At 69.9% G+C, this 57,671-nt stretch carries 48 protein-coding genes and 1 tRNA gene (2 of these 49 running past the window's edge); 33 read left to right on the plus strand and 16 right to left on the minus strand.

What is annotated here, in order from left to right; all coding sequences use genetic code 11:
* From GIY23_RS01350 to GIY23_RS01370, 5 genes are all read left to right on the plus strand, one after another.
* On the plus strand, positions 1 to 214 hold the final stretch of the coding sequence (locus GIY23_RS01350; RefSeq protein ID WP_154074993.1) for a RidA family protein. 245 nt of this gene lie to the left of the window's left edge; the window shows 214 of its 459 coding nt (coding positions 246-459); its start codon lies beyond the left edge, outside the window; the stop codon is at positions 212 to 214.
* A gap of 343 nt (positions 215 to 557) precedes the next feature.
* Complete coding sequence (locus GIY23_RS01355; protein ID WP_154074994.1) at positions 558 to 1,175, plus strand: hypothetical protein; 618 nt, start codon at positions 558 to 560, stop codon at positions 1,173 to 1,175.
* A gap of 52 nt (positions 1,176 to 1,227) precedes the next feature.
* On the plus strand, positions 1,228 to 2,370 hold the full coding sequence (locus GIY23_RS01360) for a hypothetical protein (protein WP_228717484.1): 1,143 nt from the start codon (positions 1,228 to 1,230) through the stop codon (positions 2,368 to 2,370).
* A 141-nt stretch (positions 2,371 to 2,511) separates the two neighbouring features.
* Entirely contained in the window at positions 2,512 to 3,339 is an 828-nt protein-coding gene (locus GIY23_RS01365; protein ID WP_154074995.1) for an NUDIX hydrolase, read from the plus strand.
* Positions 3,336 to 4,115: an MBL fold metallo-hydrolase gene (locus GIY23_RS01370; RefSeq protein WP_154074996.1), complete on the plus strand. Its 780-nt coding sequence runs from the start codon at positions 3,336 to 3,338 to the stop codon at positions 4,113 to 4,115. The genes GIY23_RS01365 and GIY23_RS01370 overlap by 4 nt, the downstream gene beginning before the upstream one ends.
* A gap of 32 nt (positions 4,116 to 4,147) precedes the next feature.
* Here the strand turns inward: GIY23_RS01370 and GIY23_RS01375 are convergent, their stop codons facing one another.
* The 4 genes from GIY23_RS01375 to GIY23_RS01390 all read right to left on the minus strand — a co-directional run bounded on the left by GIY23_RS01375 (position 4,148) and on the right by GIY23_RS01390 (position 7,245).
* Positions 4,148 to 4,393 carry a hypothetical protein gene (locus GIY23_RS01375; protein WP_154074997.1) on the minus strand — a complete coding sequence of 82 codons (246 nt, stop codon included), beginning with the start codon at positions 4,391 to 4,393 and terminating at the stop codon, positions 4,148 to 4,150.
* Between the two features lie 46 nt (positions 4,394 to 4,439).
* Positions 4,440 to 5,672, minus strand: coding sequence for an MFS transporter (locus tag GIY23_RS01380; protein WP_228717485.1), 1,233 nt, complete (start codon positions 5,670 to 5,672; stop codon positions 4,440 to 4,442).
* A gap of 548 nt (positions 5,673 to 6,220) precedes the next feature.
* Complete coding sequence (locus GIY23_RS01385; protein ID WP_154074998.1) at positions 6,221 to 6,895, minus strand: Crp/Fnr family transcriptional regulator; 675 nt, start codon at positions 6,893 to 6,895, stop codon at positions 6,221 to 6,223.
* A gap of 95 nt (positions 6,896 to 6,990) precedes the next feature.
* Positions 6,991 to 7,245 carry a hypothetical protein gene (locus tag GIY23_RS01390; RefSeq protein WP_154074999.1) on the minus strand — a complete coding sequence of 85 codons (255 nt, stop codon included), beginning with the start codon at positions 7,243 to 7,245 and terminating at the stop codon, positions 6,991 to 6,993.
* A gap of 291 nt (positions 7,246 to 7,536) precedes the next feature.
* Between GIY23_RS01390 and nth the strand changes: the two genes are divergently transcribed.
* The 4 genes from nth to GIY23_RS01410 are packed head-to-tail and all read left to right on the plus strand — an operon-like array spanning position 7,537 to position 10,868.
* Positions 7,537 to 8,274, plus strand: a complete 738-nt coding sequence (gene nth, locus GIY23_RS01395) for an endonuclease III (protein ID WP_154078528.1) — start codon at positions 7,537 to 7,539, stop codon at positions 8,272 to 8,274.
* Positions 8,271 to 8,921 (plus strand): TlpA family protein disulfide reductase, encoded by a 651-nt coding sequence (locus GIY23_RS01400; RefSeq protein ID WP_228717486.1) that lies wholly within the window; start codon positions 8,271 to 8,273, stop codon positions 8,919 to 8,921. Before nth ends, GIY23_RS01400 begins: the two co-directional genes overlap by 4 nt.
* Positions 8,918 to 9,628 carry an NUDIX hydrolase gene (locus GIY23_RS01405; protein ID WP_407646818.1) on the plus strand — a complete coding sequence of 237 codons (711 nt, stop codon included), beginning with the start codon at positions 8,918 to 8,920 and terminating at the stop codon, positions 9,626 to 9,628. The genes GIY23_RS01400 and GIY23_RS01405 overlap by 4 nt, the downstream gene beginning before the upstream one ends.
* 55 nt (positions 9,629 to 9,683) lie before the next feature.
* The gene (locus GIY23_RS01410; RefSeq protein WP_154075000.1) at positions 9,684 to 10,868 is read left to right on the plus strand and encodes a MarP family serine protease; all 1,185 of its coding nucleotides are present in this window, start codon (positions 9,684 to 9,686) and stop codon (positions 10,866 to 10,868) included.
* A 321-nt stretch (positions 10,869 to 11,189) separates the two neighbouring features.
* Here GIY23_RS01410 and GIY23_RS01415 read toward each other — a convergent pair whose 3' ends face one another.
* The 3 genes from GIY23_RS01415 to acs all read right to left on the minus strand — a co-directional run bounded on the left by GIY23_RS01415 (position 11,190) and on the right by acs (position 15,433).
* The gene (locus GIY23_RS01415; RefSeq protein WP_154075001.1) at positions 11,190 to 11,687 is read right to left on the minus strand and encodes a phage holin family protein; all 498 of its coding nucleotides are present in this window, start codon (positions 11,685 to 11,687) and stop codon (positions 11,190 to 11,192) included.
* A 79-nt stretch (positions 11,688 to 11,766) separates the two neighbouring features.
* The gene (gene nhaA / locus GIY23_RS01420) at positions 11,767 to 12,990 is read right to left on the minus strand and encodes a Na+/H+ antiporter NhaA (protein ID WP_154075002.1); all 1,224 of its coding nucleotides are present in this window, start codon (positions 12,988 to 12,990) and stop codon (positions 11,767 to 11,769) included.
* Positions 12,991 to 13,450: 460 nt separating this feature from the next.
* Positions 13,451 to 15,433, minus strand: coding sequence for an acetate--CoA ligase (acs, locus tag GIY23_RS01425; RefSeq protein WP_154075003.1), 1,983 nt, complete (start codon positions 15,431 to 15,433; stop codon positions 13,451 to 13,453).
* Between the two features lie 226 nt (positions 15,434 to 15,659).
* Between acs and GIY23_RS01430 the strand changes: the two genes are divergently transcribed.
* Positions 15,660 to 16,445 carry a Fic family protein gene (locus GIY23_RS01430; RefSeq protein WP_187351984.1) on the plus strand — a complete coding sequence of 262 codons (786 nt, stop codon included), beginning with the start codon at positions 15,660 to 15,662 and terminating at the stop codon, positions 16,443 to 16,445.
* Position 16,446: 1 nt separating this feature from the next.
* Positions 16,447 to 17,412, plus strand: a complete 966-nt coding sequence (locus tag GIY23_RS01435) for a nucleoside hydrolase (protein ID WP_154075005.1) — start codon at positions 16,447 to 16,449, stop codon at positions 17,410 to 17,412.
* A 146-nt stretch (positions 17,413 to 17,558) separates the two neighbouring features.
* Here the strand turns inward: GIY23_RS01435 and murQ are convergent, their stop codons facing one another.
* The 6 genes from murQ to GIY23_RS01465 form a co-directional block, all read right to left on the minus strand.
* Positions 17,559 to 18,479 (minus strand): N-acetylmuramic acid 6-phosphate etherase, encoded by a 921-nt coding sequence (gene murQ / locus GIY23_RS01440; RefSeq protein ID WP_154075006.1) that lies wholly within the window; start codon positions 18,477 to 18,479, stop codon positions 17,559 to 17,561.
* A complete protein-coding gene (locus GIY23_RS01445; RefSeq protein WP_154075007.1) occupies positions 18,476 to 19,417 on the minus strand; it encodes a MurR/RpiR family transcriptional regulator in 942 nt (313 codons plus the stop codon). The genes murQ and GIY23_RS01445 overlap by 4 nt, the downstream gene beginning before the upstream one ends.
* Positions 19,418 to 19,705: 288 nt before the next feature.
* Positions 19,706 to 21,457 carry a serine hydrolase domain-containing protein gene (locus GIY23_RS01450; RefSeq protein ID WP_154075008.1) on the minus strand — a complete coding sequence of 584 codons (1,752 nt, stop codon included), beginning with the start codon at positions 21,455 to 21,457 and terminating at the stop codon, positions 19,706 to 19,708.
* A 148-nt stretch (positions 21,458 to 21,605) separates the two neighbouring features.
* Positions 21,606 to 22,880: an exo-beta-N-acetylmuramidase NamZ family protein gene (locus GIY23_RS01455; RefSeq protein ID WP_154075009.1), complete on the minus strand. Its 1,275-nt coding sequence runs from the start codon at positions 22,878 to 22,880 to the stop codon at positions 21,606 to 21,608.
* A gap of 7 nt (positions 22,881 to 22,887) precedes the next feature.
* Positions 22,888 to 24,717 (minus strand): glycoside hydrolase family 3 protein, encoded by a 1,830-nt coding sequence (locus GIY23_RS01460; RefSeq protein WP_187351985.1) that lies wholly within the window; start codon positions 24,715 to 24,717, stop codon positions 22,888 to 22,890.
* 544 nt (positions 24,718 to 25,261) lie between these two features.
* A complete protein-coding gene (locus tag GIY23_RS01465) occupies positions 25,262 to 26,104 on the minus strand; it encodes an HAD family hydrolase (RefSeq protein ID WP_154075010.1) in 843 nt (280 codons plus the stop codon).
* 650 nt (positions 26,105 to 26,754) lie between these two features.
* Here GIY23_RS01465 and ssd point away from each other — a divergent pair.
* The 8 genes from ssd to GIY23_RS01505 all read left to right on the plus strand — a co-directional run bounded on the left by ssd (position 26,755) and on the right by GIY23_RS01505 (position 32,535).
* Positions 26,755 to 27,873: a septum site-determining protein Ssd gene (ssd, locus tag GIY23_RS01470; RefSeq protein WP_154075011.1), complete on the plus strand. Its 1,119-nt coding sequence runs from the start codon at positions 26,755 to 26,757 to the stop codon at positions 27,871 to 27,873.
* On the plus strand, positions 27,870 to 29,027 hold the full coding sequence (locus GIY23_RS01475; protein WP_154075012.1) for a TadA family conjugal transfer-associated ATPase: 1,158 nt from the start codon (positions 27,870 to 27,872) through the stop codon (positions 29,025 to 29,027). The genes ssd and GIY23_RS01475 overlap by 4 nt, the downstream gene beginning before the upstream one ends.
* Entirely contained in the window at positions 29,027 to 29,830 is an 804-nt protein-coding gene (locus GIY23_RS01480) for a type II secretion system F family protein (RefSeq protein WP_228717487.1), read from the plus strand. Before GIY23_RS01475 ends, GIY23_RS01480 begins: the two co-directional genes overlap by 1 nt.
* Before the next feature lie 164 nt (positions 29,831 to 29,994).
* Positions 29,995 to 30,462 (plus strand): type II secretion system F family protein, encoded by a 468-nt coding sequence (locus GIY23_RS01485; protein ID WP_228717488.1) that lies wholly within the window; start codon positions 29,995 to 29,997, stop codon positions 30,460 to 30,462.
* Between the two features lie 52 nt (positions 30,463 to 30,514).
* Positions 30,515 to 30,754 carry a DUF4244 domain-containing protein gene (locus GIY23_RS01490; RefSeq protein WP_154075013.1) on the plus strand — a complete coding sequence of 80 codons (240 nt, stop codon included), beginning with the start codon at positions 30,515 to 30,517 and terminating at the stop codon, positions 30,752 to 30,754.
* Complete coding sequence (locus tag GIY23_RS01495; protein WP_154075014.1) at positions 30,754 to 31,134, plus strand: TadE family type IV pilus minor pilin; 381 nt, start codon at positions 30,754 to 30,756, stop codon at positions 31,132 to 31,134. Before GIY23_RS01490 ends, GIY23_RS01495 begins: the two co-directional genes overlap by 1 nt.
* Complete coding sequence (locus GIY23_RS01500; RefSeq protein ID WP_187351987.1) at positions 31,131 to 31,472, plus strand: Rv3654c family TadE-like protein; 342 nt, start codon at positions 31,131 to 31,133, stop codon at positions 31,470 to 31,472. The genes GIY23_RS01495 and GIY23_RS01500 overlap by 4 nt, the downstream gene beginning before the upstream one ends.
* A 421-nt stretch (positions 31,473 to 31,893) precedes the next feature.
* Entirely contained in the window at positions 31,894 to 32,535 is a 642-nt protein-coding gene (locus GIY23_RS01505; protein WP_154075016.1) for a bifunctional DNA primase/polymerase, read from the plus strand.
* Positions 32,536 to 32,692: 157 nt separating this feature from the next.
* Here GIY23_RS01505 and GIY23_RS01510 read toward each other — a convergent pair whose 3' ends face one another.
* On the minus strand, positions 32,693 to 35,107 hold the full coding sequence (locus tag GIY23_RS01510; protein WP_154075017.1) for a DEAD/DEAH box helicase: 2,415 nt from the start codon (positions 35,105 to 35,107) through the stop codon (positions 32,693 to 32,695).
* Between the two features lie 308 nt (positions 35,108 to 35,415).
* On the opposite strand from GIY23_RS01510, the gene GIY23_RS01515 reads away from it, so the two are divergent.
* The 9 genes from GIY23_RS01515 (at position 35,416) to GIY23_RS01555 (ending at position 49,190) form a co-directional block, all read left to right on the plus strand.
* Positions 35,416 to 37,035, plus strand: a complete 1,620-nt coding sequence (locus GIY23_RS01515) for a tannase/feruloyl esterase family alpha/beta hydrolase (RefSeq protein WP_154075018.1) — start codon at positions 35,416 to 35,418, stop codon at positions 37,033 to 37,035.
* A gap of 355 nt (positions 37,036 to 37,390) precedes the next feature.
* A complete protein-coding gene (locus tag GIY23_RS01520) occupies positions 37,391 to 39,754 on the plus strand; it encodes a sodium-translocating pyrophosphatase (protein ID WP_154075019.1) in 2,364 nt (787 codons plus the stop codon).
* Positions 39,755 to 39,888: 134 nt separating this feature from the next.
* Entirely contained in the window at positions 39,889 to 40,566 is a 678-nt protein-coding gene (locus GIY23_RS01525; RefSeq protein ID WP_154075020.1) for a hypothetical protein, read from the plus strand.
* A gap of 143 nt (positions 40,567 to 40,709) precedes the next feature.
* Positions 40,710 to 41,294, plus strand: coding sequence for a hypothetical protein (locus GIY23_RS01530; RefSeq protein ID WP_154075021.1), 585 nt, complete (start codon positions 40,710 to 40,712; stop codon positions 41,292 to 41,294).
* A 188-nt stretch (positions 41,295 to 41,482) separates the two neighbouring features.
* Positions 41,483 to 44,392 carry a type I DNA topoisomerase gene (topA, locus tag GIY23_RS01535; RefSeq protein WP_154075022.1) on the plus strand — a complete coding sequence of 970 codons (2,910 nt, stop codon included), beginning with the start codon at positions 41,483 to 41,485 and terminating at the stop codon, positions 44,390 to 44,392.
* Between the two features lie 173 nt (positions 44,393 to 44,565).
* The gene (locus tag GIY23_RS01540; protein ID WP_154075023.1) at positions 44,566 to 44,916 is read left to right on the plus strand and encodes a hypothetical protein; all 351 of its coding nucleotides are present in this window, start codon (positions 44,566 to 44,568) and stop codon (positions 44,914 to 44,916) included.
* A gap of 138 nt (positions 44,917 to 45,054) precedes the next feature.
* The gene (locus GIY23_RS01545) at positions 45,055 to 46,281 is read left to right on the plus strand and encodes a DNA polymerase III subunit delta' (RefSeq protein WP_154078534.1); all 1,227 of its coding nucleotides are present in this window, start codon (positions 45,055 to 45,057) and stop codon (positions 46,279 to 46,281) included.
* Positions 46,282 to 46,376: 95 nt separating this feature from the next.
* Positions 46,377 to 46,453, plus strand: a tRNA-Thr gene (locus tag GIY23_RS01550).
* A gap of 196 nt (positions 46,454 to 46,649) precedes the next feature.
* Positions 46,650 to 49,190, plus strand: a complete 2,541-nt coding sequence (locus GIY23_RS01555; protein ID WP_154075024.1) for an EAL domain-containing protein — start codon at positions 46,650 to 46,652, stop codon at positions 49,188 to 49,190.
* Positions 49,191 to 49,291: 101 nt separating this feature from the next.
* On the opposite strand, the gene GIY23_RS01560 is transcribed toward GIY23_RS01555, so the two are convergent.
* Entirely contained in the window at positions 49,292 to 49,711 is a 420-nt protein-coding gene (locus GIY23_RS01560; protein ID WP_323847469.1) for a VOC family protein, read from the minus strand.
* A gap of 273 nt (positions 49,712 to 49,984) precedes the next feature.
* Between GIY23_RS01560 and GIY23_RS01565 the strand changes: the two genes are divergently transcribed.
* Together GIY23_RS01565 and GIY23_RS22560 are read left to right on the plus strand one after the other, a co-directional pair.
* Positions 49,985 to 50,827: a DUF4231 domain-containing protein gene (locus GIY23_RS01565; protein ID WP_154075025.1), complete on the plus strand. Its 843-nt coding sequence runs from the start codon at positions 49,985 to 49,987 to the stop codon at positions 50,825 to 50,827.
* A gap of 165 nt (positions 50,828 to 50,992) precedes the next feature.
* Positions 50,993 to 51,658: a hypothetical protein gene (locus GIY23_RS22560; RefSeq protein ID WP_187351988.1), complete on the plus strand. Its 666-nt coding sequence runs from the start codon at positions 50,993 to 50,995 to the stop codon at positions 51,656 to 51,658.
* A gap of 246 nt (positions 51,659 to 51,904) precedes the next feature.
* On the opposite strand, the gene GIY23_RS01575 is transcribed toward GIY23_RS22560, so the two are convergent.
* A complete protein-coding gene (locus GIY23_RS01575) occupies positions 51,905 to 52,393 on the minus strand; it encodes an inorganic diphosphatase (RefSeq protein WP_154075026.1) in 489 nt (162 codons plus the stop codon).
* A gap of 145 nt (positions 52,394 to 52,538) precedes the next feature.
* Here GIY23_RS01575 and dacB point away from each other — a divergent pair, with 145 nt between their 5' ends.
* The 3 genes from dacB to tilS form a co-directional block, all read left to right on the plus strand.
* Positions 52,539 to 56,057, plus strand: a complete 3,519-nt coding sequence (gene dacB, locus GIY23_RS22875; RefSeq protein ID WP_228717489.1) for a D-alanyl-D-alanine carboxypeptidase/D-alanyl-D-alanine endopeptidase — start codon at positions 52,539 to 52,541, stop codon at positions 56,055 to 56,057.
* Positions 56,058 to 56,255: 198 nt separating this feature from the next.
* Entirely contained in the window at positions 56,256 to 57,365 is a 1,110-nt protein-coding gene (locus GIY23_RS01585) for a zinc-dependent metalloprotease (protein WP_154078536.1), read from the plus strand.
* A 160-nt stretch (positions 57,366 to 57,525) separates the two neighbouring features.
* A protein-coding gene (gene tilS / locus GIY23_RS01590) for a tRNA lysidine(34) synthetase TilS (protein WP_228717490.1) crosses the window boundary here: on the plus strand, positions 57,526 to 57,671 show its 5' end (the start). Its footprint extends 850 nt past the window's final position; the window shows 146 of its 996 coding nt (coding positions 1-146); the start codon lies at positions 57,526 to 57,528; its stop codon lies off the right edge, out of view.

A 57,671-nucleotide genomic window follows, 5' to 3' on the forward strand; every position in this document is an offset into this window, starting at 1 on the left:
GGGGATCGATTCGGTCGTGCGCGTGGTCAAGGTCGTCGGTTTCGTCGCCTCGGCCGAGGGGTTCCACGGCCAGCCGGGTGTGATCAACGGCGCGTCCGACTTCATCGGCGAGGTGTTCGGCGAGGCCGGGAAGCACGCTCGTTCGGCGGTCGGTGTCGCCGAGCTGCCGAAGGGGACTCCGGTCGAGGTCGAGATGATCGTCGAGGTCGCCTGACCCGCTCCCGCACCGGCGTCGCTCCGGGCCGCGGACTCGTGGGAGTTCGCGGCCCGGTTGTTCGGGGTGCGAAGAGTCCTGCGGAACAGGTGCGAGCCGGGCTCGTTGATCGACGTCCCCCGAATTCTGATATTCCCCGTTGATCGCCGAAGCCCAACCAGTACGCTTCGTGTATCGCTTCACAGACTTGCGCTGTTGAGTGACACTCGAACGGGTGCCCAAGGAGGGACTCTGACTGCGGTCAGTAGTTGAATGGGCGTCCGAGGGGATGGGGACGGCTGCGGGCACCGACCCGCACCGGCGGTGCGGCTCGCCGCACCCGAGAACACCTGGAAGGGGCGAAGTGGCGGTGCGAGACTCCGACCTGCTGTGCCATGAACTGCTGCTCCGGCTGGCAGGCAGAGTGCCCGACGAGCACCTGTGGCGCTTCCGGGACTGGCTCGCCGGAGGAGCGGCCGACGTGATGGCCAGAGCCTTACCGAGCCTGCTCGTCCGGGAGCGCATCGGCCTCGGGGAGACCGACCACCGTCGCCTCGCCGACACCCTGCTTCCGCTCGGCGCCGACCCGGGGGTGGTGCACGCGATCCTGCCGTCGGAGTACGTCGCCGACCACCACACCTTCACCGCCGAGTCGCCCATCGACGGCAAGGGCGACTCCGAGGTACTCGTCCTCGGGGCCACGCTGCGCGGTCGCGCCGGGATCGGCGAGGTCCGCAGCACGTGGCGCAAGACCGGCGGGACCCGGCTCAAGCGGGTCGTGCTCGTCACCGCATCCGCCGACCACATCGCGCTGACCGGAGAGATCCAGCGCATCCTGCGCGCCCTCGGTGAGCACGAACCGTGCGTCGAGGTCCTGCCCCACGACCTCGACCTGACCCCGTATCACCACGCCGCCCTCGCGGACTCGGTGCTCGTGTGCAGCGGGTCCGACGAACTCGTGGCACATCGTGCGCAGCGCTGACGCGACTGCGGCACCCGATCGACAACCGCACCCGAAGGTGGAGGAGGCAACCGTGGTGGACGTGGCCGAAGGAGCCGGACCCCTCGTCCGGTTGCAGAACCTTCTGCTCACCACGACCGGCAGGGTCGACGACGACGCGGTGAACTCGGCGCGCGAGATGCTCGGCGCCGACGGCCTCGCGCCCGCCGCCGAACTGCTCGCCGGCTGCCTGATCGCCGGCCGGGTCCCCGTTACCGCGCGGGAGCAGTCCGATCTGCGCCGCGTGCTCGCCGAGGCGCGCTCTCAGAGCTCGTGGGCGGACCGGCTGTACGTCGTCGAGTCCGTTCCCGCCGATGCCCATCGCTTCAGCGACCAGAACCGCCCCGAGGCCGACGTCTCCGACGCGCTGCAACCGATCGTGAACCGGCTTCCCGGCCTGCGCGGGGTGTGGTGCGTGTGGCGGGTCACCCCCGCCGGGGTGACCTACGGTGCCGTGCCGCGCCGCGTCGTGCTCGCCGAGATCGGAGCCGAGGGTTCTGTCGAGGCAGCCGGGTTCCAGATGCTCGAAGCCCTCCGGCGCGCGGGGCTCGGGTGTTCCGTCGACGTGTTCGCCTCCGGCAGCGACCTGCCCGACTACCACCGCAACGCGCTCGCCGCCGCGCGACGCGTGTACCTCGACGTGCCCGTCTCCACCGGCCACGGCACCGGCAATCACGGTCGTGCGGCCCGGATGCGGTCCGGCGGTGAGCCCGCGCCCGCCGGGATCTCTGGTTTAGCCGACCCTCTCGGACCGCCGGGCGGGCAGAGACCCCACGACGGTGAGCCCGAGCCTGAGACGTTCGACGCACCGTCGACCGACGCGGAACCGCCGTCGTCCGGCGCGCTGCCCGTCGCCGACGCCGCCGACACCGGCATCGTGCTCACCGAGCCGGTGCCCGCCGAGCCGCAGCCGGACGAGCTCTCGGCTCCTGCTCCGGAGTCGCGGCCAAGCGCCCCGGCCCAGAGTGGGCGCAGCGGTGTCCCCGCGGCCGTCGACGCGAAGCTGACCGACCGCGAACGAAACCTGCTGCGCAAGCTGCACGAGGAACTGGCGCAACGGGAGAAGGATCGTGCGCCCGCCCACGGAGACCGGCACGAGGCATGGACCTCGACGAGCACCACCGCGACCGGCGGCTTCCCGTCGATCGGCGCACCCGCCGGACATCAGCAGCGTTGAGGACAGCGTCGACGTGGTGTAGGTGGTTACTTGATGTCGACGCTCCCGGAGCCGGCCGCGAGGTGAGGTTCCGCTACACACCGATCCGGCTCAACCCGCGCACCCTCTAATCCGGACGAAGCACGCTCTAGGCTGGTCGGCATGGTGCAACTCCCGGACCGCTTCACACTGCCCGAGGGACTGATCCCGTCGACCACACCCGACCCGCCCGCGATCCCGCGGGACGCGGCGACGGTGATGCTGGTGCGCGGCCCCGGGGAGCCGGAGGTGTTCCTGCAGCGCCGGGTCGACGCGATGCCGTTCGCCGGTGGCATGACCGTCTTCCCCGGTGGTGGGGTGGACCCGCGCGACGCGGACACCTCCGTGGCCTGGACCGGCCACGAGCCCGCGTGGTGGGCGGAGCGCCTCGGCTGCGGCGAGGACCTCGCCCGAGCGTTGGTGTGCGCGGCGGTTCGCGAGACCTTCGAGGAATCCGGGGTGCTGCTCGCGGGACCGGACTCCGAGACTCTGGTCGCCGACACCGCTCCGTACGCGCAAGCACGTCACGCCTTGGTGTCCCGGGAGTTCTCCCTGGCGGGCTTCCTCGCGGAAAACGGGCTCGTGCTGCGCGCCGATCTGCTGCGCCCGTGGGCGAACTGGGTGACCCCGATCGAGGAGCCACGCCGCTACGACACCCGGTTCTTCGTGGCCGCTCTCCCGGACGGTCAGCGCGCCGACGACGTCACCAGCGAAGCCGTCGAGGCGTACTGGAGCACTCCGCGGACCGCGCTGCGGGACTGGGACGAGGGCCGGTGCGGGCTGCTTCCGCCGACCTGGGTGACCTTGACGGAACTGTCCCGATGCTCGACGGTGGCCGAGATCCTGGCCACCGAGCGCACCATGGGCAAAGTGGTCCCCAAGATCGTGCGCAACGAGGACGCGGCACGCTTGCTGCTGCCGACCGACCCCGGCTACGAGGAGGCGCAGTGAACCATCCCGCCTACGGCCGACTCCGGGAGGTCACGCCGTTCGCGGCGGTGGTGCTCGCCGACAACCCGTCGCCGATGACACTGGACGGCACGAACACCTGGCTCGTCGGCGACGGCGACTCGCGCACCGTCATCGATCCCGGACCGGACGATGCCGAGCACCTGCGCACCGTCGCGTCCCGGGGTCCCGTCGCACTCGTGTTGCTCACGCACCACCACCCGGACCACGTCGAGGGAGCCGAGACGTTCGCCGAGCTCACCGGCGCGCCGGTGCGAGCACTCGACCCGGCACTGTGCCGAGGTGGTCCGCCACTGCGCGACGGGGAGGTCGTGGACGCGTCCGGTGTGGACCTGACCGTGTTGGCCACGCCGGGGCACACGTCGGACTCCGTCAGTTTCGCCGCGTCGCACGGTGGTGTCTCCGCGGTGTTCACCGGCGACAGCATCCTCGGCCGCGGCACGTCGATCATCGCCCACCCGGACGGACACCTCGGCAGCTACTTCGACTCGCTGCGGCGGCTCGGCGAGCTCCCGGAAGGCTCGATGGTGCTGCCAGGGCACGGCCCGGAGTTGCCGGACGTGCGCGAGATCGTCACCGCCTACCGCGAGCACCGGACGCAGCGGCTCGAGCAGGTGCGGACCGCGAGGGCCCAGCTCGGGCCCGACGCGACGGCCATGCAGGTCGTCAAGGTCGTCTACGCCGACGTCGACCGGGCCGTGTGGCCCGCCGCCGAGGCGACCGTCCAGGCCCAGCTCACCTATATAGAAGAGGCGTGAGTCTTTTTGGTGGTTATAGCCACCAAAAAGACTCACGCCTGCTTCGGCATGACGACAGAGTGGACACCCACGTCCTCCGGTGTCGCAGCGGTCACCACGGAGGACTTCCGCCCGCCCGAGCGCAGCGCCAGGAGTGCGCGGCGGCCGGCGAGCTCGACACCGTCGCGAGTCGCGGTGACGACGGCGTTGAGCACCGGGTCGGTGATTCGGCCGGGCAGGAGCCGAACGAGGTCCGTGGCCGACTGGGCGAGCGAGGTGCTCGTCGCGGTGAGATCCATTCCCACACGCTAAGCACCACCCCCGACACCCCCGTCGCGGCTGTGCTCAGGCGGGGACGAGGGAGACGTCGGTGTGGGCCGGGACGAGAGTGGCGCGGCGGAACCACAGGACGGCTGCGAGCACCGTCCCGCCGATCGCGGCCACGACGAACGATGCAGGAGGGTTCGCCCACTCCACGACCTGCCCGGCCACGGACTGCCCGAGTGCGGCGCCGAGCGTCACCGACGTGATCACCCACCCGAACGCCTCCGTCGCGGTTCCGGCCGGCGCGGCGATCTCCAGCGACACCGAGTGCGCTGTGGACTGCGGGGTGATGAGGCTGCCCGCCACGAGCAGGGCCAGGCTCAGTCCCCAGAGCGTCGAAGGAACCGCCAACATCGCCACGAGCAGCGCGAACCCGAGCAGCAGGGCGGGCAGCCGCAGATGCATCGGCTTCGGCCACGGGTTCATGCCGTAGAGCACGCCGACGATCACCGAGCTCACCGACAGGACGCTGATGAGGATGCCCCCCATGATCGGGTGTCCCGCTCGCTCGGCCGCGGCGGGAACGGCCACCTCGATCGTGCCGAGCAACGCCCCGAATCCGAGCGCCGCGAGCGCGACGGTGCGCATTCCGCGCGAGGCGAGAGGCCCGAGGAGGCTGCCGGACGTGCGGTCGGCGGCCATCGGCCGCTGCCTGCGCGCCGCCGGGGTGAGGGCGAACCACACGGCTCCGACGATCATGCTCAGAGTTCCGACGACCGTTCCGGTGCCCGCCCAGGGCATCGCTACCAGCAGGCCCGCGAGCCCCGGACCGAGCAGGAAGAAGGACTCCATGCTGATCGCCTCGTACGAGTAAGCCGCGTTGCGCACTGGGCCTTCGGGCACGAGCTCGGTCCACAGCGACCGCGCCGCGGGGCCGATCATCGGTTCTGAGGCGCCGACCAGGACGGCGAGCGGGACGAGGACCAGCACGGGTGCGTGCGCCTCGATGGCGAGGATCTCCGCCGCCACGAGCACCGCGAACGCTGAGGTGACCGCGAGCAGCGGCCGGGTCGGGCCGATTCGGTCCATCACGCGCCCCTGGGCGACGGAGCCGAAGGCGACCCCGACGAGTGTCCCGGCGGAGACGATGCCTGCGGCGGCGAACGACCCGGTCTCGCGTTGGACGTAGAGCAGCAGTGCGAGCCCGATCATCGCGATCGGGAGCCTGCCGAGGACGGAGGCGAGTACGGGGCCTCGCGCGCCGGGAGCGGTCAGGGCGGCGCGGTAGTCGGCGAGCGACACGGAGTGGGACACGCGTGCCAGTATGGCCACACTGGTACGCGAGTACCAGTCCTTTTGATGCGCGTCACTCGAGGCGCCACCGCCGCCGGGTTCGAAGTCCTCACCAGGGCATCCGAAAAAAATCTGAAAAGAGTGGGGAACCGACGCAACCCGAACGAGGTTCGGTACGTCCTGTGTAGTGAAGGGGATGACAAGCTGCGGTGAGTGACATGGCATGCTCACTGCGGCGGGAAAACCCGCAGGACCCTCGGTGTGATGGTTCGGGGCCACGATCTCGAGGGTTCGGGGCGTGATTGGTCGGGGGACGGATCACGCAACAGGGCAAGGGGCTGGAGCGCCGCGTCGGGGGTGGCGCCCAGCCCCTTCGCTTGTCCAGAGCAACGTTCGCCGCCCCAGCGCAGTGCCGCAGAGATGCGTGAGCCTTTTTAGTGCCTATGACCACCAAAAAGACTCACGCCTCGGCGCCGCCGTCCCGTCCCGCGCTGCCTGGCGTCCCTCCTGGACGCATGAAGGCCCGGCCGATCCGAAGATCGACCGGGCCTTTCGTGATGTTCGTCCGTTCAGCGAGCCCGGCGCGCGAGCCGCTCCGCCTCCAGGATCAACACGCTCTTGCCTTCGAGCCGCAGCCACCCGCGATGCGCGAAGTCCGCCAGCGCCTTGTTCACGGTCTCCCGGGACGCCCCGACGTACTGGGCGATCTCCTCCTGGGTGAGATCGTGGGTGACGCGCAGCATCCCGGCCTCCTGGCTGCCGAAGCGCTGTGCGAGCTGCAGCAGCGCCTTGGCGACCCGGCCGGGCACGTCGGTGAAGATCAGGTCCGCGAGCATGCCGTTGGTGCGGCGGAGCCTGCGTGCGATGACCCGCAGCAGCTGCTCGGCGATCTCCGGCCGGGTGCCGATCCACTGCCGCAGTGCACTGCGGTCCATGGTCAACGCGCGTACCTCGGTGACGGTCGTCGCCGTCGAGGTACGCGGCCCCGGGTCGAAGATGGACAACTCGCCGAACATGTCCGACGGGCCCATGATGGCGAGCAGGTTCTCGCGGCCGTCCGGAGACTTGCGGCCCAGCTTCACCTTGCCGTTCTGAATGATGTAGAGCCGGTCTCCCGGCTCGCCCTCGGCGAAGATCACATGTCCGCGCGGGAACTCCACCGGCTCCAGCGACTGGGTCAGCGCTTCCGCCGCGGCAGGTTCCACTCCCTGGAAGATCCCGGCCCGGGCTAGGGTCTCGTCCACCTCGTCCCTCCATGTTGAGACGCGGCGGCTCGGTATCTCCCGGTTCCCGCGACGGATCGCGGTGACCGGGCGGCGCCGCCGATCACTGGGCCAGTCTACGACTGGTCGCGGGACCGGCGCGTCCGCAGTCGACCGGCGCGTCCCACCCTACGCAACTGGAACAGTTCCAGCGCACGTCCAATTCCCTGCCGGAACAGCGCCCTGACCTCGTCGGGCCGGGCGTTCTCCAGCAGCTCCTCCACTTCGTTCTCCTGCACCGCAACGTGCCGGAGACGTGCCTCCACCCGTTCCATGAACAGCGTGAAGAACATGATCACTAGCGGTACCACGAGCACGAACCAGGCAGTCATGATGCCGTCAATCTTCGCTCATCCCGTCGCGCGGAGAACAACCGGGGTCGGTTCACGGCTCCCACCCCTGCGATCGGCGCTCCGGCCGACCCTCCGACCGGCGCTGCGTGTCGGGGCGGACCGTACTCTGGTGGAGTGTCCGACCACCCCCGCAACCGCAGCGCGAACAGCACCGATCCGGAGACGGATCTCGTCGGCCCGGAGTCGGGTAACCCCACGAGGAAGATCCCCCGCAAGGCCAGGAGCACGGCGTCGGAAACCCGGGCCGGGCTCGTCCGCCGCGCCCGCAGGATGCTGCGTGCGCTGGCCGAAGCCTATCCGGACGCCCACTGCGAACTGGACTTCGACACACCACTCGAATTGGTGGTGGCCACGATCCTGTCCGCGCAGTGCACCGACAAGCGGGTCAACGAGGTCACTCCCGCCCTGTTCGCCCGGTATCGCTCCGCGGCCGACTACGCGGGCGCGGACCGTACGGAGCTCGAGGAGATGATCCGCACCACCGGGTTCTACCGAAACAAGACGAACTCGCTGATGGGCATGGGGGCCGCGCTCGTCGAGCGGCACGGCGGAGAGGTTCCGGCCGAACTGGACGAACTGGTCACACTGCCGGGTATCGGCCGGAAGACGGCGAACGTGGTGCTGGGAAACGCGTTCGACGTTCCGGGGATCACCGTGGACACGCATTTCGGCAGGCTGGTGCGTCGCTGGGGCTGGACGGATCTCGAGGATCCCGTCAAGGTTGAGCACGCTGTCGGCGAGCTGATTCCCCGAAAGGAGTGGACCATGCTCTCCCATCGGGTGATCTTCCACGGTCGACGCGTGTGTCACGCCAAGAAGCCGGCGTGCGGAGCGTGCTTGCTGGCCAAGGACTGCCCCGCGTTCGGTACCGGCCCCGTCGACCCGGCCGAGGCCGCCGCCCTCGTGCGAGGCCCGGAGGCTCCGCGTCTGCTGGAGCTCGCCGGAATCCGGGACGAGGTGCCCGACCGCAGCGTGGAGAAAGCGGCAGCGCGGGAGCCGAGCGCGTGACGGGTCCACGTCTGCGCGTTGCCGACTTCCGCCGAGAGATCGCATGGACGCTGGTCGTGCTCCTGCTGGCCGGGCTCACCGTCGTCGCGCTGTGGCCGCGTGAGAGCGGATCGCAGGCCACGGACGGTGGCGCCGGTCCGGCACCGGCGCCGGAAGCACCGGTCGAACCCGGTGCCCGTCAGGACGCCGCGCTGGCGGACTGCACCCCGCAGCCCGGCGCACCGCCGCAGCGATTGCGCGGCGTCTCGACGACCTGCATGGCCGACGGCGAGACCGTCGACTTCGGCTCCGTGGTGCCCCGACCTGCCGTGATCAACGTGTGGGCGACCTGGTGCGAGCCGTGCCGCGAGGAACTGCCCGCGCTGCAGGAGTACTCGGCAAGGCCGGACTCGCCGTCCGTCCTCGGTGTCCAGGTGATGAGCGACGAGGCCGACGGGCTTGCCATGCTCTCCCGCCTCGGCGTCCGGTTCCCGTCCGTGCACGACGCGGACCGCTCCGTCGCGGCCGCCCTGCGTCTGCCGCCCGCGCTGCCCGCGACCTATGTCGTCACCGGCTCGGGCGAGCTGCGCAGGACCGACCCGCATGTCTTCCGGTCCGCCGACGAGGTCGACGAGGCGGTCCGCACGACCTTGGAGGGCGCGGGTTGACGCACACCGTGAACGGAGCGCTCGTCGATCCCGCCGACGTCCCCGAGTGGCTGCGCGCCCTCGTCGAGCGTGCGTCCGAGCTGACACCCGACAGCCTCGGCTGGCCGCGGAACAACCCGCCCGCGACCGCGCGCCCGGCCGCAGTGCTGATCCTGCTCGGTGACAGTGCCAGCGACGACGGTCCGGACGTCCTGCTGCTGCGGCGAGCCGAAGGTCTCGACGCTCACCCCGGCCAGGTCGCCTTCCCCGGCGGCGGAGTGGAACCGATCGACGACGGACCGGTGGACGCGGCGATCCGCGAAGCCGTCGAGGAGACCGGCGTCGTCCCCTCCGGCATCCGCCCGGTCGCCACGCTGCCGGAGTTGCACGTGCCCAACAGCGGCTTCCGTGTGACCCCGGTGATCGCGCACTGGCGCGAACCCAGCCCCGTGCTGGCGGTCGACCCGGGGGAGACGGCGGCGGTGGCACGAGTGCCGGTGCGCTGGCTGACCGACCCGCAGAACCGGATCACCGTGTCCATCGGCAGGCACACGACTCCGGCGTTCCTGGTACCTGGGATGCTGGTCTGGGGCTTCACCGGCGGACTGCTCTCCGGTGTGCTCGACCTCGGCGGTTGGTCGCGTGGGTGGAACCACCACGACGTGCGGGAGCTCGACGCGGCGTTCCGGGCCGCCGAGGAGGCCGACGACGTCGGGTTCGCCGGATGATCGGGCGGTCCGGTCCGGGGCGGGCCGGGCGAGACGATGCGGACGTGGTGGTGCCGTGAACTGGGTCGATCTGCTCGTGGTGCTGTTGGCACTGCTCGGTGCCGTCTCCGGTGCCCGGAACGGGATGGTGACCGCGCTGTTCGCGTTCCTCGGCGTGTTCGCGGGTGCCGTCGTCGGTCTCAAGCTCGCTCCGTTGCTGCTGGAACGGCTCGACGGCAACGCCGCGAAGATCGGCTTCGGTGTGGGCATCGTGGTGCTGCTCGTCGGCCTGGGCGAGACCCTCGGCATGTGGGCCGGCCGGGAGCTGCGCGATCGCATCAGCTCGCCGCAGCTGGCCGGGGTCGACAACGGCCTCGGGGCGCTCGTGCAGGGGCTCGCGGTGCTGATCGTGGCCTGGCTGGTGGCGTTGCCGTTCACCTCGGCGACGGCGATCCCGGGCCTGGCCTCGTCGATCACCCGGTCGTCGGTGCTGGGGGCCGTGGACTCGGTGATGCCCACGGCGGCCAAGCAACTCCCGGACGAGCTGCGCAGACTGCTCGGGGTGAGCGGATTCCCGCTGGCGCTGGAGCCGTTCTCGCAGACCCCGGTAGCCGAGATCAACCCGCCGGACACGGCGTTGGCGAACAGCCAGGTCGTGCAGGACGTCCGGTCGAGCGTCGTCAAGGTTCGCGGGCGTGCGCCGTCCTGCGGGCGGGCGTTGGAAGGCACGGGATTCGTCGTCGCTCCGAACCGGGTGATGACGAATGCGCATGTCGTCGCGGGCACCGACGAGGTCGCGATCGAGATCGGGCGTGGCCAGTTGGACGCCGAGGTGGTGATGTTCGACCCGGCCACCGATCTCGCGGTGCTGTCGGTGCCGGACCTGACGGCGGAGTCGATGGACTTCGCCCCGGAACCCGCGACTCCGGCCGACGACGTGATCGCGCTCGGCTACCCGCTGGACGGGCCGTACACGGCGTCTCCCGGGCGGGTCCGCGAACGCATCGATCTTCGCGGACCGGACATCTACGACGCGAACACCGTCGTGCGTGACGTCTACACGGTGCGCGGGAAGGTGCAGAGCGGGAACTCCGGCGGACCGCTCATCGAACCGGACGGCGATGTCGTGGGTGTCGTGTTCGGCGCGGCGGTCGACGATCCGGACACCGGGTTCGTCCTGACCGCCGAGGAGGTCGCGGACGAGGTCGCGGAGGCACCGACGCTGACCGAGCCCGTCTCCACCGGCACCTGCACCGGCTAGCCCCCTTCCGACGGGTGGCAATTTCGCGCGAATTTGCCACCCCGTTGTCCACAGGCCGCGGACTTGTCCACAGATGTGGATCGGGGGGTAGACGTTCGGAGTCTCGTGTGCAGGGGGCGGAGACGCTAGCCGGTCGTGGCGGTGGGTCGAGGTCGTCGCCGACCGTCGTGCCGCCACCGACGCAGAGCGGCTACCGGCGCGTTCTCACCTCGCGACTGGCGAGGACAGCGTCTCCGTGGTATCAGGCCTCCACGGTGTCGACGATCCCGCAGTGACGTTCCGCTACGGAACCACCCACGCCGACCAACCCCGCGCGACGACCTATTCGGTCAGTTCCGGCTGCTGCTGCTGGCGTTTGGTGAGTTGCGCCGTGTCCTTGAGGGAGTCGATCGTGCGCTGCGGCGCGTGCAGCTTGCGGACCCGCAGATAGCCGAGCAGGCCGAACACACCGGCGACGAGCAGCATGAACAGGAAGACGATCCCGAACGAGGCCCATCGCCACAGCCCGAGTGCGTTGAGGCCCTCGGCGGCGGTGAAGAAGAGGAAGAACAGGCTGAAGCCCAGGACCGTCAACGCGAGGATGAAGTAGACGCTGCCTTTGACGCCCTTCTTCACCTCGCCGGCGATCTCCGACTTGGCGAGTTCCACCTCCGAGCGCACGAGCGTCGACAGGTGCGTCGTGGCGTCCCGCACGAGCGCGCCGATGGACTGTTCACCACCCGAGGCGGTGCCCTCTTCGGACAGCGGGATGGACGTGACGGCGGAGAAGTTCTCGTCACGGCTGCCGTTGGTGTTCTTCTGGGCGCTCACGCGTGCCATCGTGCCACGCCGGTGAATCTTCGACCCAGTGACGCGCCTGGTGTTACCCGCGAGTGATCTCCGGTTCCGCTGGGCGGCATCACGCGGGCTGTCGGTGCCTGCGGCGCCACGTGCGGAGCAGCAGCATCATCGCCGCTGCGAGCAGTGACGCGATCGCGGAGGCGATGAGCACCGCAGCCTTGGCGCGCTCGGCCTGAGCGCCTTCGAGGGCCAGCTCGGTGATGAGCAGGCTGACGGTGAATCCGATCCCGCCGAGCAGCGCGAGTGCCGTGATCTCGCCCCAGCCGACGCCTTCGGGCCGGGAGCCGAGGCCCAGTTTCACCGCGAGGAACGACGCACCCGTGATGCCGACGAGCTTGCCGACGACCAGGCCGACCACGATGCCGATCGCGATCCGGTCGCCGCTGATCTGGCCGAGTGCTTCGGCGTCGACGGGAACCCCGGCGGCGAAGAAGGCGAACACCGGCACGACCAGTCCCGCCGACCACGGTTGCAGCCGGTGTTCGAGGCGTGCCGAGGGCGAGGAGGACTCGCCCTGATCGGTCTTGACCCGGGTGAGCAGGCCGAGCGCGACCCCGGTGAGGGTGGCGTGAATGCCGCTGTCGTGGACGGCCAGCCACGTGGCGATGGCCAGCGGGACGTAGAGCAGTGGGGTGGTGACGCGCCGGTGCTGGGCGAACCAATACCCGGCGCAGAGCACCACGGCCGCGAGCAGTCCCAGCAGGCTGAGGCCGCTGGTGAACACGACGGCGATGATGAGGATGCCGCCGAGGTCGTCGACGATCGCGAGGCTGAGCAGGAACACCCGCGCCGCGGTGGGCAGGAACCGTCCGGTCACGGCCAGCACCCCGAGCGCGAACGCGATGTCGGTCGCCACCGGGATCGCCCACGCCTTCTCGGCGCCGGGGGTGCCTGCGCTGAGGGAGAAGGCGAGGACGGCGGGCGTGATCATTCCGCCGAGAGCGGCCACCACCGGCAGCATCGCCTTCCGGGGCTCGGAGAGCTCGCCGACGACCATTTCCCGCTTGAGTTCGAGTCCGACGACGAAGAAGAAGATCGCGAGCAGGCCGTCCTTGGCCCATTCCCCGACGGTGAGGTTCAGATGCAGCGAGGCCGGCCCGAGCTCGAAGTCGCGCACGCCGGTGTAGAGCTCGCTGAGCGGGCTGTTCGCCGCGATCAGAGCGAGCGCGGCGGCCAGCAGCAGGACGACGCCGCCGACGGTCTCGGCCCGGAGATACTCGGCGATGGTGAACGCGGTGTCACGGGACTTGGCGCGGCCATGTTTCCGGCCGAATGTGGGCACGCTGACCGAACTCCTGTTTCGAGACGACTGACCGGGGATGCCGATCGGACGTCCCGGTTACACCGGCGGTGACCCTAGTCCTCACACGGTGGGCGGTCGAACGAGACCTTGAAGGGCGTGCGGGTTGGTCTGCGTTGATGGTTCCGTGGCGGAACCTCGGCCCCCTCCTCGCTGCGGGGTCGATTTCTTGAGTAGCGACATCGACCTCCTCGCGAGGAGGGCGATGAGAACCCGCGGGCGGTCGGGCCGCGTAGGCGACGGAAAAGACCTGTAGGGCGCAGTGTGACTTCGACACGCGTCAGTGGGCGCCGGCCGAAGCAAACGCCCACTGACGTGGGATTGTGAACTTGAGAGGTTGCGCGGGTTGAAGTCGTCAGGCGAACGGCGTCAGCCATCTCCCGCGAGGTGAGGTTCCGCTACGGGACCCCTCCCGAGATCACTCCGCGCATGACCTCCGCTCCTACTCGTCGGTGCCCTTGTTGAGCCCGGCGGAGATCATGTCCATGACCGACGAGTCGGCGAGAGTGGAGACGTCGCCGATCTCGCGGTTCTCCGCCACGTCGCGCAGCAGCCGGCGCATGATCTTTCCGGACCGCGTCTTGGGGAGTTCGGCCACGACCATGATCTGCCGTGGTTTGGCGATGGGGCCGATCTCCTTGCTGACGTGCTCGCGGAGGGTGGCCATCGCCTCGTCGCCCCCGGCGTCGGCGGAGCTACCGCCGCGGAGGATGACGAAAGCGACGATGCCTTGGCCGGTGGTGGGATCGTCGGCCCCGACCACGGCCGCTTCGGCGACCGTGGGGTGCGAGACGAGGGCGGACTCGACCTCGGTGGTCGAGATCCGGTGACCGGAGACGTTCATGACGTCGTCGACCCGCCCGAGCAGCCACAGGTCGCCGTCGGTGTCGTACTTGGCGCCGTCACCGGCGAAGTAGTAACCGAGGTCGGCGAAGCGCGACCAGTAGGTGTCCCGGTAGCGCTCGTCGTCGCCCCAGATCCCGCGCAGCATCGCGGGCCACGGCTTGTCGAGGACGAGGAGTCCCCCACCGCCGGGTCCGACGTCGTTGCCGTTGTCATCGACGACCTTGGCGGAGATGCCGGGCAGCGGAACCTGTGCGGAGCCGGGTTTGGCGTGGGTGACCCCGGGCAGCGGCGAGATCATGATCGCGCCCGTCTCGGTCTGCCACCACGTGTCCACGATCGGGGTGGTGCCGCCGCCGATGTGCTCCCGGTACCACATCCAGGCCTCGGGGTTGATCGGTTCGCCGACCGACCCCAGCACGCGCAGTGTCGACAGGTCGTACTGGGCCGGGATCTCGGCGCCCCACTTCATGAAGGTGCGGATGGTTGTGGGGGCGGTGTAGTAGAGGCTGACGCCGTACTTCTGCACGATCTCCCAGTGCCTGCCCTCGTGGGGAGCGTTGGGGGTGCCTTCGTAGACGACCTGGGTCGCGCCGTTGGCCAGCGGGCCGTAGACGATGTAGGTGTGTCCGGTGACCCAGCCGATGTCGGCGGTGCACCAGTACACGTCCGACTCGGGCTTGAGGTCGAAGACGTGGTGGTGGGTGTAGGCGGCCTGGGTCAGAAAGCCGCCGGAGGTGTGCAGGATTCCCTTCGGTTTCCCTGTCGTGCCCGAGGTGTAGAGGATGAACAGCGGGTGTTCGGAGTCGAACGCTTCGGGAGTGTGCTGGTCGGACTGCTTGTCGACGGTCTCGTGCCACCACAGGTCGCGGCCGTCGTGCCAGTCGACGTCGATGCCGGTGCGGTTGACCACCAGCACGTGTTCGATGCTGGGAGTGCCCGCGACCGCTTCGTCCACATTGGCCTTCAACGGATGCGCCTTGCCGCGCCGGTACTGGCCGTCGCAGGTGATGGCGACCTTCGCCTCGGCGTCGTTGATCCGCGAGCGCAGCGCCTCGGAGGAGAAGCCGCCGAAGACCACGCTGTGCAGCGCGCCCAGGCGGGCGCAGGCCAGCATGGAGAACACGGCCTCGGGCAGCATCGGCAGGTAGATCGCGACCCGGTCCCCGGCGCCGACACCGAGTTCGGCCAACGCGTTGGCGGTCTTGGAGACCTCCCGCTGCAGCTCGGCGTAGGTGATCGCGCGGGAATCCCCGGGTTCACCCTCCCAGTGAATCGCGACCCGGTCCCCGTTGCCCGCCTCGACATGGCGGTCCACACAGTTGTAGGCGACGTTGAGCTCGCCCCCGACGAACCACTTCGCGAACGGCGCCTGTGACCAGTCCAGCGTCTGGTTCCACTTCGTCGCCCACGTCAACCGTTCGGCCTGCTTGTCCCAGAACGCCTCACGATCGGCCTCGGCCTCGGCATACAACTCCGCCGACGCGTTGGCCCGAGCCGCGAACTCGGCACTCGGCGGAAACGTCCTGCTCTCCGAAAGCAGGTTGTCCAAGGTGTTGCTCTGCCCGTCGGGCTGAGTCATCGCTGCGGACCTCCTGACTGGTCATCACGGGGTGTCGTCGGCCGGTTCCCGGCCGTTGGCTCAGACGGTAGTGCGATTCGGCTCGCTCCGACAGGTGTGGCGCGCCGCGGTTCAGACCATTCGTGGGCGTCGGCGGGTGGTCGAATTCCGGATCGGTAGGAATGTCCGGGCCGCGACCCGCTTCGTGTGATCGGGCTCGCACGGAACTGGGCGGCGGCACCCGACCATGCGACAGGTAGCGTCACGCCTCGTGAATGCGCAGGAGTCGCTGCTCCCGTTGTTGGAGCTGTCCGGAGTGCGGGACGCCGTGGCGTCCGCGCGAGCCGCCATCGACGAGGTCCACAGCCATCCGGCGAACCGTCGCGGCTGGCCCGCGACGGCCGCTGAAGCCTCGGTGCGCGCGGCGCGTGCCTCGGCCGCGGTCGCCGGGGGAGCGACCGAGATTCCGGACAGCGGCGAGGTTTCCGACCCGCTGTTGGCGGGTTCGCTCCGGGTCGCCGAGGCGATCGGCCCGCTGCTACCGACCTGGCAGCGAGCACCGTTGCAGGCGTTGGCGCGCCTGCACGTGCTCGCGGCGGCGGATCTCGTCGGCGAGGACAGCGACCAGCTGGGGCGGCCGAGGACGTCCGAGGTCGTGTCGGGACGGTTGGACCTGCTCGCGGGGATCGTCGCCGACGCGCACGGACCCGGCCAGGGCACGGTTCCCGGCCCGGTGCTGGCGGCGGTCGTGCACGGTGAACTGCTCACGCTGGCGCCGTTCGAGGAGGCCAACGGGGTCATCGCGCGCGCGGCGGCCCGGTTGAGCGTCATCGGTACCGGTCTCGACCCGAAGGGGCTCGTGGTGCCGGAGGTCGCCTACTTCCGGCGGCAGGCCGACTACCACGCGGCCGTCGAGGGTTTCGGCACCGGCGAGCCGGACGCGGTCGCCGCGTGGATCGTGCACTGCTGCACCGCGCTGGAGGCCGGTGCGCGGGAGGCCGCGTCCATCGCCGACGCCGTCCAGGAGTCGTGACATGCCGAAGAAACTGCTCATCGACTGCGATCCCGGTATCGACGACGCGCTCGCGCTCGCGTTCGCGCACGGCCGCTCGGAACTGGACGTCGTCGCGGTGACGACCGTCGGCGGCAACGTCCCGCTCGAGCACACCACGGCGAACGCGCTCGACCTGGCCGAGTACTACGGCATGGACGTGCCGGTCTCCCGGGGAGCCGGACGGCCACTCGCCCGGTCGCCCCACACCGCGCCCGAGATCCACGGTGCGCGCGGGCTCGGCGATATCGCACTGCCGGGCGCGGGTACCTGTCTCACCGGGCGACACGCGGTGGACACCATCATCGACACGGTCGCCGCCGCGCCCGGCGAGATCAGCCTCGTCGCGATCGGGCCGCTGACCAACGTCGCCCTCGCCTTGCACAAGGAACCGCGCCTGACCGAGTGGGTGCGGGAGTTCGTGCTCATGGGCGGTGCGTACGGCGGCGCCGGCCCGTCGGCGGGCAGTACGTCGTCGGGCAACACGACGACGATGGCCGAATTCAACGTCTACGCGGACCCGGAGGCCGCCGCGGTGGTCTTCGGTGCCGGGTGGACACCGGTGATGGTCGGACTCGACCTCACCCGGCAGGCGCGCGCGACCGGTTCGGTGCGCGAGCGGTTCACCGACCTCGGCCGGTTGGAGCGAGAGGTCCTCACCCCGGGATTGGACTTCTACGGGCGGTCGGTCCAATACCGCACGCAGGAGGGGCCGCCGATCCACGACGCGTGCGCGGTGGCCTACGTGCTCGATCCGTCGCTGATCGACACCGTGCCCGCGCGGGTCGACGTCGAGACCCGCGGCGAGTTCACGACGGGCATGACCGTCACGAACTTCGGCGCCCAGCCCGAGACCCACAACGCTCTGGTCGCGATCGACCTCCACGCCGAACCGTTCTGGGACCGCGTGACCGAGGCCTACCGCACCCTCGCCACCACCCTCCGCTGACGAGGCGAACGGCACTTTCGCCTCAGCACACGAGGCGAAAGTGCCGTTCGCACCAGGTGCGGGGTTCGGAAGTGGTGGTGCGAACGGCACTCTCGCCCCACGAGACGAGGCGAAAGTGCCGTTCGCACCAACATCTCGCTGCTGCCTCAGCGGTCGAGGCTGCGGAGGGCGTCGCGGACGTGGCCGTCGGTGACCGCGAGTGCCGCCGCCGCGCGCTCCACGTCCACGCCGGTGAGCAGATGCACCAGCGCGGACTTGAGGTCTCCGCCCGCCTCGGAGAGGGCGCGTTCGCAGGTGTCCTCGTCGGCGTCGGTGGCCTGGCGCAGGATGCTGATGGTGCGGCCGCGCAGCTTCGCGTTCGTGGCGACCATGCTCACCATGAGGTTCGAGTACGTCCTGCCGAGCCGGATCATCACCGCCGTCGAGAACGACGTGAGGATCAGCTTCTGCGCGGTGCCCGCCTTCATCCGAGTCGAGCCGGTGACCGGCTCCGGTCCCGTATCGACGGCGATCGTGACGTCGGCGTTCGCGTCCGGCTCGGCCTCCGGGTTCGCCGAGACCAGCGCGGTCGCCGCGCCGAGCCCTCGCGCCGCCGCGAGGGCGCCCATGACGTACGGGGTGCGGCCGGAGGCGGTCAGGCCGAACACGAGGTCCGCGCCGGTGGCCTCGGCCTTGATGGAGGAGGCGCCCGAGGCGGAATCGTCCTCGGCGTTCTCCACGGCTTCCCGGAACGCCTGGGAGCCCCCCGCCTGGTGGGCGACGAACCAGTTCGGCGGCACGTTGTATGTGGGTACCAGTTCGGCGGCGTCGAGCACGGCCAGTCGCCCGGAGGTGCCCGCGCCGACGTAGTGCACGCGCCCGCCGGAACGCAGCGCCCCCACCGCGAGGTCGACGGCTTTCGCCAGTTCCGGCAGCACGTGGCTCACGGCTTCCGGCACGGTGCGGTCCTCGGCGTTGAGCACCCGCAGGATCTCCACCGTGGGCAGCAGGTCGATGTTCTCGGTGTTGCTGTTCGTGCGTTCGGTGGGGGCGTCGACGCGCACCGTCTCGCTGGTGTCGCTGGTCATCGCACCTCCTCCTTCTGCCTGCGGCGATCGGTCCGGGTGCCCATCCGGTGTTCGGCGACGGCCTCGTAGGTGGCTTCGAGCGCTGTCCTGGTCTGCTCGAGGTGACGTTGTGCGACGCCGATGAACAGGCAGTCGACGACGGTGAGCTGGGCGATGCGGCTGGCCGTCGCTCCGGACCGGTACGTCGTCTCGCGCGCGGCGGTGGTCAGCACGTGATCGGCGACCTCGGTGACCGGTGAGCGGCTGAAGTTCGTGACGACCGCCGTGGTCGCACCGCGTTGCCGCGCCTGACGCAGCGACTCGACGGTCTCCGTCGTCGCCCCGGTGTGCGAGATGCCGAGCGCCACGTCTCCTTCGCGCAACAGTGCCGCGGAGGTGAGTGCGGTGTGCGTGTCCGACCATGCGAAGCAGGTGAGGCCGATGCGGTGCAGCTTCTGTTGCAGGTCGAAGGCGACGAAGGCGCTCGCGCCGACACCGTAGACGTCGATACGGCGGGCGTCGGCCACCGCGTCGACTAGCCGCTCGAGAATTTCCGCGTCGAGCTGACCGGCGGTCTCCTCGACCGCCTTGGCGTCGGCGTAGGAGATCTTCTCGATGATCCTGGCGATGTCGTCGTCCGGGCCGATGTCGCCGCCGAGGTCGCGATCGCGCGGTGAGGTGCGGGCGGTGTCGGCGGCGAGCGCGATGCGCAGATCGGGGTACCCACCGACGCCGATGGCCTTGCAGAACCGCGTCACGGTCGTTTCGCTGGTGCCCGCGGCCTCGGCGACGTCGGTGATGCTGCGGCGCGAGATGGACGCGGGATCGTCGAGGACGATGTTCGCCACGCGCTGCTCGGCGCGGGCGAGTCCGGGCAGCAGCGACCGGATCTGCACCAGCGGGCTCGACCCGGTGCTCGCCGAGTCGCGCTGGGAAGGAGTGTCAGCGGCAGTGGCCATGTGGGAAACTTACTAACGGGTGACTTCTTCGGTCAATTCCTGATAGCAGGGTCGCGTGCGCCCGACACACCACCCTAGCGCCACCTCGGTGGATTCCCATCACAAGACGGACGCAGTCGGTCAACGGGTTGCAAGGTGCTGTGACATCTCACCGCGGAGGCAAGGACGCTCCGACCGCTCAGAGGGCTGGGGGAACTGGCGGTTGTGCCCGTGGGGCACGCCTCACACGTGCCCAGCTGCGGCAGGGCAGCGGTACTGGACCACCCACCCACGTTCCCAGATGCCCGCTCAGCGATCGGTCGTGCGCCACCCATCGGGAGTGAGGCGTTCCGGGTTGCGCTCGGCGTCCAGCAACTCGCCGCTCTCGTCGGCGACCCGGATCTCGTCGACGTGCACGCCCCGGCCCACGTACTGCTGATCCGGAGCGTAGCGCCACCGCAGCTGGATGGCCGGGTCGTTCTCCGTGCGGAAGGACGCCTCCACCTGCCACCACGCGCGGTGGCCCGAACCCGCCAGCGACGTCTGCGGCCCGGGTGCTGCGCCCTTCCCGGTCGCGGTCAGCGTCAGCGGTCGCCATGTCTGCCCGCCGTCGGCTGTGGCCTCCACGGTGAGCGGGTCGACGCCACCGGTGTCGTTCTGGCTGTCCACGAACGCGGAGAACGACACCCGCGCGACCCCGTCCACCGTCCGGAACTCGTCGGTGGTCAGCGTCGCCTCGTCGCGGGCGTCGGCGAACCACGAGTCCCTGCCGCTCTTCGGCGGCACCGCCAGCGACTCCGCGAGTCCCTGTGCCAACGCGACCCGCGCCGGATTGTTCGAACCCCACAGCCGCGACGGGTGGACCCGGTTCGTCAGCAGCACCGCGACCGACCGCGATGCCGGGTCGAGCACCAACGACGTGCCGGTGTACCCGGTGTGCCCGGCGGTGCGGGGGCCACTCAGGCCGCCCATGTACCAGCGCTGGTTCAGCTCGAACCCGAGCCCGTGATCGTCGCCGGGGAAGTTCTCGTTGTAGTTGTCCAGCATCATCTCGACGGAGGCCGGTTCGAGGATCCGCTGCTCGCCGTAGCCTCCGCCGTTGAGCAGAGTCTGGCCCAAAATCGCCAGGTCGCGGACGGTGCTGAAAATGCCAGCCTGCCCGGCCACACCGCCGAGCGACCATGCGTTCTCGTCGTGTACCTCGCCGCGAACCATGCCGCGCGGCGGATCCTGCTGAAACTCGGTGGCCGCGATCCGGTGCTGCTTCGATGCCGGCGGGTTGAACCCGGTGTCGCGCAGCCCGAGCGGCTCGGTGATCTCCGTGCGCACCCGCTCGTCGAGCGTCGAACCCGACACCCGTTCCACCAGTACACCCAGCGTGATCATGTTCGGGTCGGAGTAGGTGTAGGTGGTGCCTGGCGGGTTCTCCGGCTTCAGGCCCAGCACGAACGGAATGCGTTCCTCGGGCGGCAGTTTCCACAGTTTCACCTCGGCCTGCAGCCCCGAAGTGTGGGTGAGCAGCTGCTCCACCGTGATCGACTGCTTGCCCTGCGCCGCGAACTCGGGGATGTACTTCGCGACCGGGGCGTTGAGCTCGACGTCGTCGCTTTCGACCAACTGCAGCACCGCGATCGAGGTGAACAACTTCGTGATCGAGGCGACGTCGAATATGGTGCCGATACCGGCCCGTTCCTGCTGCCCGGGCGGCAGCTCGGTTCCGGTGCCGTCGGCGTAGCGCACTGCGTGGCCGGTGGCTTCCTGGCTCACCACCACTCCGTCGTGGGCGAGCAGGCTCACCGCGCCCGCGTACATCGGGTGCTCGCGGCCGGGTGCCGCCTCGGTGCCCGCGACGATCTCCTGCAGTGCGGCGTCGATCGGCCTGCGGTCCAGGCCGACCTCGCTCGGATCACCCGGGCGAAGGACGGTGCTCGCGGGGGCGAAGCCCTGCTGCGGCCGGTCGAAGCGGCCCTCGACGTCGTCGTCCGGACCGCTCGCGGTCGCCGAGCCGCTGGTCAGCGTGACGACCGTGAGCAGCGCACCGAGCAGGATCGTTCTCCGCATCGCTACCTCCCGGGGCACTCCTCGCGCCCTACCGGCCTCCGAGAACTCGACTCCGCTCGGATCTGTGTCCGAAACCTACGGGCCGCCGTCCGCGTCGTCCACCGCCGAATGTGTGCCGATAGCCACGTGATCAGCACAAATGATCGGCTCAGCCGTAGATCAGATGGGGTTGCCGCAACCGTCGGAACTCGGCGACCTCGCCTTCCCACGAGCCCACGACCTCGTCCGTCCCGGCACCCGAGTCGATCATGGTGCGGAGACGATCGGTGCCCGCGAGTTTGTCGATCATCATGTCCGGACGCCACCCGAACACGTCCGGATACAACCGCCGGGCGGTGACCAGCATCGTCACCGCCACCGTGATCGGGCGCGCCTGCTCCCAGCGGTGCAGTTGGACGCCCCCGCAGGTCTGCTCGGCATGCTTCGAGAACGTCGGGACGAAGTAGGTCTCGCGTGCTCGCACGCCACGCAGCCCGGCGGCGTTGATCTCGTCGGCCCAGCGCCAGTCGATGCCCGGCGCGCCGATGATCTCGAACGGTCGCGTCGTGCCCCGCCCCTCCGAGAGCAGCGTCCCCTCGAACAGCCCGGTGCCCGGGTACAGCGCGGCGGTATCCGGGGTCGGCATGTTCGGGCTCGGCGTCACCCACGGCAAACCGGTCGCGGAGAACATGTCGTCCCGCGACCAACCCCGAACCTCGATCACGTCGAGCTGTTCCAGGCTGCCGCCCTCGGCCTCCGGCAGATGTACCGCGTCGAACAGCCGCGCCAGCTCACCGGCCGTCATTCCGTGCTGTTGCACGATCGGCAGCTCGCCGATGCCGGAACTGAACGCCGGGTCGAGCATCGGCCCGTCGACCGTGCCCCCGATCGGGTTCGGCCGGTCGAGCACGACGACGCCGAGCCCGGTCCGTTTCGCCGCGCGCATCGCCGTCCACATCGTCCAGATGTAGGTGTAGAACCGGGCGCCGACGTCGGCGATGTCGAACACGATCTGTTCGACACCGGCCTTGGCGAACATGCCTGCCAGCTTCTCGGCGTCCGCACCGTAAGCGTCGTAGACGGGCAGTCCCGTGCGCGGATCGGCGTAGTCGCCCTCCGAGCCACCCGCCTGCGCCGTACCCCGGAACCCGTGTTCGGGCCCGAACACGGCGGCGATCTCCACCACCTCCGAGGTGTGCATCGCGTCGACGACGTGGTGCAGCGCGCGTGGACCGGTCGAGAGCACACCGGTCGGGTTGGTGATCACGCCGAGCCTGCGACCGGACAGCCGCTGCCAGCCCTCGGCGGCGAGCACGTCGGCGCCGGTCAGCGTGGGTTCCTGCGGGGCAGGGGCCGCCATCGCGTGCGCGGAGCCGGCGGCGCCGACACCGACGAGCGCGGCCCCGGTCCCGCCGAGAAATGCCCTGCGATTCACTCCGCTCATCGCGACCTCACCAACTCACGCCGTGGCCGAACGGGTACGCCTCGGCGCCGGGATTGTTCGGGTCGGGCACCGGAACCGGTAGCTTTCCTGTCGGCGAGATCTCGCCGAACAACGCCTTCGTCAACGACTCCATCGACACCGCCTTGTGCGAGTAGGTCGCGATCCAGGTCGGGACCTCCGGTACGTACGCGGCGTCGTACGGGTCGCGGACGGGGACGCCGATCACCGGTGTTCCCGACTCCTGCAACGCTCGGACGAGGTCGTTCTGTGCGGCCTTCTCCTCGGTCCACGCCTCGTTGGTCAACACCACGGCGACATCGTGCTCCTTCGCCGCCGCGACCGCCTGCTCGATCTGCTCCGGTGTGGGAGCGTCACCGGTCGGGAGTGCGGTGGTTTCCGGGCCACGGGCGCTGATCCGGTCCGCGAGCGTGGCCGTGGTGTCCTCGCCCCAGCCCGTCACGAGCATCCGGCCCGGCTTGTCGTTGAGCGGCAGCAGACCCGCGTCGTTGCGCAGCGCGTTGACCGTGCGGTCGGTGATCTCCTGCGCGTGGGCCTTGTGTTGCGGATTGCCGACGAACTCGGCTGCCTCGTCCACGTCGACGAACGGGTCGTTGACGATGCCACGCTCGGCCTTCATCGCCAGGATCCGCTCGACGCTGCGGTCGATCCGCTCCTCGGTGAGCCGCCCGTCGCGCAATGCGCCCATGACGCCGTCGATGGCGACCTGGAGATTCTGCGGCATGAGCATCTGGTCCGCCCCGGCCTGCAGCGCGAGCACCGGAATCTCGGAGTCCGGGTGCTTGGTGCGAACCCCTTCCATTTGCAGCGAGTCGGTGACGATCACGCCGTCGAAGCCGAGTTCCTCCCGCAGCATCCCGGTGAGCACCGTCGGCGACAGCGTCGACGGCTCACCCGAGTCGTCGAGCTTGGGGACCACGATGTGTGCGCTCATCACGCTGTCGGCGCCCTGCGCGATCGCCTCGCGGAACGGCGGCGCGTCGAGTCGCTCCCACTGCTCGCGGTCGTGGTCGATGACCGGCAGCGACTCGTGACTGTCCTGATTGGTGTCCCCGTGGCCGGGGAAGTGCTTCACCGACGACGAGACGGTGCGGCTCTGGTCCGCGCCCTGCTCGTAGCCCTTGACCTGCTCCCCGGTGAACTTCGCCGCGAGCTGCGGGTCGGAGGAGAACGACCGCACTCCGATCACGGGATTCTCCGGGTTGACGTTGACGTCCCCGCTGGGGGCGAAGTTCTGGTTGATGCCCATCGCCCGCAGTTCGGAGCCGGTGATCGCGGCAGCCTGCGCACCGTCCTCGAGCGACCGGCCGGAGCCGAGCGCCATGCTGCCCGGAAGCTGCGTCGCGGGTTCGGGGACCCGGGTGACCGCGCCCTGCTCCTGGTCGGTGGAGATCAGTAGCGGGATCTCGGAGCCGGTGCTGGTCGCGGCCTGCTGCAACCCGTTGGAGTGCTCGGCGATCTGCCGTGGGTCGTAGAGGCTGTCAGTCCACGAGAAGTGGATCATTCCCCCGATGCGGTACTTCTCCACGACCTGCGCGGGGGTGTCGACGCCGAACTCCTCCCGGTTCTGCGGGTGCGGCGTGTCGGCGGTGCGGCCGTAGGTGTAGGCGACGAACAGTTGCCCGACCTTGTCCTTCAGCGGCATCCGTTGCACGGTCCGCTCGGCCCACTGGCGCGCGGCGGCCTCGTCGGCGGGTGTTCCCGGTGCGGGGGGTGCCGGGTCGGCGGAGCCCGCTCCGCTCGTGACACCCAGCGTGGTCACGGTCAACGCGCTGACGGCTGCGGCCACCACGCGGCGGGTCAAGCGGGTTCGGCCCACGGTGCCTCCTCGGGCGCGGACCGGACCCCGATGGCGCTCCAGGTTCCGGCCGAGCGGTTTTGACAGTCATTCACCGAAAAAATCGACGTTTCGGAAGTTACTCACACGGCCGCCGCCGGTCAACGGTCCGTTTTCTCCGGATCCGCGGGCGCTGCTCGGTGAAGTCCGCACACATGTGAGCGGCGCCCGCCGACTGGTGTCGGTGGGCGCCGCCCTGCGCGTGAGCCGGCGGGTTACCAAGCGTGCAACATCTGTCGTAACTTTTGAGCTAGGCGTCCGGCGTCCCGGCACGCAACCCTGGTGGACGACAAGCCTCCCGCGGCGGCTGCGCGTGGGTGTCCCGTGCTCACGCACGGAGTCCTCTCCAGGGGGAACGCTGCTTCTCCTCCGCAACGTTCCTGGCTGGTAAGGAGTCCGCACCTCTTTTGTAGCCCAGTGACCGAGGTCACGGCAAGCGCCCGACCGGGTGCACCGTTTCAGAGCCTACAGCGCGCTGGTCAGCGAAAACGCTTCGGATGAGCCTCAAGTCCCCGCTCGAGGTCGATCAGTTCCGGCGACGCCAGTGCCGCACGCCGAACCAGGCCGCTCCGGCCGCGGCGACCGCACCGACACTCACCGCCGCCGCGGTGACGGCAGTCCCGGACGGAGTGGGGATCCGCGCCCGCAACGAGACCGGATGGTCGAAGCCGAGCGAGGCCCAGCCGCGTTGCGCGGCTTCCCTGCGCAGGCCCCGATCCGGGTTGACGGCGGTCGGGTGCCCCACCGACTCCAACAGGGGCATGTCGGTGATGGAGTCCGAGTAGGCGTGGCACTGGGCGAGGTCGTACCCGTGCTTGCGTGCGAGTTCCCTGGCTACCTCCGCCTTGTTCTCCGCCGAGCAGTAGAACTCGATGTCGCCCGTGTAGCGGCCGTCGGCCATCACCATCCGGGTACCTGCCGCATGGGTCGCGCCGAGCAGCTTGCCGATCGGAGCGACGACCTCCTCGCCGGAAGCGGAGAGCACGACGATGTCGTGGCCCTGTTCCTTGTGCTCGGCGATGAGCTGTGTCGCCTCCTCGTAGACGAGCGGGTCGACGATGTCGTGCAGTGTTTCCTCGACCACCGCGTTGACCTGGTCGACGTCCCAGCCCGTGCACAGCGAGCTGATGTGCGCCCGCATCCGGTCCATCTGGTCGGCGTCGGCGCCCGCCAGCATGAACATGAACTGCGCGTAGGCGCTCTTGAGGACCGCACGCCGGTTGATCAGGCCCTCCTGGAAGAAGGGCCGACTGAACGCGAGCGTGCTCGATTTCGCGATGACCGTCTTGTCGAGGTCGAAGAACGCCGCCACGCGGGGCGCGTCAGCCGACCGTGGCTCGGCGTCCGAGCGCTTCGCAGGCTCTGTCACCCGGCCAGCATACGAGGTGTGCGCCCCTGTTCGGCCAGAACCTCGCGGAGTCGGCGACCGGCGGCTCGGGTGTTCTCGCGGTTCGTCGTTCCGGGGAGCGCCGAACGGAGCACCACGACACGGAAGAATGGGGCAGTGCTTCTTCCGTCAAGTGGGATCGATTTCTTGACCTTGCGCCGATCTCCGGAACGTCGAGGCGCCGTTCTCGACGCGACATTCCGTCGAATGGACGGGGCGCACGTGGTGGTGGCAGGACGATAGACTGGGGATGCCCGGTTCTTCCGGGCCGGTTCAGCTCAACCCCCCGGAGCTGAACCGACGACGACCCCCGCCCCTCCCCCCTGGCGGGGGTCGTCTTTTCTCCTGGGTGAGACTTGCGAATAGGATTCGCTTTTCTGTTTTCCCTCGGTGTGGCATGAATTCACCCTGTCCGAGTGATTCGTGTGTGCGGGTTTGTCCACAGGTCGCCGAGTTGTCCACAGATCTCGACAAGGCCCTGTCGCGGGGTGTGTGGACGGGCCACTGTGGAAGAACAGATCGCACCGCACCATTCCGTACTGATTTCAACGAACTTCTGCCGCTGGTGCGGCGAGTCCGTGCAGTACCACTCGCGTCCCGCCCGCTTATCCGTGCCGCACGAGGAGAAACGCGTGTCCGCTACCCCGCAGCCACTGCTGATCACTACCGACGTCCCGCTCTCCGAGGAAATCCAACGGCTCGCCGCCGTCGCGGGATGCGGGTTGCAGCGCGTCGCCGATCCCTCCGAGGTGGGCGAGTACTGGAGAACGGCTCCCGCCGTCGTGCTCGACGCGGCCGCCGCCGCACGGTGCGTCGAACTCGCGTTACCGCGCAGACCGGGGGTGCTCCTCCTACACACCTCGGACGACACGGACTTCTGGAGAGCGGCCTTCCGCGTCGGGGCCGAACACACACTCGCGCTGCCGGACGACGACGCCGAACTCGTGGACCGGTTGGCGGGCACCGTCGAGTGCTCCGGGCCGCACCGCGCCGAAGTGCTCGGCGTGCTCGGAGGTTGCGGTGGTGCGGGAGCGTCGGTGCTGGCGGCAGCCGCCGCGCTCGCCGCCGCCCAGCGTGGGGACCGCTGCCTACTCCTCGACGGCGACCCCTGCGGAGGTGGACTCGACCTCGCGGTGGGGACCGAGGAAGCCGACGGGCTCCGCTGGTCCGGTCTGACCGTCAGCGGCGGGCGAATCGCCGCGTCGGCACTGGCCGAAGCGCTCCCCGGTCGCCGATTCGGCGCGGGAACGCTGTCGGTGCTCGCGGGTGATCGCGACGACGGTGCGCCGCCGGATCTCGGCGCCGGCGCCGTCGACGCTGTCGTCACCGCGGCTCGTCGCGTGTACGACACGGTCGTGTGCGACCTGCCCCGCACGGTCGGTGAGCTCACGAACGTCGGATTGCGGCACTGCGACCTCTCCGTGGTCGTCGTCCCCGCCGAGGTGCGTGCGTGCGCCGCCACGGCACAGGTCGTCCGGTCGCTCGCCGGAAACCTCGGCTCGAGCCGGGCCGTCGTGCGCGGCCCCGCACGCAGCGGTCTGACGTCCACGGACGTCGGCCGCGCCGTGGGACTCGACGTGCTCACCACGATCCGCTCGAATCCGGCTTTGCCGGTCGCGCTCGACAGATCCGGTCTCGGCGGAACCCGGTTCGCGGGCCGAGGCCCGCTCGCTCGAGGCGCGCGGGAGGTGCTCGCCGAGCTCACCGCTGTGAGCGCGGCGGGGGAGCTGCGACGGGACGGTGCGGCATGAAGGCCGAGCTCGTGGACAGGGTGCGCGCACGTCTGGTCGAGCGCGACGAGCCGCTCACAGCCGCGGCAGTGGCGACCGCGGTGCGCGAGGAAGCAGGCGGCGTCGTCGGGGATTCGGACGTGCTCGCTGCGCTGCGCCGGCTGCAGACGGAATTCCTCGGTGCCGGCGCGCTCGAATCGTCGCTGCGTGACGAGACCGTCACGGACGTCCTCGTCACCGGGGCGGACGCCGTGTGGGTGGACCGGGGTTCCGGGCTGGAACGGTCCGACGTGGTGTTCTCCGACGACGACGCGGTACGCCGCCTCGCGCAGCGGCTCGCGCTCTCAGCGGGGCGCAGGCTCGACGATGCTCAGCCGTGGGTCGACGCCTGGCTCCCACGGACCGGATCCAGTGCTGTCCGGATGCACGCGGTGCTGTCGCCGGTGGCCGCGCAGGGCACCTGTTTGTCGTTGCGGGTCCTGCGCCCCGCTGCGCACGACCTCGACGCGCTGCGGCGACTCGGCACGTTCGACGAGGCGACGGCAGACATGTTGCGGCGAATCGTCGCCGCCCGGCTCGCGTTCCTGGTCTCGGGTGGGACGGGTGCAGGCAAGACGACGATGCTCGCGGCTTTACTCGGCGAGGTGCCGGAGGACGAGCGCATCACCTGCGTCGAGGAAGCGGGGGAACTTCATCCTGCGCATCCGCACGTGGTCCGGCTCGTCACGCGACCGCCCAATGTGGAGGGTGCGGGCGAGGTGACGACGCGGGACCTGGTGCGACAGGCCTTGCGGATGCGGCCGGACCGAATCGTCGTCGGCGAGGTGCGCGGCGCGGAGGTCTGCGACCTGCTCGCCGCATTGAACACCGGCCACGAGGGCGGTTGCGGCACGGTGCACGCGAACTCGCCGACGGAAGTCCCTGCGCGCATGGAAGCACTCGCCGCGGTCGGCGGTTTGCACCGCGACGCCTTGCACAGCCAACTCTCGGCGGCGGTGCATCTCGTGCTGCACATGCGCAGAACGTCCCGGCGGGGCAGGCACCTCGCGGCGATCGGCGTGCTACGGCGCGGCGGCGACCGGGTCGAGGTCGCTCCGGCGTGGTGCGCGATCGCGGGCTGGGAGCCCGGGTGGGAGAGACTCGCCGAGCTGCTCGAACAACGGGGTGGTGCGTGATGCCCACGATGGCGGCAGGAGCTCTCACCGTCCTCGCGGCAGCGGTCGCACTCTGGCCGCCCACCGGTGCCGCTCGTCGACTACCTCGCCGAACGGCGAAGCGTCTGTCGTTCTCCCGTCTCCGACCTGGCCGCGTGGTGGCGATCCCGGGTGCCGCGGCGATCGGATGGCTCGCGGCAGGCCTGGGCGGGCTTCTCGCGGCGGTGCTCGCGATCGTGCTGGGACAGCGCGTCGTCGTGGCGCATCGCAAGCGTCGGGCGAGTGGAGACCAACTGGCATCGCTGGCCGCCGCCCTGCGGGTCGTGGTCGCCGAGCTGCGAGCGGGAGGGCATCCTGCCGCCGCGGCGGACGGCGCAGCCGAGGACGCAGCGCCCGAGATCGCCGACGTGCTCCGAAAAATGGCCGCCACGGTCCGCCTGGGCGGCTCCGTCGCCGATGCCGCGCGCGACACGAGCGGTCCGTTGGCCCGAGCGTGGGCGCGGGTCGCACGGGCGTGGGCGCTCGCCGAGCGGCACGGGCTCGCCTTGGCGGACCTGCTCGACTCCGTCCGGCGCGACCTCGATCACCGAACCGCCGTGCACCGGGACGTGGAGTCGCGAATGGCGGGACCTCGAGCCACGGCGGGAGTGTTGGCCGTGCTTCCGGTACTCGGAATCGCACTCGGTGAGGCGAGCGGGGCGGGTGCCGTCGCGGTACTCCGGGAGCACGTACTCGGCCAAGTGCTGTTGGTGGCGGGGGTGGCGCTGCTCGGTGCGGGCTTGTTGTGGACGGCGCGGATCACCGGAACGGCGGTGCGAGGCTGATGGTCCTCGGGTGGATCACATCGGTGGCCGGGCACGGCCGGTTGCCGATGTCGTTGCTGTGTCTGGCAATCGCGCTGTTGTTGTGCCCGGGAGCGCTCGCTCGCCGGCGGATTTGCGGCGAGGGCAGGCGCTCACGTTCGACTCCGTGGATCCCGAGGCCGCCCGTGTTCCGGAGAGCGCCGGAGCAGTGCGATCCGGTGGATCTCGCCGCGGGGTGGGACCTGCTCGCCGCGACACTGCGAGCGGGTCTCGCGCTGCCCGCCACGTTGCACGCGGTCGCCGAAGAACTACGTGGGCCGCCGGCACGGCTCCTTCGAGAAACGGCGCGTGCCACGGCGTTGGGTGCCGACGCGGCCACGGCATGGGAGCCCGCGCTCGCGCATCCGGACACCGCGGAATTGGCTCGCGCCGCGAAACGAACCGCCCGCTCCGGCGGCGGACTCGCCGAGGCCGCAGCGGGTTCGGCACAGCGTGCGCGAGCGGCTGCCGGTGAGCACGCGCACACCCGGGTGCAGCGGGCGTCGGTGTGGGTCGCCGCGCCGCTCGGATTGTGCTTCCTGCCGGCGTTCCTGTGCCTCGGCGTGCTGCCGGTGGTCGTCGGCATGGTCGCCAAGCTCACCGCTACCTGGTGAGCACCGAAATCGCTCGATTGTGGATTGTCCCTGTGTGGAAGAGGAGTTCGTCATGTTTCTGTCTGTGTCTCTCGCCTCGGTGCTCCACGTCGCGTGCGGGATTCCGGCCGCGCTCTCGCGGCGCCTTCGCGCTCTGCTCGACGGTGACGACGGGATGAGTACGGCCGAGTACGCGATCGGGACGGTGGCCGCCGCAGCGTTCGGAATGCTGTTGTACACCGTCGTCACGAGTGAGTCCGTCACGGCGGCACTGACCTCGTTGGTGGATCGTGCCTTGGCGGGTGAGTTCTGATGCCGCCCGAGCCGACGGTCTCCGACGAGCCGGATCGGGGCGCGGTGACCGTCGAGGCGGCGTTCGCCACGTGTTCGATCGTGGTCGTCGCCGTGCTCGTGCTCGGCGCATTCGGTCTCGCGCTCGGTCACGTGCGCAGCGCCGACGCCGCGATCGAGGCGGCTCGTCTGGTGGCGCGGGGTGACGCTCGGCTGGCACACGACGCGGTTACTGAACTGGGCCCAGCTGGTGCGTCGCTGACGGTGAGCGTCCGAGGCGCCATGGTCACGACAGAGGTCAACGCGAAGCCCTTCGGGCTCGTCGTGCCGGAACAGTGGTGCCGCGCGCGAGCGCTCGCGGTACTCGAACCGGGTGTCGAGGTGCCGGAGTCGGTCTCGTGAACCGGGACCGTGGTGCGGCCACCCTGCAGGCCGCGGGCGTCGTGCTGGCGCTTCTCCTGCTGCTCACCTTCGGACTGCAGCTCGGCGCGGCGGTGCTGAGCAGGCACCGTGCGGAGGGGGCCGCCGATCTGGCCGCGCTCGCCGCCGCCGCGCACATCGATCGTGGTGGTGACCTCGCGTGTGCGACGGCGGGACGGGTCGCACGGGGAATGGACGTGTCGGTCACCTCGTGCTCAGTCCACGGTTGGCAAGCGTGGATCCGGACCCGCGCCGAACCGGCCGGTGTCCTCGCCGGTTTCGCCTCGTCGTCCGGTCGAGCTCGAGCCGGCCCAGCGTGAGGAAGGGACGGCAGGGGTCGAGATCGACAACTTCGGGTGATCGCGGAGTGGGCCGCCGAGCGCGCACACGCACGACGAGCGGTCGGCGGAGTTCGGTGAGAGGTGGGCGGGCCTCGTCTGGGGCGCCAACGACGGAGGTGAAGGGTGCCTGATCGACCGCTCGTCAGGATGATCTTTCAGCTCCTCGGTGTGCTGCCGGGGCGCTCGTCGCCACTGATCGACCGGTTGTCGACAGCCCCTGGTCCCGTCCGGGTGGGGTGGCGTTCAGTAGTGGTGTGAGCGAAAGCTCATGCGAACCCCCCGGTCGGCAACGGCGCCGCCCGGGGGTGGGGAGCACCAGAGAGCACGCTCGATCAGCCGCCCCCGAACGGTTGATCGACCGAGACAACGACCGGATCAACCGCAAGGAGGCGGACGAACAATGGAGTGGTCGTCGGACGGGTGGCAGTGGTCTTCGGGCCAGTGGCACAGTGCCTTCCGGATCGAACTCCGGGTCCAGGCCATCGGCTTGGCTGCCCGTGGGTGGCCGGTGCTTCCCGGGACCTACCCGGCGGAAGGCCGGTGGGCCGGACGCAGCGGCAGCGAGCCGCACGGCCCGGCGCCGGTGCACACCGGCTGGGAGGACCGGCTCGTCCTGAACCCGGACGACGCGGCGGCCTGCTGGTCCGAACACCAGCCGTACAGCCTGCTGCTCGCCACCGGCTCGAGGGTCGAGGCGATCGAGGTCGACTCGGGCCTCGGCAGGCGCACGGCCTCGGTGTTGCGGGCGGGTGGGTTCCCCGCGCCGATCGTGTCCACACCGGACGGTCGCTGGTACTTCCTCACCGAAGGCGGCCAGACGCTGTGCGAGGAACTCGGCGACGCCACCGGGATCAGGCTGCACAGCAGCGGAAGCTGGGTTCCGATGCCACCGACCACCTACCCGCAGGGCCTCGTGCACTGGAGGGTGAAACCCGAGGTGTGCGCATGGCGCCTGCCCCGTCCCGAGCTGGTGCAGGAAGCCCTGCGGGCGGGACTGCACGACTCCCACGACGTGGCCGATCTCGTCGCCGCAGGACACTGACGGCGCCGTGCGAACCGCTACTGTGTCGACCCGGCCGGCACCGCGCCCCGGGCCCCTCGTCGACTCCTCCCGTCGCGAGGCGAACCGTCGCCCCGGCCACCGGATTCCTGATCCGGTGTACCGCCCCTCCTGGCGACGGTTCGATGAGCCCTGCCGGTCAGTCGATCGCGCCACCAGCGGCTCGCACGGCATCGAGAACAGCCACCGCCCCCGCCTTGTCCAGCGGTTCGTTTCCGTTGCCGCACTTCGGCGACTGGACGCAGGACGGGCAGCCGGCCGGGCACTCGCAGGAAGCGATCGCTTCCCGCGTCGCGTCCAACCACGGGATCAGCGCGGCATAGCCGCGATCGGCGAATCCGGCTCCCCCCGGGTGACCGTCGTGCACGAACACCGTCGCCTCCCCGGTGTCCTCGTGCAGCGCGGTCGACACGCCGCCGATGTCCCAGCGGTCGCACGTCGCGAACAGCGGTAGCAGGCCGATCGCCGCGTGCTCGGCAGCATGCAGCGCACCGGGGATGCGCGCCGGATCCAGCCCGGCGCCCCCCGGTGCGTTGCCGGCGAGCAACTCGTCGCCGACCGTGTACCAGACCGACCGCGTCACCAACGTGCGTGTGGGAAGGTCCAGCGGAACCTGGTCGAGGACTTCACCGGACGGCAGTCGGCGTAGATAGCCGACCACCTGCGAAGTGACCTCCACTTCGCCGAGGCAGAACGTGACGCCCGGCCCGGGTTGCACCTTCTCCTCGGTCCGCAGGACCGCGATGTCGATCACTTCGCGGGGTGAGGTCGTCCACTCGGGATTGTCCGCGTGTACCAGCGCGATCCCGTGTTCCAGGTCGAGTTCGTCGACCACGTAGGACTCGCCCTGGTGCAGATACAGCGCGCCCGGATGCACGGTGCCGTGCGCCGACTCGGGATCGACGGTACCGAGCATCCGCCCGGAGTCGGCCTCGACGACGGCGACCTGTTTGCCGCCGGAACCGCGAATCTCCACCGTCTGATGTGGACGTTCGCGGGAGGTCCAGTACCAGCCGCGTGGTCGCCGCCGCAGCACGCCTTCGCCGGTCAGCGCCTCCACCGCCTGCCGTGCGGCGTCGCCGCCGAAATCGCGCAGGCATTCCTCGGTCACCGGAAGTTCGGACGCCGCGCAGGCGAGATGTGGTTCGAGGACGTAGGGGTTCGTCGGGTCCAGCACTGTCGCTTCGACAGGGCGGTCCAGCACGGCGGGTGGGTGATGCACGAGGTAGGTGTCCAGGGGGTCGTCGCGGGCGACGAAGATCACCAGCGCCCCTTCGCCTTCCCGACCCGCTCGTCCCGCCTGCTGCCAGAACGAGGCGAGTGTCCCGGGGTAACCCGCGACGACGACCGCGTCCAGTCCCGCGATGTCGACGCCGAGTTCGAGCGCGTTCGTGGTGGCCACGGCCAGCAGCTCGCCGGACATCAGGTCACGTTCCAGCGCCCGCCGATCCTCGGGCAGGTAGCCGCCCCGGTACGCCGCGACCCGTTCCGGAAGTTCCGGGGCGACGTCTGACAGCGCGCGCCGGGCGGTCAGTGCCGCGACCTCCACGCCCCGACGGGACCGGACGAAGGCGAGCATGCGGGCGTTCTCGATGACCAGCTCGGTCATGATGCGCGCGGTCTCGGCCCCGGCGGAACGTCGGATCGGCGCTTCGTTCTCCCCGACGATGTCGTCCAGCAGCGGCGGTTCCCACAGTGCGACGGTGCGTGCCCCACGGGGTGAGCCGTCGTCGGTGATCGCCTGGCACTGCGCGCCGAGGAGTCGTTCGCCCAGGGCCGCCGGATCGGAGACGGTGGCGGAGGCGAACACGAACACCGGGTCCGCTCCGTAGTGTTGGGCGATCCGCCGTAGCCGGCGCAGCAACAACGCGACGTGCGAGCCGAACAGGCCCCGATACGAGTGGCACTCGTCGACGACGACGTAGCGCAGCCGCCGGAAGAACCGCGCCCACCGGGAGTGCCTCGGCAGGACACCGTGGTGCAGCATGTCCGGGTTCGTGAAGATCCACCGAGCGTGCGCGCGCACCCAGTCGCGCTCCGCGTGCGGGGTGTCGCCGTCGTAGCTCGCCGCTCGCACGCCGGGAACCCCGAAGAGTTCCACCGCGCGCAGCTGGTCGGCGCCGAGTGCCTTGGTCGGGGACAGGTACAGCGCCGTCGCGCGGCTGTCGTCCTGCAGGGCCGCGAGTACCGGGAGCTGGTAGACCATCGACTTCCCGGACGCGGTACCGGTGGCGACGACGACGTTCTCGCCTGCGCGGGCGCGCTCCGCGCCGTCGACCTGGTGGGTCCACGGGTGCTCGACGCCCTGCCCGCGAAGTGTCTGCACGACGTTCTCGGGCGCCCAGTCGGGCCAGTTCGCGTGCCGGGCCGGACGCGGCGGAATGTGTTCGACGTGCCGGAGCGGACTCTCGTCCTGCGGTACGCCCGCGACCGCCCGGTCGAGTAGTCGCCGCCCGTGATTCACCGCGCGCGCGGTGAATTCGGGCTGCTCACCGGGGGCTTCGTGCTCGGTCACGCTTGCGAGCCTCGCACAAGGCGTGAGTGACCGGACCATGCCGTCCTGCGCCTGGACCCCCGCGTCGGCTCAAGAACTCGTGTCAGAAGGTTTCTCGGTGGTTCCGTAGCGGAACCTCAGCGCCCTCCTGGCTGCGGGATCGATCCCTCGAGTAGCGACCCCACGCAACGAAATCGCTGTCCTCGCGAAGAGGCGCTGAGAACCCGCTCTTGCGCTGCGAACGTAGTCCGACGGCGAGGTGTGGCCGAGACACACGAACAGATGGGTAACTATGCGGCGACGCAACGTAGCTTTGCGTCTCGTGATCGACCTACGTTCGGTCGATCCGATGATGACGGGAGCGCGGCATGCGAGCGGGACGGACGACGACGATCGGGCTCGTGCTGGCAGTGGCGATGTCGGTTCCCGCGACCGGCGCCGCCGACCCGCCGCGCTGCGAGGACCTACGCGAGGTCGCTGTTCCCGGGCGGGTGATGGGGCTGCCCACGTCCGGCGGCGAGGTCCTCGACGCGAGAACGGTTGCGGCCTCCGGGCCGATCGGCGAGCACTGTCGCGTGACAGGGGCGATCCACCCGGTCGACCCGTCGGCTCCGGACATCGTGTTCGAGCTCGCGTTGCCGTCGGAGTGGAACCACCGTGCTCTGATGTTCGGCGGAGGCGGCTACAACGGCACGGTTCCCGCGGTGGAGGGCACGTTGCCGTTCGGGCCGCCCGGCGACGCCGGGCCGCTCGCGTCCGGCTTCGCGACGTTCGCGTCCGACTCGGGCCATCAGGCGGCGCCCGACCACGAGCCGACGCCGTCGCTGGACGGCTCGTTCGGCGTGAACGACGAGGCGCTCCGCAACTTCGCCGGCGACGCGCTCAAGAAGACTCGGGACGCCGCGATGTACTTGCTGCGTCAGCACTACCGGGTCAAGCCGGATCGGTCGTACTTCGCGGGCGGATCCACCGGCGGCCGCGAGGGCCTGGCCGTGGCGCAGCGCTGGCCGGGTGACTTCGACGGGGTGATCTCGGCCTATCCGGCGTGGAACGCGGCGAGTCTCGACCTGTTCTTCGGGCACATGGCGCGCGCCCTCGCCGCTCCGGAGGCCTTCCTTGACGAGCGTGACCAGGCATTGTTGTACGACTCCGTCGTGCGAGCGTGTGACGGCCTCGACGGGGCCACCGACGGTGTGATCAGTGACGCGGTGGGCTGTGACTTCGATCCGAAGGTACTGCGCTGCGAGTCCGGTGACGGCGAAGGCTGTCTCACTCCGGCGCAGATCGAGGCCGCACGAGCGATCTCGAGCCCGCTCGAGTTCGGTTACCCGGTAGCGAGCGGCGAGACCGGTTACCCCGGGTTCCCGGTGTTGTCCGGGGCGAACATGAACGCCGGAGTCCTCGGGTTCGGCACCACCGCCCCTGCCGAACCGATGCCCACCGACGCGGCGTACGGCGCGCAGTTCTGGGACCAGTGGGTGCGTCACTTCGTCACCCGTGACCCGGACTTCGGTTCGCTCGGGCTCGATCCGACGAGGCCGGGGCCGTGGCGGGAGCGCATCAGTGAACTCACCGCACTTCAGGACGTGAACGAGGTCGACCTGCGGCCGTTCGCCCGGCGGGGCGGAAAGCTCCTACTCGTGCACGGCACCGCCGACCAGCTGGTCAGTCACCGTTCCACGATCGACTATTACCAGCGAATGATGTCGGCGATGGGTGCGGAGGCGGTGGAGGACTTCTCGCGCCTCTACCTCGTGCCGGGCGCCGATCACGCCAACGCCAACGCGGCGTTCGCAGCGGGGTGGGATTCGCTCGGGGCGCTGCAGCGCTGGGTCGAGGGCGGTCACGCCCCGCACGACGAGGTCGTTACCGACGTGAACCCCGACGCGAGGCAGCGCACCCGTCCGTTGTGCGAGTTCCCCACGTGGCCGCGCTACGACGGGACCGGCTCCGTGGACGAGGCGGGTTCGTTCTCCTGCGTGGACTAGCGGGCTGGCCGCTCAAGCCACGAGGTGGCCGGTCTGCGTAGACCGGCGGGACATCGACGACGCACTGTGTCTGATCACAGCCGCCACTTCGCGCGGCTTCTACCCCATGTAACCCGATCGGGCCAAATCAGATCGGGTGCTGTTGGTGGATCAAGGGCATCACTGAATCGATACTTCTGTAACGAATCCGCACGTCGGTACGAGTCGCAGATCACATCGTGAGGTAAGCCACCAGTGGCGTGCATAGACTGCCACGACGTCGTTGCCGGGAATGCCGGGAGCGAGCACGCCCCACCCGCGTCGGAGATCGAACGCGTGGCCTCCGATGTTGATCGAGAACAACCCAGGAGGACGGATGTCCCTGCTCTTCGGGGTCCACGGAGGATGGGCCCAGGGCGCTGCACCACCGGAGTCTTCCGGTGTCCGAGCCGCATCGACAGACATTGCCCTCACCGGCCCCGACTACGCGGTGGTCGGCGTCGTCATCGCCATCGCCCTCGGCGCGCTCGCGTTCGGCTCCGTACTCACCAGAGAGGTACTCGCCGCCGGACAGGGCACCGTGAAGATGCGCGAGATCGCCCAAGCGGTGCAGGAAGGCGCCTCGGCCTACCTCAACCGGCAGTTCCGCACCCTCGCCGTGTTCGCCGTCGCGGTGTTCCTGGTGCTGTTCGCGCTCCCGGCCGAGACGCTGTCCGAACGCATCGGACGATCGATCTTCTTCCTCTTCGGCGCCGCGTTCAGCGCCGTCATCGGCTACCTCGGCATGTGGTTGTCCACCCGCGCGAACCTGCGCGTGGCGGCGGCCTCCACCGAGGACGGAGGCCGCGAGAAGGCGATGCGCGTCGCGTTCCGCACCGGCGGCGTCGTCGGCATGACCACCATCGGCCTCGGCCTGCTCGGCGCCGCGCTCGTCGTCCTCGTCTACGCCGGACAGGCTCCACGCGTGCTCGAAGGGTTCGGTTTCGGCGCCGCCCTGCTGGCCATGTTCATGCGTGTCGGCGGCGGCATCTTCACCAAGGCCGCCGACGTCGGCGCCGACCTCGTCGGCAAGGTCGAACACAACATCCCCGAGGACGACCCGCGCAACGCCGCGACCATCGCCGACAACGTCGGGGACAACGTCGGCGACTGTGCGGGCATGGCCGCCGATCTCTTCGAGTCCTACGCGGTCACGCTCGTCGCCGCACTGATCCTCGGCACGGCCGCCTTCGGCCTGCAAGGACTGCTGTTCCCGCTGATCGTTCCCGCCATCGGCGTACTCACCGCCGTCATCGGCGTGTACATCACCAAGGCCCGCAGCGGCGAGAGCGCGCTCACCGCCATCAACCGCTCCTTCTACATCTCGGCGGGCATCTCCGGCGTGCTGTGCGCGATCGCGGCGGTGCTGTACCTGCCGGGCTCGTTCGCCGGACTCACCGGTGTCTCCGACGAGGTCCGCGCGATCGACGGCAGCCCGGCACTCATCGCCCTCGTCGCGGTGATCATCGGCATCCTGCTGGCCGTCGTGATCCTCAAGCTCACCGGCTACTTCACCGCGACCGAGCACCGGCCGGTCCGGGACGTCGGCGAGTCGTCGTTGACCGGGCCCGCCACGGTGATCCTCACCGGACTGTCGGTCGGCTTCGAATCCGCCGTATACACCGCGCTCGTCATCGGCGTCGCGGTCTTCGGCGCGTTCCTGCTGTCCTCGACGCTGTCGGTGGCACTGTTCGCGATCGCCCTGGCCGGGTGCGGTCTGCTGACCACCGTCGGCGTGATCGTCGCGATGGACACGTTCGGCCCCGTCAGCGACAACGCCCAGGGCATCGCCGAGATGTCCGGCGAGGTCGAAGGCGAGAGCGCGAACATCCTCACCGAGCTCGACGCCGTCGGCAACACCACCAAGGCGATCACCAAGGGCATCGCGATCGCCACCGCGGTGCTCGCGGCGACCGCTCTGTTCGGTTCCTACCTGGACGCGATCACCGCGGCGCTCGTCGGGGCTGGCCAGCAGTTCCTCGCGGGCGACTTCGTCGTGTACGCGCCGAACGTGCTCGTCGGTGTCGTCATCGGCGCCTCCGTGGTGTTCCTGTTCACCGGGCTGGCGATCAACGCGGTCTCGCGGGCGGCCGGGGCCGTCGTGTACGAGGTGCGCCGCCAGTTCTCGGCCAACCCGGGAATCATGGACGGGTCGACTCGTCCCGAGTACGGCCGTGTCGTCGACATCTGCACCCGTGACTCGCTGCGTGAGCTGGCCACTCCCGGCCTGCTCGCGGTGCTCGCGCCGATCGCGGTCGGCTTCGGGCTCGGCGTCGGGCCGCTGGCCGGATACCTCGCGGGCGCGATCGCCACCGGAGCGCTCATGGCCATCTTCCTGGCCAACTCCGGCGGTGCGTGGGACAACTCCAAGAAGCTCGTCGAGGACGGCTACCACGGAGGCAAGGGGTCCGACTCGCACGAAGCCACCGTCATCGGCGACACCGTCGGCGACCCGTTCAAGGACACGGCGGGACCGGCGATCAACCCGCTACTCAAGGTGATGAACCTGGTGTCGGTGTTGATCGCCCCTGCCGTCGTCGCGCTCTCGGTCGGTGACGCGGCGTCCCCGGCGCTGCGGATCGGCATCGCGGTCGTCGCGACCGCCGTGATCGTCGGCGCCGTCGTCCTGTCCAAGCGCCGCAGCACGGCGATCGCCGGCACGTCGGCGGAGCAGGGCGCGGTGACCAACGGCGCGAGCTGACCCGCCTCACCTGTCAGGAGGGCACCTCATCCGTGGGGTGCCCTCCTGCTCGTGCGCACCCCGGGTCGGGCCGGGCCCGGGCAGATGCGGGACAGTCGTGCCAGCACGAGCAAGCGACCAGCAGGGAGCGTGCATTGAGTATCCGAACGACGTCCGTCGCAGCGCTCGCGGCAGTCCCACTCGTCCTCGCAGGCTGCTCGCAGCAGTCGCAGGACCAGTCCCAGCAGGCTCCGCAACAGCCGCCCGCCGAGCAGCAGCAGGGCCAGCAGGAGGGTCAGCAGGGCGGTCAGCAGGACGGGGTGCGCTGGGTCGGGAGCCTCTGCGGACTCATCGGCGGCTTCGCCCAGTCGCAACAGCAAGGACCGCAGGTCGACCAGAGCAGCCCGGAGGCGTTCAAGCAGTCCTCGATCGCCCAGATCGACTCCGCCGAGCAGTCGGCGAACCAGACGGTGTCCGAGCTGCAAGGCCTCGGGCCGTCGCCGATCAACGGAGGCGACAAGCTCAACTCGACCTTCCAAGAAGGGTTCGTGCAGGTCACCGACGTCCTACGCAGCGCGAAGGGCAAGGCCGAGCAGGTCGACACGAGCAACGAGCAGGCGTTCACCCAGGGCATGACCGAGGTGCAGAACGAGCTCAAGCGTGGTGAGCAGATCAACTTCCAGGAGCAGTTCACCGAGTTCGACCGGAACCAGGAGCTGAACCAGGCCGCCATGCAGGCCCAGGAATGCCAAGCCCTGATGGCCCCGCCGCAGCAGCCCGGCCAGCCGCCGCAGCAGCCCGGCGGAGCACCTCAGCCGCCCCCGGGACAGTGAGCCCCCGAACGACCTGATCACCCTGTGGACAACTCCGCCCCCTGTGGATAGCGGGGTGGCAAATTCGCGCGAATTTGCCACCCCGCTGTTCGGTGGTGCGTGGGGCTGGCGGGGTTCGAACGGTTGTTCTATCCTGATCAGCCGTGGACCAGTTGTCCTTCTACTCGGCCGAGGCTCAGCCGCCTCGGATCGCCGACCTGGCCGGGTTGCTGTGCGCCCAGGGCCAGGCGGTCGGTTTCGGCCGGGGAACGGCCGCCCGGCTCTCCGTGGTGGTGGGCGAGCACTGGCGCGCGGTGTCCCTGGTGGAGGCCTGCGCCGAGCGCGGAGTCGACGCCGAGGTGGCCCGCTCCGAAGGAGGGCATCCGCTGATCCGGACCGCGTTCCGCGCCGACCTCACCGCGCTGGCCTCCTCCTGGCTGCGCGGAGCGGTCAAAGCCGTGCCGCCCACGTTCGCCCCGCACGGCAACGCGCTTCGCATCTGGGCGCTGGCCTCCGGGCACCTCGAGCCGGGTGGCTACGTCCTCGGCTTGGACCCGCACGCTCCGGACACGCATGCTCCGCTGCTCGACGCGCTGGGGCGGGCGGGCCTGCCCGCTAAGTCCCTCGGTGTCCGGGGCGGGGGACCCGCACTGAGGGTCACCGGGCGCCGCCGTATCGCGCGGCTCGCCGAACTGGTCGGACCCGTACCGAATGGTGCGATCGAGCGAACTTGGCCGTGGGTGTCGTGAGTGTCACGCCGCACAGACACCGAGGTCACGCGCCGGAACAGAGCGCTCACCCGATACGTTCGTAGGGGCGAGACGCGCGGAAACCGCGGTGTTCGTGCCACGCTGTCCGTCCCCCGGAGCGTGGCCGCCGACCGCGCACGGTGCACACTGGCGAATCGGACACCTCCGCGAGACGAGAGCAGGTAAGCGTGGCTGGGTCGACACGAACGAAGCAGAACGGCACCAACGGTGCCGGAAACGCTCGGCGACTGGTGATCGTCGAGTCGCCCGCGAAGGCGCGCAAGATCGCGTCCTTCCTCGGGTCCAACTTCGTGGTGGAGTCCTCCCGTGGCCACATCCGCGACCTGCCCCGCGGCGCCGCCGACGTGCCCGCGAAGTACAAGGGGCAGTCCTGGGCGCGGCTCGGCGTGGACGTGGACAACGACTTCGAGCCGCTGTACCTGGTCACCGCGGACAAGAAGCCGACGGTGACCGAGCTCAAGGACGCGTTGAAGGACGTCGACGAGCTCTACCTCGCCACGGATGGTGACCGCGAGGGCGAGGCGATCGCCTGGCACCTGATGCAGACGCTGAAGCCGAAGGTGCCGGTGCGGCGGATGGTGTTCCACGAGATCACCGAGTCCGCCATCCAGGCCGCCGCCGAGAACCCGCGCGACCTCGACCAGGACCTCGTGGACGCGCAGGAGACCCGTCGCATCCTCGACCGGCTCTACGGCTACGAGGTCAGCCCGGTGCTGTGGAAGAAGGTCATGCCGAAGCTCTCGGCGGGCCGGGTGCAGTCGGTGGCCACCCGCGTGGTGGTCCAGCGCGAGCGCGAGCGCATCAGCTTCGTCTCCGCGCATTACTGGGACCTGTCCGCGACGCTCGACGCGGGCGCCGAGGCCGACCCGCGGTCGTTCTCCGCGCGCTTGGTCTCCGTCGACGGCGCCAAGGTCGCGACGGGCCGGGACTTCGGCCCCGACGGCCAGTTGAAGAGCGCCGACGTGCGGGTGCTGACCGAAGCCGACGCCCGGCAGCTCGCCGACGGCCTCGCGAGCGCCTCGCTGAGCGTGTCGAGCGTCGAGGAGAAGCCGTACACGCGGAAGCCGTACGCGCCGTTCATGACCTCGACATTGCAGCAGGAGGCCGGCCGCAAGCTGAAGTTCTCGTCGGACCGGACGATGCGCACCGCGCAGCGGCTCTACGAGAACGGCTACATCACCTACATGCGTACGGACTCCACGACGTTGTCCGACGCCGCGTTGAACGCCGCGCGCAGCCAGGCGCGTGAGCTCTACGGCGACTCGTTCGTGACGAAGTCGCCGCGCCAGTACACGCGCAAGGTGAAGAACGCCCAGGAGGCGCACGAGGCGATCCGGCCGGCGGGGGAGAACTTCCGCACCCCGGGCGAGGTCGCCTCCGAGCTCGACACGGACGGGTTCAAGCTCTACGAGCTGATCTGGCAGCGCACCATCGCCTCGCAGATGGCCGACGCGAAGGGCACCACGCTCTCGGTGCGGATCACCGGCACCGCCGAGGGCGGCGAGCAGTGCACGTTCGCCGCCTCCGGCCGCACGATCACCTTCTCCGGTTTCCTCCGGGCGTACGTGGAGTCCGTCGACTCCGAGGCCGGCGGCAGTGCCGACGATGCCGAGTCGCGGCTGCCGCAGTTGGTGCAGGACCAGGCGATCACGGCCACGGAGCTGTCCCCGGACGGACACTCGACGAACCCGCCTGCCCGCTACACCGAGCCGAGCCTGGTCAAGGCGATGGAGGAGATGGGCATCGGACGCCCGTCGACGTACGCCTCGATCATCAGCACGGTTCAGGACCGCGGCTACGTGTGGCGGAAGGGCTCGGCGCTGGTGCCGTCGTGGATCGCCTTCGCCGTCGTCGGTCTCATGGAGAAGCACTTCGGCAGGCTCGTCGACTACGACTTCACGGCCGCGTTGGAGGACGAACTCGACGGCATCGCCGAGGGGCGTCAGCAGCGCACCCGCTGGCTGGCCGGGTTCTACTTCGGCGGCGACGTGGGTCCCGACGACTCGATCGGCCGGGCCGGTGGTCTCAAGAAGCTCGTCGGTTCCGGCGTGGAGGAGATCGACGCGCGTGAGATCAACTCGATTCCGATGTGCACCGACGAGCAGGGCCGGACGGTCTACGTCCGGGTCGGCCGGTACGGCCCGTACCTGGAGCGGGTGCTGGGAACCAAGGAGGACGGCACGCCGGAGTCGCAGCGCGCGAACCTGCCGGACGACCTCCCGCCGGACGAGCTCGACATCGACGTCGCCGAGAAGTTGTTCGCCACGCCGATGGAGGGGCGCAGTCTCGGCACCGACCCGGAGACCGAGCACGAGATCGTGGCGAAGGAGGGGCGGTTCGGCCCGTACGTCACCGAGATCCTGCCGGAGGGCGACAAGAGCAAGCCGCGCACCGGGTCGCTGTTCAAGTCGATGTCGCTGGACTCGATGACGCTCGACGACGCGCTGAAGCTGCTGTCGCTTCCTCGGGTGGTGGGTGACGACCCCGAGTCGGGTGAGCAGATCACCGCGCAGAACGGCCGCTACGGCCCGTACCTCAAGCGCGGCACCGACTCGCGGTCGCTGGAGACCGAGGAACAGATCTTCACGGTCACCGTGGACGAGGCGTTGAAGATCTATGCGCAGCCCAAACAGCGCGGCCGGCGCGCGCCCGCACCGCCGCTGCGCGAGATGGGTGACGAGCCGGACACGGGCAACGCGTTGGTGATCAAGGACGGCCGCTTCGGCCCGTACGTGACCGACGGGGAGACGAACGCGTCGCTGCGCAAGGGTGACGACGTCGAGTCGATCACGTTGGACCGTGCGGTCGAGCTGATCCAGGAACGTCGGGCGAAGGCTCCGGCGAAGAAGAAGGCTCCGGCGAAGAAGAAGAGCACGGCCACCAAGAGCACAGCCACCAAGAGCACAGCCTCGAAGGGCTCTTCGTCGAAGGGCACGGCGTCGAAGTCCACAGCCACCAAGAGCACTGCCTCGAAGTCCACGGCGTCGAAGAGCACGTCGGGACGGAAGACGGCGAGCACGAAGAAGAGCACGTCGTCTTCGTCCTCGGCGAAGGCGAGTTCGACGAAGTCGTCCTGACAGGGCGTGTGGGAACCGGCGGTTGTGCCCGTAGGGCACGCCTCATACGTACTGGGGCGGCGGTACCGGCCACGCGGCCTACCGGCCCACGTTCCACAATGCCCTCCGAGGCCTGGCTTTGCGCCGGCGCTCGGCGGATACTCCGTTGAGCGACGGCGCCGACGGGAGGCGACATGCGTGATGCGTTGTCCGGTGCGGACGGGACTCAGCCGTTATCCGCGATGCAGATGTTCGGCGACGCTCTGAGCGGGGCCGTGCGGCGAGCGACGACGTCCGACGTTCAGGAGACCGTCGAGCAGCAGCACGAGGACGCGGTGCAGCGGCTGGTCGAGCGAGGCGCTGTTCCGCAACAACGGCGTCGCGCTTCCCGTCACGACGAGTCGTCGGCGCAGGCGGCCCGCCTGACGGCCTCCGTGCCGGATGCGCACGGCCCGACGCGGCGTTCGTCGACGGTGCCGCAGCAGAACCTCGTCGCGCAGGGCCGCCGTGAGTTGGAGGTCCCCTCGCTCCGCCCCTACCGATGAGGCGAACGGCACCTTCGCCCCGTGAGACGTGGCGAGAGTGCCGTTCGCACCACTGACCGCGCGGTCCTGGCGTCCGGGGTGACGGGGTGCGGCCGTAGGGTGGGCGCCGTGGAGGAGCACGTGAACACGCCCGACCCGGTGGAGGGTGTGGTGCCACCGCGTTCCGGCGTGTGGTCGGACGTGGTCGGCCAGCCCGACGCGGTGCGGGTGCTCGCGGCGGCCGCACAGGCGGCGTCGAGTCAGGTGCGGGGTGAGCGCTCGCCTGCGGGTGCGATGACGCACTCGTGGTTGTTCACCGGCCCGCCCGGGTCCGGGCGTTCGGTCGCAGCCCGTGCTTTCGCGGCGGCGCTGCAGTGCGAGCGGACCGGTCCCGACGAGGTGCCGGGGTGCGGTGACTGCTCGGCGTGCCGGACCGTGTTCGCGGGCACGCACGCGGACGTGCGGCTGGTCGTACCCGAGGGTTTGTCGATCTCCGTGGCGGAGATGCGCTCGCTGGTGCAAGCCGCCGCGCGAAGGCCGACCACGGGCGAGTGGCGCGTGGTGCTCATCGAGGATTCGGACCGGCTCACCGAGGGCGCGGCGAACGCGTTGTTGAAAGCGGTGGAGGAGCCGCCGGATCGCACCGTGTTCCTGTTGTGCGCCCCGTCGGACCACCCGGAGGACGTGTCGGTGACGATTCGGTCGCGCTGCCGCGTGGTGCGACTGCGGACTCCGTCGGCGGACGCGATCGCCGAGGTCCTGCGTGAGCGGGACGGCGTGGAGCCTGAGACGGCGGAGTGGGCGGCGTCGGTGTGTGGCGGCCACATCGGCCGTGCCCGGCGGCTCGCGACGGACGAGCAGGCGCGGGATCGGCGTGCGGCGGTGTTGCGGATCCCGCTCGGGATGACGCGGTTCGCGGACGTCTTCCGCGCCGCCACGGGTGTCGTGGCCACGGCCGAGTCGGAGGCTACCGCGGCGAACGAGGAACGTAACGAGGCCGAGAAGGAAGAGCTGAAGACCGCGATGGGTGCGGGCGGCACCGGAAAGGGCACCGCTTCGGCGACGCGGAGCGCGAACGCCGCGCTCAAGGAGTTGGAGAAGCGACAGAAGTCACGTACCACCCGGTCGCAGCGGGACGCACTCGATCTCGCGCTGGTGGATCTCGCGGGGTTCTACCGGGACGTGTTGGTGACGCGGTCGGGAGCGCGGACTCCGTTGAACCATCCGGATTGCGACGAGCAGGTCTCCCGCGCCGCAACGGAGTGGACGTCGGAGTCGACGCTGCGGCGCTTGGAGGCGGTCCTGCAGTGTCGTGAGGCGCTGTCGCAGAACGTGAAGCCGATCATCGCCGTCGAAGCCCTCGCCGCCACGTTGCATCGCGGCTGATCGCCGGAGACGCGGGCCGCTCGGCGTGGCCGGTGTCGTGACGCGGGGGTGCGCACAGCGCTCTGCCGCTGCCCGCTACACTGAGTCCCGCATTCGCCGCCTTAGCTCAGTCGGTCAGAGCGACGCACTCGTAATGCGTAGGTCGGGGGTTCGACTCCCCCAGGCGGCTCCACCGTGACCAGCCACTTTCCATCTGCTTGGACAGTGGCTGGTCACTTTCAGTCTCAGTCTCAGTTCCGCTGCTCTACGCCGAGATCCGGAACGCCTCGACTCTCTCGTCGTCGCTCTCGCGCCTGCCGGCGCGGGTGTGATCCTCCGAAGTCGCCACCGCCGAGCACGGGGGCTGTGCGTCATCGCATACTCGGGGCATGGGTTCGCTGTGGCGTGGCCGGGTGTCACTGCTGGGCCGCGTCTACGTGCTGGTGGCGGTGCTGCTCGTGCTGCTCGGTGCGGTTTCCGTGGGTACGTTCGTGTTTCGTCAGTGGGACGAGGCCGTGACGATCCAGCTGACCACGAAGGTCGTTCCGTCCCAGATCGCGGCCAGTGGGCTCGCCGCGGCGTACTCCGATCAGTCGAACGCGGTGCGGGACTTCCAGGACACCGCTGATCCGGAGTTTCTCGGCGCATACCGGATCAGACGGGACGAGGCCACCCGTTTCGGACAGATCATCGACGAGAACATGGGCGGCTTTCCACAGGTCACGAGTTCACTCAACGATGTTCGCGAAGCGTCGCGGACCTGGCGCAGGGACTCCGTCGCGCCGATGATCGAGCAGGTGCGAAGCCAGGGGCCGTCGCCGTTGTCGCCGGAAGAAGCGCGGACGCTGTCCAGGCAGGACGAGGTGCTGCGCGCTGAGCTGGCCGATCTGCAGCAGCGACTCAACGAGATCGCCGCTGACGACACCGCCAAGGCCGGGGCGGCGCGCGCGGCGGCCAACTGGCTGACCTGGAGCGCTGTCGCGGCGAGTGTCGTCCTCGCAGCGGGCGCACTCCTGTTCCTGCGCAGGTCTCTGACCCGCCCGTTGCGCAAGCTCGTCTTTCAAGTCGACCAGGTGGCCGAGGGAGACCTCGACCGTCCGGTGGGGGTGGTGCGGCCGCCCGAGCTGGCTACGGTCGCGCACGCGGTGGAAACGATGCGCAAGCGCGTGCTCGACGAGACCTCGCGCAGGGAGCGGGTGCAGCAGGATCTGGCTCGCCACGAGGCGGCGGAGCGCAAGCGGGCCGAGCAGGACTACGCCACCGTGGTCGCCGCCCTCGACGAGGGCGTGGTCGTCGTCGGCGCGGAGGGAACCGTCGCGGCCGTCAATCCCGCAGCGCAGCGCATTCTCGACTCGGACGAATCCGAACTCGTGGATTCCTCGTCCGTGTCCTGGTCGGTGTTCGACGAGAACGGACGGCTGTTGACGCCGGAGGAACACCCGACGACGGTGACGCAGCGGACCGGGGAGCCGGTGAATTCACGCGTGTTGCGCTTGCGGCGCGGCGACGGCAGCGACGTGTGGGTCTCGGTGACCAGCCGCGCACTGACTCCACGCGAGGACCCGCCGCACAACGTGGTCGTGTCGTTCACCGACATCACCGAACGTCGCGCCGCGCAGCAACGCCTGGAACACGAGGCCACTCACGATCCGCTCACCGGGTTGGCCAACCGCACGCTGGTGCTGCGGCATTGCGACATCCGTTCGGACGGCGACCCGCTGGCGATCCTGTATCTCGACCTCGACAACTTCAAACGCATCAACGACTCCCTCGGCCACGGTGCCGGTGACGACGTCCTCTGCGTCGTCGGGCAGCGACTGTTGCGCACCGTTGCCGGCGAGAACGTGGTGGGTCGCATCGGTGGCGACGAGTTCGTCGTTCTCGTGGACGAGAGCGATCGCGACGTTCTCGCCGAGTTCGGCGAACGCCTCCTCGCCGTTCTCACCGAGCCGGTCGATGTCCGCGGCAGGCAGTTGCACGTCAACGCCAGCATCGGAGTCGTCGTCGCGTCCATTGGGGACGCTCGCCGAGGACAGGACCTGCTGCGGGACGCCGACGTTGCCCTGTATCAGGCCAAGGCGCGCGGTGGGGGTCGTCTGACGTTCTTCGACGTGCAGCTACGGGAACGGGTGCAGCGTCACATGGCCCTGGAGCAGGATCTGCGCCACGCCGCTTCGAAGGATCAGTTGTGGGTGGCGTACCAGCCTGTCGTCGACCTGCGGACCGAACGCACCGTGGCCGCCGAGGCGCTGTTGCGGTGGGACCACCCGGCGCACGGTGCTGTCTCTCCGGGCGAGTTCATCCCGATCGCAGAGGAAAGCGACCTGATCCAGCACGTCGGCGCGCACATGCTGCGTACAGCGACTCGCCAGTTCGCAGCCGAACGTGACCGCCTCGAACTCGATCTGCAGCTCAACGCCAATCTCTCACCCCGCCAGCTTCGCGACCCCCAGTTGCACACGGTGGTGCAACATGCCCTCGCCGCCGCCGAGCTACCTGCCGAGGCCCTGTGCCTGGAGATCACCGAAGAAGCCATCATGCACGACCCCGCGCAAGCCACCTGGGTCTTGAACGAGCTCAGGGACCTCGGTGTCGAGCTGGCCATCGACGATTTCGGAACCGGGTACTCCTCGCTGGCCCAGCTGCAGCGTCTCCCGGTGGACACCCTGAAGATCGACCGGTCCTTCGTCAGCGATCTCGGTGAGTCCAGTGACCGGGAGGCCATTGTCACCAGCATCATCGCCATGGCTCATTCCGTGGCCCTCACGGTCGTGGCCGAAGGCGTCGAAACGGCGCGGCAGCTCGACCTCTTGGCCGGTCTCGGCTGTGACAAGGTGCAGGGCTACTACCTCGGCAAGCCCGCCCCTTTCGACGAACTACCCACGCGGAACCCCTTGCTGCGGCACAGAAAGTCGGCACAACGTCGGTGACGGGAACCGTGACGCTTCGGGGTTGGACGGCCCATCGGCGCCCCAATTTCGCCTAAGTCCTGTGTGGACAGTATGTGGTGTGCTTAATCCACAGTAGACCCTTATGTCTCACCTTTGTCGACCACGCAGAACCGATTTCCTTCGGTGTCGGCGAGAACGACGAAATCCGCGTCGTCCGGGTAGTCGTGCCACTCGACGCGCCCGGCGCCGAGTGTGACGAGCCGTTCCACCTCGCCATCCTGGTCGTCGGTGTAGAGGTCCAGGTGAACGCGTGGTCGTGCCTCGAGGGGACTTTCGGACAGTGTCACCGAAATGTTGGGTCCGATGCCGGATTTCGGCGCGAGAACGACGAAAGTGTCGTCCTGTCCGCGACTACGCCGAACGTAACCGAGTGCCTCGCACCAGAACCGCACGCGCGTGGGACGTCCGACGCGCCGACCACGACCGCACCGATCCGTAGCTGCGTGGGCGTGAGTCTTGTGGGGTCGTCCGGCGGGCGCAACCTCCGCTACCCGGCCCACGGAGCACCACCGTCTGAAAGGACTTCTCGCTCCAGACCCGGAGATCGCAGCGGAAGATCGGGAGAGTACTCTCGCGTTGCGCGCTCATGTCGGGGGTGAGTGCTCTGGTGGGCTTCAGTGGCGTCTTCGTGTCGACGATCGCAGTATCCTGAGATCAATCGCGCCGCCGTGACGTTCTGTGCAGCTTTCATGTCGGTCGTCACTCGCACAGCCGATTGTGGTGGAGCCCGGGAACTACTTCGATCGCAGTGATGCCCGGAAGGATCGGTTGTGATGCAGAGTGCTGAGGTTTCTCCAGGGATCGTCGGGGGTGGCGTGATCCCGGAGGGCGCGCCCCCGCAAGACCTGGAACGCCGGATCGCCGAGCGTTCCGAGAAGCTCTACCACGTCCGGCTCGTGCAGCGGATCCTGATGATCTGGGCCTATCCGGGCAATCTGGTCATTCTCGGCGTTTCGGTCGCTTCCGTGGCGGTGTTGCAGCAGCAACTCGCCGTGGTCGTGCCGCTCGCGGTACTCGTGCCCGCAGCGTCCCTGGTGGCCTCCGCGCGCGCCTTGTACCGGCAACATTTTCGGATCCGGTCGGTGCACACGCAGCTGAAGTCACTGCGAACCGAGCACGAGGAACATCTGCTCGACGAGCTCGGAGTCGAGGACCTGCTCGCCGCCCACAAGCGCTACCGCTCGCAGCTACCGGACGTCATCGCCCGCTACCGGGTGGAGTCACGTTCGTGCCGCCGCAAGCACAACGCGGTGCAGTCGGTCGTGATCGTCGGATCGATCCTGTCGGCTGCCGCGACGACGGCGTCGCTGTCACTCGCCGATGCGCGCGTCCCCGCCGTCGTGCTGAGCCTGCTCGTCGCGGTGAGCGCCGCGTTCGGTGGCTATGCGAAGTACCGCGAACGCAGCGTGAACCTGCAACAGACCGCCGATGCCTTGGAGCGTGAGTACGAGTCCGTGGAGCTGCGCGTCGGCCGGTATCGACGGTTCGGCACCGAACGCGAGGCCTACGCCGAGTTCGCTCACGAGGTCGAGACCCTGCGTGCCGAGCAGGCAAAGCGACGGCAGCACTGGGGACAGGTCTTCGTCGACGACGACACCGCGGTCGTCGGACGGTAGCCGACCGGCCCGGTCAAGTCCCCCGGTTGATCAATACCGGCCGCCGGATCACTTACTCGGTGTCGAGCTTTTGTGCCGCTGTGATCGCTGAGTCGTGGTGCGTGCACCTTCCGTAGCCTGCTTTCGCGTACGTGGAGATCACCGCGTGCAGAAAGGAGCAAGGCGATGAAGCGCACCCTGACCGCAGCCGCCACCGTGCTGGTGGGCAGCGCGGGAGTGGTCGGTATGACCGGCACCGCCAACGCCGTCGCGACCCCCGAGCCCCCCGCGAACCTCCCCGTCGACAACAACGTGGCCCAGACGGCGTACCACGCCGCGTCCGGTCTGCATTCGGCGACGGACGTGGTGGGCGACGTGGTCGAGATGGGCGACCCGGTACAGACCCAGCCGGCCGGCCCGTCGCCCGCACGCGGGGGCGAGACCGTTCCGAGCGACGCCTCCGGCGCGGAGCAACTGCTGATCCAGAACCTGCCGACCGAGCCGCTGTCGGCGCAGCCGGGCGCCAAGTCCGGCGGCGTGACCGACACGCTCGGCGGGGTGACCGACGGCGGCGCTCCGCTGCAGGACGGTCTCGCCGGCGACGCGGAGTTCGGCGGCGTGCCGACCGACGGTGTCGGCCAGAACCCGCTTCCGCAGGTGCCGGTCGTCGACGAGGTCGCCGGCCAGGTGGCGGCCCCGGTCGCCGGCGCCGCCGGCGGATCCAAGGCCGGCAACCCGGCCGACCTGCTCTCCGGAGTCGTCGGAGACGTCGCGCAACTGGAGCCCGGTCAGCTGCCGACCGACCAGCTCACCGGCGGCGGGCTGCCCACCGATCAACTCCCGATCGGCTGATACAGGACGGAATTCGTCCAGCCGAAATGGACGGACGAGCCCTGCGTGCGAAGGTCACGCAGGGCTCGTCCGTGTCCACAGTGGCCTATAAATGCGGAACACCCCGCACGAGGCGTTCCGGGCGAAGCTGCCCCTGGTCTGCGGTGGTGGTCGCTTACCGGCGTCCGGAACGCCGGAGCCCCTCGGCGTGCTCGGGCTGAGCACGCCGAGACCAAGCCTTGACGGGCACGATCGAAGACGGGCTACTCAGTGGCCGTGCTCCTTGGCGCGCCGGTAGGAGCGCTCGATCTCCTCCTCGGCCTCGATGCGGCCGACCCAGGTCGCGCCTTCCACGCTCTTGCCCGGCTCGAGGTCCTTGTACACCTCGAAGAAGTGCTGGATCTCCAGCTTGTAGAACTCGGACAGGTGGTGGATGTCCCTGAGGTGCTCCTGTCGCGGGTCGTCGGAGGGCGCGCAGATCAACTTGTCGTCGCCGCCCTTCTCGTCGCGCATCCGGAACATGCCGATTGCGCGCGCGCTGATGAGACAGCCCGGGAACGTCGGTTCCTGCACCAGCACCAAGGCGTCCAGCGGGTCGCCGTCCTCGCCCAGCGTGTTGTCCACGAAGCCGTAGTCCGCCGGGTACTGGGTGGCGGTGAACAGCGTGCGGTCGAGCCGGATGCGACCGCTCTTGTGGTCCACCTCGTACTTGTTCCGGGACCCCTTGGGGATCTCGATCGTGACGTCGAACTCCACGCGATTCCTCACTCGTCAAAGTCGGGTGCGGCCGCCGACTCGCACCGGTGGCCACGTCATAGTGTGGACCACGACAGGTCGCCGATCGTCACCGCAGTGCGTCACGTCGCATTCGACCACCGGGTCGATCTTCGAGGAGGAGTACGTGCCCGAACCCCACGACCCGCGGGGTGAGGCGTCCGACACGCCCGCGGAGGACGCTGCCGGAGCTGCGGCAGGCGGCCGGGAGCAGGGCGGGCGGCCACAGCGACCGTCGACCGACCGGTCCGCGAGGTCGACCCAGTTCGAGGGGGACCTCACTCTGTCCGTGGATGCCGAGGTCGCTGGGAACGCGGACGGAACCGATCCTGTGACCGTGGCAACAGACGCAGCGAACGAGGGTGAGTCCTCGGAATCACGTGACCGCGCCGAGGCGGATACCGAGGCCCGCTCGGTCCCCTCCACCGCCGCCGCACCAGCGCAGGGCGAAACCGTCGACGGGACGGACTCCGTCGGTCACGCGGGGAAGGCCTTGGACGGTGACGAAACCTCCGTCGAGGAGGGTGCGCCCTCTGCTGAGGAGGTCGAGGCCAGGGGCGCCGGCGCCGCCGCATCGCTCACGGAGACCGAACCGGTGGACGCGGTGTCCGAGGGCGCGCCTCCGCCGCCGCAGCCTGCCGAGGCCGACGAGTCGGCGGCTGCTGCGCCGGCCGCCTCCGAACCGACCGTCGAACCCGCCGGGTCGAGCAGCGACGCCACCGAGCTGGACGGCGCGATCGCCGAGGTCGAGCGCCCGGAGCAGACCGAGACGGCGACCGACGCGCCCACTGCGCAGGCAGCAGACACCGATGAATCGGACGTGCCCGAGCCCGCTGGGGTCGTGGGATCGGACCCGGACTCCGCGGAGGCCGACGCCTCGCAGGCGACCGACCCGGCGGGAGGCACGGCCGCGACCTCGGCGGCGCCTGTAGCGGAGGCTCCGATGGACAGCCGGGATGCCGAACACGGGGACGCCGAGCACTCGGATCCCGAGCCTTCGGAAGCCGCGGATTCGGAACCGGAGGAAGCGGCTGGCGTCACGGATGGCGCCGACGGTCCGGTATCCGCGCTCAGCGACGAGACCGGCGAGCAGACGAACGACGATGGCGCCGTCGAGCCCGCGTCGAGTGACGAACCGGGCGCGCCCGAGAGCGAGGCGTCGACCGGCACGGCGACAGCCGAACACGACACCGCCGAGCCCGCCTCCGCCGAGTCCGAGGCCGTGCCGGAAGCAGACGTCGAGCAGGCCGAAGTGCCTGACGAGACGGAGGAAGACGGCTCCGTCGCGTCGGAGACGGCTCCACAGACGTCGGAGGACGAGCGCGCCCCGCAGGCTGTGGACGAGACGCGCTCGCAGGCACGCGAGGATTCGGACACCGCGGACGTTGCGACGACGCCGTCGGACGATGCGGCCGTCGGGACGGTGTCGGCCGAGTCGGGAACCGACGAGTTCACACGTCCCGACATCGACGAGGGCGACCGCGCGGACTCCGATCCCGAACCGCTCACGGCTGAGTCGTCCGCCGCCGAAGGCTCCACGCCGGACGAACCCGCCGACACGCCCGCTGCGCAGGAGCCGGCTGCGGCCGAGCAGACGCAGGTGCTGCCATCGGTTGCATCCTCCGAGCGCCGGGACGCGCAACAGCCAGAGCCGGACCGATCCGCCGAGGCGGGAACCGAAACGGCCGACCACGCTCCGACGGACGTCGCTCGCGGCGCCCCGCTGGAGTCGGACGCCGAGCGGACGCAGGTGTTCACTCCGATCACCGCGGAACCGCCCGCGTCGGCACCCGCGGAGGCTCCGAGCGAGCAGACCGGAGTCATCCCTGCGGTCACGGACGGGACCACTGCGTCGTCGAGTGAACAGCGCCCGGCGGAGTCGGCGGCCGAGCGGACCGGAGTCATCCCTGCGGTGGACGCCGAGGCGGTCGCGACGCCGAGCGAGCCGGCACCGGCGGAGTCGGTGGCCGAACAGACCACCACGCTGCCGCCGATTCCGTCCGGACCTCCCACTCCGTCGCCAGGGGACGCGGGCACGCAGCGGATTTCCATGGCCGGGTTGCCGAGCGAACCGGATCCGCCCACTTCCCGGATCTCCCGGGGGTCCCTCCCTGCCGACATCGGCCCCGAGACTCAGCGGATTCCGGCCCTACCACCGGATTCCGGAACCGCGGGGCAGCCAACGCCCGATCCGGCCGACGAGGCGTTCCAGGGGCAGGTCGATCAGGGCGTCGAGTCCGGCGCCCCCGAGGGCGAGTCTCGCGGTGGGGTGCGTCGCGGGCTGCTCGTCGCCGCGTTGGCGACGGTCGTCGTCCTCGTGGCGGGTGTGGTCTTCGGTGTCGCCCAGTTCGGTGGTCCGACGATCGCCGAACCGCCGCCGCCGGTGCAGCTTCGCCCGTCGATCACCCCGGTCGGCTCGTCGGCGCCTGCGCCCACACCGAGCGGTACGGAGTCGGCGCTGGCGCAGGCCGCGTCGAACCCCGCTCTCGGCACCCTCGGTGGAGTCGTCGTCGACACGCGTTCCGGGGAGCGGTTGTGGGCATCGCAGCCCGGCACGCCACTGGTCCCCGCTTCGACCACCAAGGTCGTCACGGCGAGTGCGGCGCTGCTCGCGCTGGACCCGCAGCACCGATTCACCACGAAGGTCGTCCAGGGCGAGTCCCCGGGCAGTGTGGTGCTCGTCGGCGGCGGTGACCCCACGTTGAGCTCGCTGCCCCGGGGTGCGGAGTCGGTGTACCCGGGCGCGGCCCACATGGACGACCTCGCGGCACAGGTCGAGCGGGCCACCGGGGGTTCGGTCTCGTCGATCACCGTGGACACGAGCCGCTACGCCGGGCCGCCGCAGGCCTCCGGCTGGCTGCCGGAGGACGTCGCAGGCGGGTTCGTCGCCCCGATGGAGCCGGTGATGGTCGACGGCGGCAGGGCCGACCCGACCGAGGACACGAGCCCACGCTCGGCCGAGCCCGCACTCGACGCCGGAAGGGAACTCGGCGCACTCCTCGGGGTGGATGCGTCCGCCGTCGGTACGGGCACCGCTCCGCAGTCCGGCTCGGCGCCGGGCACCGTGCTCGGTCAGGTCCGGTCCGCGACCGTCCAGGACATGGTCGAGACCGTGCTTCAGCGTTCGGACAACGTGCTCGCGGAGGCGCTCGCGCGCGAGGTCGCCGTCGCGAGCGGCCGCCCAGCCTCGTTCGACGGCGCCACCTCCGCCGTTCGCGACGTGCTCGCGGGCAACGGGATCGACCTCACCGGTGTGACCCTCTCCGACGCCAGCGGGTTGTCCACCGACAACCGGATCACTCCCGAGGTGCTGGGTTCGCTGATCACGAACGCCAGCGCCGCGCCCGGCGCGGACGGTCTGCCGGAGGCTTCCCGGAAGTTGCGAGCGCTGCTGCCCGGGCTGCCGGTTGCAGGCGGCTCCGGGAGTCTCGCCGAGCGGTATCGCTCCGAGAACACCGAAGGCCGTGGCTGGGTGCGGGCCAAGACCGGCACGTTGACCGGGGCCAACAGCCTCGCCGGGACCGTCGTCACCCGCGACGGTCGATTGCTGGCCTTCGCGTTCATGTCCAACGGCACGCCTACCGAGTTCGCGCGACCGGCCCTCGACAACCTCGCGGCGACGCTGCGGGAGTGCGGGTGCCGCTGACAGGGCGCTACCGCCCACGTATGCCCGTAGGGCACGGTCGCGCGTGCTCAGCCTGAGCAGGGTGGAACGCCGGGCATGGACCACTCATCCAAGTGCCACGGTGCGCTCTGAGCCGGAGATCGTTCGCCCGTGCCCAGGTGCGCGGGTACGGTCGAGGTCGTGCGTACCCGTTCGCTCGGCCAGTCCGCGCCCGCCCTGATTCGAGGTGACGGGGCCGGTCGGGCCGGGCCGGGCACCCTCGACTGGGACACCGCCGTCGCGACCGCGACCCGGCTGGTTCAACCCGGACCACCGGGAGTCTCGCGCGAGGTCGCCGACCGGGCGGTGCGAGCGCTACGTGAGTACAGCCTCGTCGCCGAGACCCACGTTCGGGAACTCACCGACCTCGGCCACGAGCTGCCTGTGCGGCACGGTGACGTCGTCGACCGGCCGGGGTGGATCCGCAGCGCGGCCGGCGGCCTCGCCGAACTCACCGACATCGCGACGCGGCACGCGCAGCGCGATGACGACACCGACGAGTCCGCGGTCACCGCGCTGCTGGGCGGCGTCGGTCGGCAGGGCGCGGGCCTGCAGGCCGGAGTGGTGCTCGCCTACCTGGGGGCCAAGGTCCTCGGTCAGTTCGACCCGTTCGTTCCCGGCCCGGACGGTTCCGCCGACGGCAGGCTCGTCCTCGTCGCGCCGAACATCGTCGCCGCGCAACAGGCTCTCGACGTGCCCGCCGACGACTTCGCGATGTGGGTCTGCCTGCACGAGTCGACGCACCGCTTGCAGTTCACGGCCGTGCCGTGGCTCCGGGACTACTTCGCCGCGAGCCTGGCCGAGCTGATGTCCGAGATGGACGGAACCGCCACGGAACTCGCCGGACGGCTGCCTGCAGTGGTCAAGCAGGTCCGCGCGGGCCGCGAGGGGGATTCCAGTCCGGGAATGCTCGGGATCGTCGAGTTGGTGCAGTCTCCACGTCAACGCGCCGCCTTCGACCGGATCATCGCCCTGTCCACGTTGCTCGAGGGCCACGCCGATCACGTGATGGACGCCGTCGGTCCGGAGGTCGTGCCCTCGGTGCGCACCATCCGGGACCGGTTCACCCGGCGGCGTCAGGGCGGCGGGCTGCTCGACCGGGTGTTGCGGAGCCTGCTGGGCGTCGACGCGAAGATCAAGCAGTACGCGCAGGGGGCGGCGTTCACCGATCGGGTCGTCGACGTCGTCGGCATGGAGGGATTCAACGCAGTGTGGACCGCGCCGGAGAACCTGCCCAGCCGCGCCGAGATCACGAGCCCCGACTCCTGGGTCCGTCGTGTCCACGGGTGACGGACGGACCTCCCGCGAACACTGAGAGTGCAGTTGGGAACTGGCTGTCGTGCCCGTAGGGCACGCCTCGCACGGGACCGGCCGGGGCAGGGTGAGGGGCTCCGGGGCGGCGATACCGGACCATCCACCCAGTTCCATCATGCTCGGGGACACTGAGGTCGTGCCGTCACCCGATCCCGCTGTGAGCGCCGTGCGGTCGGCCGTGCGCCGCTTCCTCGCCTCCGCCGACGCGGTGCCGTTCGCCGAGGCGCCGCTGGTCGTCGCGTGCTCCGGGGGTGCGGATTCGCTGGCGCTCGCGGCAGCCGT

Origin of the sequence: Allosaccharopolyspora coralli, from assembly GCF_009664835.1 — a bacterium.
In the GTDB taxonomy this organism is placed as follows: domain Bacteria; phylum Actinomycetota; class Actinomycetes; order Mycobacteriales; family Pseudonocardiaceae; genus Allosaccharopolyspora; species Allosaccharopolyspora coralli.

Bases quoted from the DNA above. Each gene is read 5' to 3' on its own strand.
- GIY23_RS01365 (WP_154074995.1), top strand. From the start codon at position 2,512: ATGGTGCAACTCCCGGACCGCTTCACACTGCCCGAGGGACTGATCCCG.
- GIY23_RS01375 (WP_154074997.1), bottom strand. From the start codon at position 4,393: ATGGATCTCACCGCGACGAGCACCTCGCTCGCCCAGTCGGCCACGGAC.
- GIY23_RS01390 (WP_154074999.1), bottom strand. From the start codon at position 7,245: ATGACTGCCTGGTTCGTGCTCGTGGTACCGCTAGTGATCATGTTCTTC.
- nth (WP_154078528.1), top strand. From the start codon at position 7,537: ATGCTGCGTGCGCTGGCCGAAGCCTATCCGGACGCCCACTGCGAACTG.
- GIY23_RS01415 (WP_154075001.1), bottom strand. From the start codon at position 11,687: ATGGCACGCGTGAGCGCCCAGAAGAACACCAACGGCAGCCGTGACGAG.
- acs (WP_154075003.1), bottom strand. From the start codon at position 15,433: ATGACTCAGCCCGACGGGCAGAGCAACACCTTGGACAACCTGCTTTCG.
- GIY23_RS01430 (WP_187351984.1), top strand. From the start codon at position 15,660: ATGCGACAGGTAGCGTCACGCCTCGTGAATGCGCAGGAGTCGCTGCTC.
- GIY23_RS01435 (WP_154075005.1), top strand. From the start codon at position 16,447: ATGCCGAAGAAACTGCTCATCGACTGCGATCCCGGTATCGACGACGCG.
- murQ (WP_154075006.1), bottom strand. From the start codon at position 18,479: ATGACCAGCGACACCAGCGAGACGGTGCGCGTCGACGCCCCCACCGAA.
- GIY23_RS01445 (WP_154075007.1), bottom strand. From the start codon at position 19,417: ATGGCCACTGCCGCTGACACTCCTTCCCAGCGCGACTCGGCGAGCACC.
- GIY23_RS01450 (WP_154075008.1), bottom strand. From the start codon at position 21,457: ATGCGGAGAACGATCCTGCTCGGTGCGCTGCTCACGGTCGTCACGCTG.
- GIY23_RS01455 (WP_154075009.1), bottom strand. From the start codon at position 22,880: ATGAGCGGAGTGAATCGCAGGGCATTTCTCGGCGGGACCGGGGCCGCG.
- GIY23_RS01475 (WP_154075012.1), top strand. From the start codon at position 27,870: ATGAAGGCCGAGCTCGTGGACAGGGTGCGCGCACGTCTGGTCGAGCGC.
- GIY23_RS01480 (WP_228717487.1), top strand. From the start codon at position 29,027: ATGCCCACGATGGCGGCAGGAGCTCTCACCGTCCTCGCGGCAGCGGTC.
- GIY23_RS01490 (WP_154075013.1), top strand. From the start codon at position 30,515: ATGTTTCTGTCTGTGTCTCTCGCCTCGGTGCTCCACGTCGCGTGCGGG.
- GIY23_RS01495 (WP_154075014.1), top strand. From the start codon at position 30,754: ATGCCGCCCGAGCCGACGGTCTCCGACGAGCCGGATCGGGGCGCGGTG.
- GIY23_RS01505 (WP_154075016.1), top strand. From the start codon at position 31,894: ATGGAGTGGTCGTCGGACGGGTGGCAGTGGTCTTCGGGCCAGTGGCAC.
- GIY23_RS01510 (WP_154075017.1), bottom strand. From the start codon at position 35,107: ATGGTCCGGTCACTCACGCCTTGTGCGAGGCTCGCAAGCGTGACCGAG.
- GIY23_RS01515 (WP_154075018.1), top strand. From the start codon at position 35,416: ATGCGAGCGGGACGGACGACGACGATCGGGCTCGTGCTGGCAGTGGCG.
- GIY23_RS01520 (WP_154075019.1), top strand. From the start codon at position 37,391: ATGTCCCTGCTCTTCGGGGTCCACGGAGGATGGGCCCAGGGCGCTGCA.
- GIY23_RS01540 (WP_154075023.1), top strand. From the start codon at position 44,566: ATGCGTGATGCGTTGTCCGGTGCGGACGGGACTCAGCCGTTATCCGCG.
- GIY23_RS01555 (WP_154075024.1), top strand. From the start codon at position 46,650: ATGGGTTCGCTGTGGCGTGGCCGGGTGTCACTGCTGGGCCGCGTCTAC.
- GIY23_RS01565 (WP_154075025.1), top strand. From the start codon at position 49,985: ATGCAGAGTGCTGAGGTTTCTCCAGGGATCGTCGGGGGTGGCGTGATC.
- GIY23_RS22560 (WP_187351988.1), top strand. From the start codon at position 50,993: ATGAAGCGCACCCTGACCGCAGCCGCCACCGTGCTGGTGGGCAGCGCG.